The sequence below is a fragment of the Pseudomonadota bacterium genome (genome assembly GCA_039028155.1).
In the GTDB taxonomy this organism is placed as follows: domain Bacteria; phylum Pseudomonadota; class Alphaproteobacteria; order SP197; family SP197; genus JANQGO01.
Genome location: JBCCIS010000036.1, coordinates 1 through 48,517 on the forward strand (window position 1 = coordinate 1; position 48,517 = coordinate 48,517).

44 protein-coding genes, 1 tRNA gene and 1 pseudogene are annotated in these 48,517 nt (G+C 62.8%); 30 read left to right on the forward strand and 16 right to left on the reverse strand.

Annotated features, from left to right (window positions below; genetic code table 11):
- Positions 1-107 precede the first annotated feature (107 nt).
- The 8 genes and pseudogenes from AAF563_17430 to AAF563_17465 all read left to right on the forward strand — a co-directional run bounded on the left by AAF563_17430 (position 108) and on the right by AAF563_17465 (position 4,205).
- Positions 108-566: a DUF2948 family protein gene (locus AAF563_17430; protein MEM7123067.1), complete on the forward strand. Its 459-nt coding sequence runs from the start codon at positions 108-110 to the stop codon at positions 564-566.
- 18 nt (positions 567-584) lie between these two features.
- Positions 585-1,076, forward strand: coding sequence for a UPF0262 family protein (locus AAF563_17435; protein ID MEM7123068.1), 492 nt, complete (start codon positions 585-587; stop codon positions 1,074-1,076).
- A 3-nt stretch (positions 1,077-1,079) separates the two neighbouring features.
- Entirely contained in the window at positions 1,080-1,532 is a 453-nt protein-coding gene (locus AAF563_17440) for a low molecular weight phosphatase family protein (protein MEM7123069.1), read from the forward strand.
- Positions 1,533-1,626: 94 nt separating this feature from the next.
- Positions 1,627-1,845 carry a translation initiation factor IF-1 gene (gene infA / locus AAF563_17445; GenBank protein MEM7123070.1) on the forward strand — a complete coding sequence of 73 codons (219 nt, stop codon included), beginning with the start codon at positions 1,627-1,629 and terminating at the stop codon, positions 1,843-1,845.
- A gap of 8 nt (positions 1,846-1,853) precedes the next feature.
- The gene (locus AAF563_17450; GenBank protein ID MEM7123071.1) at positions 1,854-2,447 is read left to right on the forward strand and encodes a Maf family protein; all 594 of its coding nucleotides are present in this window, start codon (positions 1,854-1,856) and stop codon (positions 2,445-2,447) included.
- Positions 2,440-3,600: a ribonuclease E/G gene (locus AAF563_17455; GenBank protein MEM7123072.1), complete on the forward strand. Its 1,161-nt coding sequence runs from the start codon at positions 2,440-2,442 to the stop codon at positions 3,598-3,600. The genes AAF563_17450 and AAF563_17455 overlap by 8 nt, the downstream gene beginning before the upstream one ends.
- A gap of 157 nt (positions 3,601-3,757) precedes the next feature.
- Positions 3,758-3,934: pseudogene (gene yacG / locus AAF563_17460) on the forward strand (DNA gyrase inhibitor YacG).
- Positions 3,935-4,129: 195 nt separating this feature from the next.
- Positions 4,130-4,205, forward strand: a tRNA-Phe gene (locus AAF563_17465).
- A 149-nt stretch (positions 4,206-4,354) separates the two neighbouring features.
- On the opposite strand, the gene AAF563_17470 is transcribed toward AAF563_17465, so the two are convergent.
- The gene (locus AAF563_17470; GenBank protein ID MEM7123073.1) at positions 4,355-4,681 is read right to left on the reverse strand and encodes a hypothetical protein; all 327 of its coding nucleotides are present in this window, start codon (positions 4,679-4,681) and stop codon (positions 4,355-4,357) included.
- Between the two features lie 488 nt (positions 4,682-5,169).
- Between AAF563_17470 and AAF563_17475 the strand changes: the two genes are divergently transcribed.
- Genes AAF563_17475 through AAF563_17485 form a run of 3 tightly spaced genes read left to right on the forward strand, consistent with a single transcriptional unit; the run spans position 5,170 to position 7,116 of the window.
- Entirely contained in the window at positions 5,170-5,757 is a 588-nt protein-coding gene (locus AAF563_17475; protein MEM7123074.1) for a carboxymuconolactone decarboxylase family protein, read from the forward strand.
- A gap of 41 nt (positions 5,758-5,798) precedes the next feature.
- Positions 5,799-6,143, forward strand: a complete 345-nt coding sequence (locus AAF563_17480) for a hypothetical protein (GenBank protein MEM7123075.1) — start codon at positions 5,799-5,801, stop codon at positions 6,141-6,143.
- Position 6,144: 1 nt separating this feature from the next.
- A complete protein-coding gene (locus tag AAF563_17485; protein ID MEM7123076.1) occupies positions 6,145-7,116 on the forward strand; it encodes an alpha/beta fold hydrolase in 972 nt (323 codons plus the stop codon).
- A 23-nt stretch (positions 7,117-7,139) separates the two neighbouring features.
- Here the strand turns inward: AAF563_17485 and AAF563_17490 are convergent, their stop codons facing one another.
- The gene (locus tag AAF563_17490; GenBank protein MEM7123077.1) at positions 7,140-7,475 is read right to left on the reverse strand and encodes a hypothetical protein; all 336 of its coding nucleotides are present in this window, start codon (positions 7,473-7,475) and stop codon (positions 7,140-7,142) included.
- A 54-nt stretch (positions 7,476-7,529) separates the two neighbouring features.
- The gene (locus AAF563_17495) at positions 7,530-8,522 is read right to left on the reverse strand and encodes a Gfo/Idh/MocA family oxidoreductase (GenBank protein MEM7123078.1); all 993 of its coding nucleotides are present in this window, start codon (positions 8,520-8,522) and stop codon (positions 7,530-7,532) included.
- A gap of 149 nt (positions 8,523-8,671) precedes the next feature.
- Here AAF563_17495 and AAF563_17500 point away from each other — a divergent pair, with 149 nt between their 5' ends.
- Positions 8,672-9,595, forward strand: a complete 924-nt coding sequence (locus AAF563_17500) for a PhzF family phenazine biosynthesis isomerase (GenBank protein MEM7123079.1) — start codon at positions 8,672-8,674, stop codon at positions 9,593-9,595.
- A 10-nt stretch (positions 9,596-9,605) separates the two neighbouring features.
- Positions 9,606-10,436 carry a tetratricopeptide repeat protein gene (locus AAF563_17505; GenBank protein MEM7123080.1) on the forward strand — a complete coding sequence of 277 codons (831 nt, stop codon included), beginning with the start codon at positions 9,606-9,608 and terminating at the stop codon, positions 10,434-10,436.
- Positions 10,437-10,557: 121 nt separating this feature from the next.
- Here AAF563_17505 and AAF563_17510 read toward each other — a convergent pair whose 3' ends face one another.
- Positions 10,558-11,262: a hypothetical protein gene (locus AAF563_17510; GenBank protein ID MEM7123081.1), complete on the reverse strand. Its 705-nt coding sequence runs from the start codon at positions 11,260-11,262 to the stop codon at positions 10,558-10,560.
- A gap of 261 nt (positions 11,263-11,523) precedes the next feature.
- Here AAF563_17510 and AAF563_17515 point away from each other — a divergent pair, with 261 nt between their 5' ends.
- The 4 genes from AAF563_17515 (at position 11,524) to AAF563_17530 (ending at position 15,940) form a co-directional block, all read left to right on the forward strand.
- Positions 11,524-12,660 carry an extracellular solute-binding protein gene (locus AAF563_17515; GenBank protein ID MEM7123082.1) on the forward strand — a complete coding sequence of 379 codons (1,137 nt, stop codon included), beginning with the start codon at positions 11,524-11,526 and terminating at the stop codon, positions 12,658-12,660.
- A gap of 151 nt (positions 12,661-12,811) precedes the next feature.
- Positions 12,812-13,867, forward strand: coding sequence for an ABC transporter ATP-binding protein (locus tag AAF563_17520; GenBank protein ID MEM7123083.1), 1,056 nt, complete (start codon positions 12,812-12,814; stop codon positions 13,865-13,867).
- A complete protein-coding gene (locus tag AAF563_17525; protein MEM7123084.1) occupies positions 13,860-15,050 on the forward strand; it encodes an ABC transporter permease in 1,191 nt (396 codons plus the stop codon). Before AAF563_17520 ends, AAF563_17525 begins: the two co-directional genes overlap by 8 nt.
- Entirely contained in the window at positions 15,047-15,940 is an 894-nt protein-coding gene (locus tag AAF563_17530; protein ID MEM7123085.1) for an ABC transporter permease, read from the forward strand. The genes AAF563_17525 and AAF563_17530 overlap by 4 nt, the downstream gene beginning before the upstream one ends.
- Positions 15,941-15,949: 9 nt before the next feature.
- On the opposite strand, the gene AAF563_17535 is transcribed toward AAF563_17530, so the two are convergent.
- Positions 15,950-16,984 (reverse strand): PLP-dependent cysteine synthase family protein, encoded by a 1,035-nt coding sequence (locus AAF563_17535; GenBank protein ID MEM7123086.1) that lies wholly within the window; start codon positions 16,982-16,984, stop codon positions 15,950-15,952.
- A 262-nt stretch (positions 16,985-17,246) separates the two neighbouring features.
- On the opposite strand from AAF563_17535, the gene AAF563_17540 reads away from it, so the two are divergent.
- Both AAF563_17540 and AAF563_17545 read left to right on the forward strand, forming a co-directional pair.
- Entirely contained in the window at positions 17,247-18,932 is a 1,686-nt protein-coding gene (locus AAF563_17540) for a choline dehydrogenase (GenBank protein MEM7123087.1), read from the forward strand.
- 244 nt (positions 18,933-19,176) lie between these two features.
- The gene (locus AAF563_17545) at positions 19,177-20,148 is read left to right on the forward strand and encodes an aminotransferase class V-fold PLP-dependent enzyme (protein ID MEM7123088.1); all 972 of its coding nucleotides are present in this window, start codon (positions 19,177-19,179) and stop codon (positions 20,146-20,148) included.
- A gap of 6 nt (positions 20,149-20,154) precedes the next feature.
- Here the strand turns inward: AAF563_17545 and AAF563_17550 are convergent, their stop codons facing one another.
- Positions 20,155-21,663, reverse strand: a complete 1,509-nt coding sequence (locus AAF563_17550; GenBank protein ID MEM7123089.1) for an aldehyde dehydrogenase family protein — start codon at positions 21,661-21,663, stop codon at positions 20,155-20,157.
- Between the two features lie 135 nt (positions 21,664-21,798).
- Here AAF563_17550 and AAF563_17555 point away from each other — a divergent pair, with 135 nt between their 5' ends.
- The 6 genes from AAF563_17555 (at position 21,799) to AAF563_17580 (ending at position 29,652) form a co-directional block, all read left to right on the forward strand.
- Positions 21,799-22,809, forward strand: a complete 1,011-nt coding sequence (locus AAF563_17555) for a membrane dipeptidase (GenBank protein MEM7123090.1) — start codon at positions 21,799-21,801, stop codon at positions 22,807-22,809.
- Positions 22,806-25,040: a N,N-dimethylformamidase beta subunit family domain-containing protein gene (locus tag AAF563_17560; protein ID MEM7123091.1), complete on the forward strand. Its 2,235-nt coding sequence runs from the start codon at positions 22,806-22,808 to the stop codon at positions 25,038-25,040. The genes AAF563_17555 and AAF563_17560 overlap by 4 nt, the downstream gene beginning before the upstream one ends.
- Before the next feature lie 8 nt (positions 25,041-25,048).
- Positions 25,049-26,302 carry a Coenzyme F420 hydrogenase/dehydrogenase, beta subunit C-terminal domain gene (locus AAF563_17565; GenBank protein MEM7123092.1) on the forward strand — a complete coding sequence of 418 codons (1,254 nt, stop codon included), beginning with the start codon at positions 25,049-25,051 and terminating at the stop codon, positions 26,300-26,302.
- Positions 26,303-26,374: 72 nt separating this feature from the next.
- Positions 26,375-27,877, forward strand: a complete 1,503-nt coding sequence (locus tag AAF563_17570) for a M81 family metallopeptidase (protein ID MEM7123093.1) — start codon at positions 26,375-26,377, stop codon at positions 27,875-27,877.
- Between the two features lie 22 nt (positions 27,878-27,899).
- A complete protein-coding gene (locus AAF563_17575) occupies positions 27,900-28,649 on the forward strand; it encodes an SDR family oxidoreductase (GenBank protein ID MEM7123094.1) in 750 nt (249 codons plus the stop codon).
- 148 nt (positions 28,650-28,797) lie between these two features.
- Entirely contained in the window at positions 28,798-29,652 is an 855-nt protein-coding gene (locus tag AAF563_17580) for a hypothetical protein (GenBank protein MEM7123095.1), read from the forward strand.
- A 27-nt stretch (positions 29,653-29,679) separates the two neighbouring features.
- Here AAF563_17580 and msrB read toward each other — a convergent pair whose 3' ends face one another.
- The 7 genes from msrB to AAF563_17615 form a co-directional block, all read right to left on the reverse strand.
- Positions 29,680-30,108: a peptide-methionine (R)-S-oxide reductase MsrB gene (gene msrB / locus AAF563_17585; protein MEM7123096.1), complete on the reverse strand. Its 429-nt coding sequence runs from the start codon at positions 30,106-30,108 to the stop codon at positions 29,680-29,682.
- 81 nt (positions 30,109-30,189) lie between these two features.
- Complete coding sequence (locus AAF563_17590; GenBank protein MEM7123097.1) at positions 30,190-31,092, reverse strand: proline iminopeptidase-family hydrolase; 903 nt, start codon at positions 31,090-31,092, stop codon at positions 30,190-30,192.
- A 4-nt stretch (positions 31,093-31,096) separates the two neighbouring features.
- Positions 31,097-31,999, reverse strand: coding sequence for a proline iminopeptidase-family hydrolase (locus AAF563_17595; protein MEM7123098.1), 903 nt, complete (start codon positions 31,997-31,999; stop codon positions 31,097-31,099).
- 65 nt (positions 32,000-32,064) lie between these two features.
- Positions 32,065-32,895: an ankyrin repeat domain-containing protein gene (locus AAF563_17600; protein MEM7123099.1), complete on the reverse strand. Its 831-nt coding sequence runs from the start codon at positions 32,893-32,895 to the stop codon at positions 32,065-32,067.
- Positions 32,896-32,944: 49 nt separating this feature from the next.
- Positions 32,945-33,952: an arginine deiminase family protein gene (locus AAF563_17605; protein MEM7123100.1), complete on the reverse strand. Its 1,008-nt coding sequence runs from the start codon at positions 33,950-33,952 to the stop codon at positions 32,945-32,947.
- A gap of 88 nt (positions 33,953-34,040) precedes the next feature.
- Positions 34,041-36,143 carry an acetate--CoA ligase family protein gene (locus AAF563_17610; GenBank protein MEM7123101.1) on the reverse strand — a complete coding sequence of 701 codons (2,103 nt, stop codon included), beginning with the start codon at positions 36,141-36,143 and terminating at the stop codon, positions 34,041-34,043.
- A gap of 37 nt (positions 36,144-36,180) precedes the next feature.
- Positions 36,181-37,623: an FAD-binding oxidoreductase gene (locus AAF563_17615; protein MEM7123102.1), complete on the reverse strand. Its 1,443-nt coding sequence runs from the start codon at positions 37,621-37,623 to the stop codon at positions 36,181-36,183.
- A 138-nt stretch (positions 37,624-37,761) separates the two neighbouring features.
- Here AAF563_17615 and AAF563_17620 point away from each other — a divergent pair, with 138 nt between their 5' ends.
- The 5 genes from AAF563_17620 (at position 37,762) to AAF563_17640 (ending at position 43,675) form a co-directional block, all read left to right on the forward strand.
- The gene (locus AAF563_17620) at positions 37,762-39,846 is read left to right on the forward strand and encodes an FAD-dependent oxidoreductase (protein MEM7123103.1); all 2,085 of its coding nucleotides are present in this window, start codon (positions 37,762-37,764) and stop codon (positions 39,844-39,846) included.
- Positions 39,846-40,322 (forward strand): GFA family protein, encoded by a 477-nt coding sequence (locus AAF563_17625; protein MEM7123104.1) that lies wholly within the window; start codon positions 39,846-39,848, stop codon positions 40,320-40,322. The genes AAF563_17620 and AAF563_17625 overlap by 1 nt, the downstream gene beginning before the upstream one ends.
- Complete coding sequence (locus tag AAF563_17630; GenBank protein ID MEM7123105.1) at positions 40,289-40,849, forward strand: GFA family protein; 561 nt, start codon at positions 40,289-40,291, stop codon at positions 40,847-40,849. The genes AAF563_17625 and AAF563_17630 overlap by 34 nt, the downstream gene beginning before the upstream one ends.
- Positions 40,850-41,039: 190 nt before the next feature.
- The gene (locus tag AAF563_17635; GenBank protein MEM7123106.1) at positions 41,040-42,857 is read left to right on the forward strand and encodes an adenylate/guanylate cyclase domain-containing protein; all 1,818 of its coding nucleotides are present in this window, start codon (positions 41,040-41,042) and stop codon (positions 42,855-42,857) included.
- A 26-nt stretch (positions 42,858-42,883) separates the two neighbouring features.
- A complete protein-coding gene (locus AAF563_17640) occupies positions 42,884-43,675 on the forward strand; it encodes a hypothetical protein (GenBank protein ID MEM7123107.1) in 792 nt (263 codons plus the stop codon).
- A 113-nt stretch (positions 43,676-43,788) separates the two neighbouring features.
- Here the strand turns inward: AAF563_17640 and AAF563_17645 are convergent, their stop codons facing one another.
- From AAF563_17645 to AAF563_17655, 3 genes are all read right to left on the reverse strand, one after another.
- A complete protein-coding gene (locus tag AAF563_17645; protein ID MEM7123108.1) occupies positions 43,789-45,378 on the reverse strand; it encodes an ABC transporter substrate-binding protein in 1,590 nt (529 codons plus the stop codon).
- A gap of 344 nt (positions 45,379-45,722) precedes the next feature.
- Positions 45,723-47,945: a N,N-dimethylformamidase beta subunit family domain-containing protein gene (locus AAF563_17650; GenBank protein MEM7123109.1), complete on the reverse strand. Its 2,223-nt coding sequence runs from the start codon at positions 47,943-47,945 to the stop codon at positions 45,723-45,725.
- A 5-nt stretch (positions 47,946-47,950) separates the two neighbouring features.
- Positions 47,951-48,517: N,N-dimethylformamidase beta subunit family domain-containing protein (locus tag AAF563_17655; GenBank protein ID MEM7123110.1), on the reverse strand; the 567-nt coding region annotated here is incomplete at its 5' end.

The window sequence follows — 48,517 nt, forward strand, 5'->3', positions numbered from 1 at the left end:
GACGGCGAGACCACCATCAACCGGGTCTATCACCTTGACCGCGGCTATGAGTGCCTGGTCGAGAAACTCTCCGCATGCGGCGCGCAAATTGATAGGGTGGCGGCCTGATGAAAGTCGATGTTCTGAAGATCAAGGCAGACGATGACGAGGACCTCGAGGTCTTCGCCACCATGCTGCAGGACGCGCCGATGCCGCTCGCCGAGGTCACGTACCTGGACGACGAGAAGCGCTTCGCCGCCCTGTTCCACCGCTTCTGCTACGAGCACGAGCATGAGCACGACCCGTCCTGGAAGGACGGCATGTGCCAGGTCGACTGCGCGCTGATCTTCGAGAATGTCGACAGCGCCGAGGCCTGGGATATCGGCGGCCTGGGCGGCGAGGGCATGGTGGAGCTGATGACCATCGTCTCCGACCCCGACGAGGGCGAGCGCATCGTCATCACGCTGGTGTTTCACGGCGGCGGTCATATCCGCCTGGAGACGGCGGCGATCGAGGGCCGGCTGCACGACATCGGCACGCCGCAGAACACCAAACGCAGGCCGCGCCACACGCCGGTTATCGGCTAGGGCCGGCGCCATTGGCCGATGACGGTGTCTGACGACACAGCACGGTATCACATCACCGATATCAAGCTCGACGACCGGCTGGTGGTGCGCCGCAGCCCGGAGGTCGAGCACGAGATGGGCGTGGCGATCTATGACCTCCTGGAGCAGAACTACTTCGCTCCGGTAGGCGATATGAGCGGTCCCTACCATGTCGAGCTCTCGATCCGCGACGCCCGCACCCTGGTTTTCGCGATCAGCACCGAGGCCGACGAGCCGCTGGGCGAGGTCATGCTGACGCTGAGCCCCTTCCGGCGCATCGTCAAAGACTACTTCACGGTCTGCGAAAGCTATTTCGACGCGATCAAGGACGCGCCGGCGTCGCGCATCGAGGCGCTCGACATGGGTCGGCGCGGGTTGCACAACGACGGCGCGGAGCTGTTGCGCGATAACCTCAAAGGCAAGATCGATATCGACGAGGAGACCGCCCGGCGCCTGTTCACCCTGGTCTGTGTTCTGCATATCAGGGCCTAGCGTATGATCGAGCTGCCCGGTGCGGTGTTGTTCTGCTGCAATTACAACGCCATCCGCTCACCCATGGCCGAGGGTTTGTTGAAGTCGCGGTTGGGTCACCGGGTGTTCGTCGATTCCGTCGGTGTACGCCACAGCGACGAAGCCGATCCATTCATGGTCGCGGCGATGGACGAGATCGGCATCGACATGAGCCGGCACCGTCCCAAGACCTTCGAGGATCTGGAAGACGAGAGCGAGGCATTCGACCTGGTCGTCACGCTGTCGCCGGCGGCGCAGCACAGGGCGCTGGAGCTGACGCGATACGCCTCACTCGATGTCGAGTACTGGACGACGTTCGATCCCTCAACGGTCGAAGGCAGCCGGGAAGTGCGCTTAGACGCCTATCGCAGCATGCGCGATCTGCTCGATAAGCGCATTCGCGAACGCTTTCCGGTCGAGGCCGCACCGAACGTCTGAGCAGGGCACCAGCCGGGTAGAAGACAGAATTGCCTTGATTTCGCAGCATGTGGGACCCATGTTCGCCGCGGTTTTTTCTCAATGATGAGGGCCCATGGGTAAGGAAGACGTAATTGAGATGACGGGCACGGTCACCGAACTGCTGCCCAACGCGATGTTCCGCGTCAAACTGGACAACGATCATGAGATCCTGGCGCACACGTCAGGCAAGATGCGTAAGAACCGCATCCGCGTTCTGTCGGGCGACAAGGTGACGGTGGAGATGACACCCTATGATCTGACCAAGGGTCGGATCGTCTTCCGCTTCAAATAGCACGTCCCATGGCCCGGCGCCCGCCGCCGCCTCTGATCCTCGCCTCTGCTTCGCCGCGCCGCCTGATGCTGCTTGAGCAGATCGGGATGGCGCCGGAACGGGTTGTTCCCGCCGATATCGACGAGACACCCTTGACCAACGAGTTGCCGCGCGACCTTGTCTGTCGCCTTGCACTGGCGAAGGCGCGTTCTGTCGCTGATCAAGAGGCCGGTGCCGCTGTGCTGGGCGCCGACACGGTCGTCGCCTGCGGCCGGCGTATCCTGCCCAAAGCGGAGACCGAAGACCAGGCGCGGGCGTGTCTGAAGCGCCTGTCCGGTCGTCGGCACGTCGTGCACGGCGGCGTGGCGCTTGTTGGGCCCGATGGTCAGCCGCTGACCCGCTATGTGGCCACGCGCATCACATTTAAACGCTTAAGTGACGCGGAGATTGACAGTTATGTCGATTCGGGCGAATGGCATGGCAAGGCGGGCGGCTATGCCATTCAGGGTCGGGCTGCGGCCTTCGTCCCGTTTATCAACGGCTCCTATTCCAACGTGGTTGGCCTGCCGCTTTACGAGACCGCACAGCTCCTGAGGGGAGTGGGGTTGGGTCACGATGATTGACACGGTGCTGGTTGAGAGTACACCGCGCGTGGTGCAGATCGCTCTGCTCGCCGATGGCGAGCTGGTCGAGTACCACGTCGACCGGCGCGGCCGGGGGCACCACGAGGGTGATGTCTTCGTCTGCCGCGTTACGCGTGTGGTGCCAGGTCTGAAGGCGGCGTTCGTCGATCTTGGCAATGGCGTCTCGGGTTTTCTACCGGCGCGCGACGCGCATCGTGAAGACGGCGCCACGCCCGACATCAACCGCCTGGTCCATGAGGGCCAGACCGTCGTCGTCGCCATAGCGAAACTGGCGACGGCGGAAAAGGGACCTAAGGTCACGCGGCGGTTCGCCGATCACGACGGCGCGGTCACGCATGCCGCGGCGCGGCTTAAACCACCGGCCCTGGTTCAGCGTTCCGATCAGCGGTTGACGCGGCTGATCGATCGTCTGGACAAGGCCCACATCATTGTCGATTGTCCGGCGAAGTATGCGCGTCTCAGACAACGTGTCGATCCCGAGCGGTTGGACTACCATCAGGGCGTGACGCCGTTGTTCGCCATGGCCGATATCGAGGACCAGGTCGAACGCGCCTTGACACCCACCGTCGACCTGCCGAGCGGCGCGCGTGTCGTGTTTGAACCCGTGCGCACGCTGACGGCCATCGATGTCGACGTGGCGTCGGCGGGCGAACGGACGGCCGACCCGCTCGCGGTCAACCTGGAGGCTGCGGCCGTCATCGCGCGTCAAATCCGGCTGCGCAATATCGGCGGCCTGATCGTCATCGATTTTCTCAACATGACGGGCGAGGACAAGGCCGGCCGGCTTGCCGATGCCATGCGTCAGGCGGTGGCAAACGATCCCGCCCAGGTCGCGCTGGTCGGCCCGTCGCGGTTTGGCCTGATCGAAATGGCCCGCGAACGGCGCGGCGATCCGTTGGCAGGCGCCTTGGGCAGCGCCGTCGAGCGCGCCGCCGACCAACTGGTTCGCGAATTGCGGCGGACGGCCGCACACGGCGCCGGTACGCTTGAGGTACGCGCGTCGCCGGCTGTGGTCGCCGAGTTTCAGCGCGGCAGCGGTGGCCAGGATGTGGCATCGTGGATCGGACGCAGGCTCGAGGTCGAGATCGAAAGCGAGCGCGCGGATCACGCCTTCCTGGTCACGGCGCTTTAGAGCAGATCCTGTTTTGGTGGAATCGCTCCGCGATTCCGTCAAGTCAGGTGAATCTGCTCTTCTCATCGATGGAAAGCGGATTCACATGGTCAGATGGAACCGTCAAGCGGTTCCATCTGACCATGATCCGCTTTAGAAGAACGCTGAGGAGAACGATGTGACGGACGACAGCAAGCCGACGGAACCTTGTCCGATTTGCAGCCAGCCGAGCCAGGCCGACTTCCAGCCGTTCTGCTCAAAACGCTGCAAGATGCGCGACCTCGCCCATTGGTTGGGCGGCGACGAACCCTATGTCATCCCCGGTGAGCCGTTGAGCGGCCTACTGGACGAGAACGGCGAACCGCTGGTCGACCTTGAAGAGCTGGCTGAGGAGACGGGCGAAAGCAATGTCGTCTATGCCAATTTTCGCCGCGATGGCGGCAAGGGCGAGCCGTCTTAAGAGAATTACCCGGCCGCCCACCGCCAGCCGCCCACCATGATTCTGGACAACCCAGCCGGTTTTGCCTAAAACCCGTCGCCTTGATCCGGCGCCCAGGTAGCTCAGTTGGTAGAGCAGCGGACTGAAAATCCGCGTGTCGGTGGTTCGAATCCGCCCCTGGGCACCATTTCCCTTACATCCGTTCTATGGCCCGCCCCGCTGGCCGCAGACCGGGCTCTGGTCAGCCTCATGGCCTAGGCCGTTGCTCTCGTATCGGCCATGGTCTGCGAGCGTCCGCGCGCGCTTTGCGCCTGACGGGACATCCAGACACCAGACCTACCGTTCAAAGATAGAGTCGGTGGTCTCCGGCTGGCATTCGAGCTTCGGTTGCATGAGTGCGTAGTCTTCTGAATAGGTGCCGCCGGATGCGATGATCTCCTTGCGCCGTTGATCAAATTTGGTCGCGACACACGCGCAGTAGGCGGGCGGGTCCTCCAGCTCCATGCGATAGAACCATATTGGTTCTTCGACGCAGCGGTTGTAGACATCGACGGCCTCGGGCGCGAGATCGTCTGGCAGGTCCGTTGCATCGGCCCAGGCGATCGGACCTGCCGTCAACGTGATCATCAGGATTGCGATCATGTGTTTGGTGCCTGCAATCATGTGTCAGCCACTCCATCCAACGTCTTGAGGCCGACCTGCCTCGGAAACACTGGCAATGGTAGACCAGTTGAGAAGATCGCCTCAACGTTGATCCGTTGGCCGAGGGTTGGGTGGCGGGCGATGAAGTGGACTGACGTGAAACGGGGCGCAACTTGTGCAGTGGCAACACCACATTGCTCTTGACTCTCTTGTCGCAGACCGTCGTAGCGCATGCGCTGGAGCGCGGACAATGCGCGATCCCGCAGAGCCTCTCTCCCGGGTTTCAGATCGACGGCGAAGGTAACCCGCTCTCTTCTATTGCTGCGATGCACGACGGCAATGGCGCGCTAGGCTGGCGGGAGTCACGACCGATGGGCATCGCTACCGTTACCGGTGAACGTCCAAGCGTTAGATGGTAACGCCGATTATTCCTAGTCGTAGAGGGTGGCATCACTGCCACGCGCCAGTATGGTTGATCCAGACACAGACAGCCTCCGGAACATGGTGCCATGCCAGACAACGCGCCCGTCGACCCGCTGCCGCTTGACGACTGGGATGCCGCACTCTCCTCTATCATCGACGACATGGGAGGTGCGCCAATCAACGTGCATCGCCTGATGGCCCATCATCCGGCATTGCTGCAGGCCTGGTGGAGCTTCCGCAATTATGGTGTCGATGGCGGTGATCTCGGCCGGCGCAAGGGCGAGCTGGTCATTCTGCGAACCGCCATTCACCTGCGTGCCTGGTACGAATGGGGCGCCCATGTCGCACGCGCCATGGCATGCGGCCTGACGCGCGCTGAAATCGAACGGGTGAAGCAGGGGCCGGCCGACCCGGCGTGGCCGCCCGATGAGGCGCTGTTGCTGGAAACGGTCGACGCGCTGATAACCGAGCGCGGCTTGTCGGAGGATCTCAAGGCGCGTCTCAGCGAACACTATACGGTGCGCCAAATCATGGATGTCATGGCGGTCCACGGCATGTATGTAATTCTGGGCAACATGGTGAACACGTGGCCGATCGAGCTCGACGCCAGCGTGCGCGAGGTCTTGCCGGAGGACGTCACACAAGAGACCTTCGAGGTTGAGTTTCCGCGCTAGGGAAGATCTGCTCTGAGCGTCGTCACAGATAAGGGCCGCCTATGCCGGTATTGACGATCTACTATGATGAAAGCCTGGATGACGCCGTGCGTGCGCATTGCGCCGCCATCCAGGAAGGGTTGGAGGCAGTGATGCGCGACGTGCTGGTCGCCGATCCCGCGAAATGCCAGGTGGTGTTGGTTGTGGCGCGGCACGCTTCACCCAAACGCGTTCACGTTGCCCTGCAGTATCGGGCGAAACCACATCGCACGCGCGCGGTGGTCGCTGAGGCCATGAACCAGGTGGCCAGCGTTTTGCACGGCGCGCTGGGGTGTGGTCTCCACATCCGGGCGTTCGATATCGATCAGTCGTTCCTGCACGCGCTCGACACGGACGGACCTGGCTGAGATGACGGACGGTACAGCACAGACTGGCGTTCATGTCCGCGCGATAGGCAGTTTTTTTGCCGGTGGTGAGATCGCGACTCTGTCCGGTCAACCCAAAAGTCACATCCAGGTTGCCCGCCACGGTCCGAAACGTGAGGTCGATCTCAACGGCGACTATGTGACCGGCCAAACCTACGTTCAGTTCGTCCAGCAGGTCGCGCCGCGCTTCGAGGCGCCGGTGATGTTCTGGCACGGCGGCGCCATGACCGGCGCAATGTGGGAAACGACACCGGATGGCCGCCCGGGCTGGCAAAGTCACTTTCTGAATGCGGGTTTCGATACGTATGTCTGCGACGCCATGGAACGCGGTCGCGCAAGCTGGTCGCCCTATCCTGATATCTACGCGACATCGCCCATTCACCGCACACTGAACGAGGCCTGGGAGATGTTTCGCATCGGTGAGCGCCAGTGTTATGCGACAGACCCGGCGCATCGAAAGCCGTTTCCTGGCAGCCTTTTCCCGCTCGACAGCTTTGACACCTTCGGTGCGCAGTTCGTCCCCAGGTGGACCGACCATGGCCAGGAAACGCTCACCGCCTACTATGATGCACTCCGACGGACCGGGCCCGTTTGGTTGGTCGCCCACAGTCAGGGCGGCAATCTTGCCCTGGAAGCGGCGGCCCGGCATCCCGAGTTCTTTCGCGGTGTTGTCGTGATCGAACCGGCCTCAGCCCCACCCGACACTGGCGACGCAAGCGAGGTTCCGCACCTGATCGTCTGGTGCGACAACATCGACAAGGCGCCCGCGTGGGTGTCGTATCGGGAGTCGGTCGATGCCTATGCCGACAAGTTGGAAGCGATGGGCGGAGACGTTCAGTTGCTCGATCTGCCGGCAGTTGGCGTTCGAGGAAACTCCCATGTGCCGATGGCGGATTTGAACGCGGATGACGTCGCGGAAAAGGTCGTTGCTTGGATTGAAGCAGCTATCGCGTGACCGTGCGTTCGCTGCCGCACGATCTATTCCCCGTTCGCGGCTGACAGATGGGCTTCGAGCAGGGCGGTCAACAAGGCCAGCGGCACGGTCGCTGCCTGGGCCTCGAACTGTGATCTGCCCTTGCGGACGGAGGCATAGGGAAAGACACCGTCCGGACCATAGCCCACATGCCAGTGCCAGCCGGGCAGGGTGTGCTCAATCAACGCAATGCAGGCATCGACCGAGGCCGTATACGCCGGCGCTGCCTCGTCACGGGTGATGTGGGCGACGGCGTGGGCGATGGCCAGGTCGAGGTCGTGGTCCCGACCGGTCGCGGCTTTGACCTGCGGCAGGAGCGTCTTGAGTTTCCGCGCGACCATAGCGCCAGTTTACGCTTGGTCGTGTCTGAGGACCAAGAGCACCGTCACTGGGGTTTAGCGTCCTGGTACCGGCTGGACTGCGCCGTCTTGGCCGGCCGACTTCACCACGGCCTCAAACACGGCGGCGTTGTGAATTGCCTGATCGACCGGCAACGGGAATGCCGCCTTGCCGGTCGCTGCGAGCGCGAAGGCTTCGAGTTCGGCGCGCTCCATGTCTTCATCGGAAAAGTCCAGCACCTCCCGCTCGCCGCCGGCGCGCGTGATCGTGACATGGCGATAGCCGTCCATCTCCAACTGTCCGTGGGTGCCGAACAGGATAATGCGCCAATGGCGCGGCGTGATGGTCAGCGTCGACAACGTGCCGGAGGCGCCGTTCTCGAAGGTCAGGAGCACGTTGGTCGTGTCGTCGGCCTCGGTGGTCACGATCTGGCGCCGGCTTAACGCGCGCACGGTGTCAACCCGGTCGATCAGGTTGATCAGCATATCCAGAATGTGGACGCCCATGGTCGTCATGCCGCCGATGGGATGTTCGGCGCGCATGACCCAGTATTCGCCAGGTTCGCACTCTAGTCCGTAACCGCCTGAGTAGTTGCCTTCGACATGGACAATCCTGCCGATGACGTCCTCATCCAACAGCCGCTTTATGGTGTTGGTCGCGGTCAGGAAGCGGCGATTGTGACCCAGCGCCAGGGTGACACCCGCCTTGGTGCAGGCCTCTTCCGCGCGTCGCGCTTCGGCCAGTGTGAAGGCCAGCGGCTTTTCGACAAAGACCGGCTTACCCGCGTCCGCGGCGGCGACGATCTGGTCGACATGCACGCTGTTGATCGAGGCCAGGACCACGGCGTCGATATCGTCGCCCAGAGCATCGCCGAGGTTGTCGCTCAAGGTCATACCCTGCTTGTCGGCAAAATTCTGGGCTCGCGACGGGGTGCGCGTGACCGCGCGATCGAAGCGGATGAGGTCGCCTTTTGGGTTGCCGTTCTCCTGAACCGCATCGACCAGGACCTGTCCCCAGCTTCCCAGACCGACAATCGCAGCACGCAACATTTCGTGTTCCCTTCCCATGTGGTTTGACTGCCTACGCTGGCAGGCGGCAATCGGTTCACGGGACCGTTGGCATTCGTGCCTGCTGGCCCTTAGGATTTCGGTCGTGTCGCGGCCTGACCGGGTGGTCGCGGTGATCGTATCGGAACGCCATGCCGCAGGATTTGCCCTTTGCACTCTATCACGCCTTTTCGGCCGGCCCGTTTGGCGGTGCCGCAGCGGGCATTATTGAATCCACCGCCGAGTTGACCGCGACGACCATGCAGAGCATTGCCCGTGAGATCGGCGCGCCGGCCACCGCCTTTTTGCAACGTGTGGAAGGAAGTTTGGTCGATGTACGCTTTTTCTCGACACAGACCGAGTACGGTATGTGTGGTCACGGTACGGTCGGCCTTGTGAGTCACTTGCGGGAGACCGGCAGACTTGCCGCCGATCGCGGCAACGCCGGCGTCACGTTGCGGACCTCTGGCGGCGACGCTGTTGTCGGTATCCGCGATGTCGGCGGCGAAACGCTCGTGATGCTGACCCTGACGCCGTCGCGTTTCGAGCCGGCGACACCTGATCGGGAGGCGCTGTCCAGAGCGCTCGGCATCGAGTCATCGGAAATCGATAACACGCTTCCCATGGAAAAAGCCGTTGGCGACTTCGTGCACCTTCAAGTACCCATCTGCTCACTGGCGACGATGCAGGCGATGGCGCCTGACTTCAACGCCATCGCGGCGTTGTCGCGCGCCAACGGCGCCCATACGGTGACGGTCTTTACCCGCGAGGTCCACCATGGGCACAGTAAGGTGCACTGTCGAGATTTCTGCCCCGCGGTCGGCACACCGGAATCGCCTGGCGCCGGCACGACCAACGGCGCCTTGACGGCCTACATGGTGCGTCATGGTCTGATAGGGTTGATTGATGGCGAAACCACCGTCGTTTTGTCGGAGCAGGGCTACGAGTGCGGCCGCCCGAGCGAGATCCGGTCGGAAGTCGTGGCCGTCGATGGTCAAATCGAACACTTGGCCGTGGGTGGCTATGCGCGCAAGTCGATGGTTGGCACATTCTGCCTGAGCGATGGCGACCGCTAGGATGGTGGGGATGGGACAACAGCCGAACGGTGGCGCGCGCGCTCTTTTGATGGCGGCGCTCGGGGCGGCGCGCGCCGGGCGGCTCCAGGAAGCGGATGATCTGATCGGCCGCGTTCTCGCTGTGGAACCGAACAATGCCGAGGCCCTGCATATGCAGGGCGCGCTTTTCCTTCAGGCTGGCGATGCGGAACGCGCGCTGGGTCCGCTCAAGCGGGCCTTCGACGCTATGCCAGACCATGCCGGGATCGCCGCCAACTATGGCATCGCGCTGGCGGAGCACGGTCAGGCGGACGAAGCCGAACCCGTCCTGCGCCGTGCCGCCGGTGCAGCGCCGGCCAACCCGCAGGCGCTGCTTAATCTGGCGCTTCTGGTGAAGCGCAACGGCGAGGCGGAGGAGGCCGAGGCGTTGTTGCGCCGCGCCGTGGACGTGGCGCCCGCTTATCCACGCGCCTGGCTCGAGCTTGGCGTACTCGTGGCTGAATTGAAGGGTGACGACGACGCGTTGGGTTGTTTCGAAAAGGCGCTTGAAACAGATCCCCAACATCCGGGCGCCCGCTTCAACGCGGCGATGGCGTGCCAGCGCCTCCATCGTTTTGATGACGCGCTCGCGCACTACGAGGCCTGTCGTGACGCCCTGGCGCAGAACCCCGATCTCTATTTCGGCCTGGGACTTTGTTTGCAGGAGGTCGGGCGCGTCGACGAGGCGATCGAGGTCTACCGCGACTTGCTTGCCATGGCGCCCGATGCCTATCGGATTGTGCTGAAGAACCTGACATCCGGCTCGTCCGGCATGGTTTGCCTGAAACCGACCGACTTGCGCCGCCGTCTGGGTATGGCTTAGCGCATTCTCGTTTTGACGGAAGCTTTGCCGCTCCGCTCCCCCTCCCGGCCAACCAGGTCAGGATCCTTGGGGTGGCCAGGAGGAGGAGCGGGCTGGTGATGTCGTTCGAACGAAAAAAGCGTTAGCCGCCCGACCGTCTCTGGCGGTGGTGTTTGCGATAGGCGCCTGCGCCAGCCCTGACGGCTGTCTTGGTCTCGTTGAAACGGTCCGCGGCCTCGCCCTCCAATGTTTCGAAGACAAGATCGAGGTTTTCCAAAGGAACCGGCATGCACTGTGCGACCGGGGTGCCGCGCTTCAACACGCCATTGAAGTCCCGGTCGACCCATTGCGCGGGGAAGTGAACGAAGTTGTGATAGTTGTCGGCGTGAACGAAGCCGGTCACCGCGCGGAACGGCAGATCGGCGCGGTTGACGGGATGTGTGCACAACAGGCCGAAACCGTTCGGCAGTTCGACGGTCCAGTAGTTGATGAACTTGACCGCGTAGGTATCGGCCTCGAAGAACGGCGTCTCAACGAGTTGGTCGGCGACGTGGACCGCCATCGGTGCTCGCGTGTAGCCGGTCAGCGTGGTCGCCGGCGGATCCCAGTCCCAGGAGAACGTGCCGTCCTTGACCTGGATGTCGGCGGCAAGCGGTATCAAAAAACCTGCCGACATGGCATCGACAAAGGGCGGACACTGCTTGACCGTCTCGACCTCGAAGCCCAGATCGGCGCTGTCGACCTTGGTCGGCATCGCCTTCAGCCAGTCGGGCAGACCGCGCCGGGCAGGGATCGGCTCGGGGATCAGGCCTTTCAGTTCAGGCGGGCATCGGAAGATGACCTTCATCGAGGGCATGCTCGGTCAGGAATGAGGCTTGCACCACCGTCTTATCGGAAATTTGGCGGCTTGAGAACGGCGCACGAGTCGCCGACGCACCGGCCCTGGAATCCCGCGCCCTGGCGATGGCTGTCCACAGGCGAAAGCGCAGTTTTTCGCCGGTTAGCGCGGGGCTGAGGTGCGTCATATGATGTTCATTTATTCGTCACTATAGTGTTGCGGGGGGTCACTACCCCTCCTGCATTCTCAGATTCTAGGGAGGTCAACCAAATGACTAACTTCTCGCGTCGTTCGTTGCTCAAGACGACAGCGGCCGCGGCTGTCGGCGTGGCGACGCTGGCCGTCCTGCGGTCCAAAGATGCCCTATCCTCATCCGGCCAGGTCAACGTTTTTGCCTGGGGCGACTACGTCCAGCAGAACATGATCGACAAGTTCGAGGCTGACACCGGCATCACCGTCAACCTTTCGACATACGGTTCCAACGACGAGGCCGAGCAGAAGCTGAAGGCCGCCGGCGGTACCGGCTTCGACGTCATTTTCCCGTCGGTGACGAACGTGCCGAACTACAAGGTCGGCGACGACTTCGTTTTGATGGAACTGGACGAGTCCAAGGTCAATATGGACAACATCATCCCGTCGATGGTGCGCGACTCCATCCAGCTCGGCGGCGTGCAGCGCGGTAAGCGCTTGGCATTGCCCTTCGACTGGGGCACCGAGGCGGTGACATTCAACTCGGAAGTCTACCCGCTGGCCGACGACGAGGTGTCGTTCGGCTCGCTTTGGGGCTCCGGCATGGACGGCAAGGTCGCGTTCCGCCAGAAGTCGGTCATCATGGGCACCGGCCTCTACCTTGACGCCATCGGCGAGGTGCCGTCAGACCGCATGCTTGATGTCTACAAGACCGAGGACGACGCCAAGCGCGTGTGGGACGCCGTCGCCAAGTTCGTCATCGAGCACAAGCAGAACGTCGGCGCCTTCTGGAACAACGCCACCGAGGCGACCAACGCCTTCACCCAGGCCGGCTGTGAGATCGGCCAGACCTGGGATACCACCGGCATCAAGCTGGGTTGGGATGTCGATCCCAAGTGGAAGTACCGCATGCCGGTCGAAGGCGGCATCACATGGATGGACTCGATCGCCATGCCGTCGGGTGCTGAGAACGTCGATCAGGGTTATGCCTTCCTGAATGCCATGTATGACGGTCCGATGGCGGGCATGTTCGTTGAGAACACCGGCTACAACTCGGCGGCCGTCGAAGGTGCTCAAAATGCCGGCGAGCAGTACGCCAAGACGTTCAACGAGATCTACACGACCGAAGCACTGGGCAATCTGTGGTGGTGGCAGCAGGACACGCCGTGGTTCGCACCCTTGCGGCAGGTCTATGTCGATGAAATCACCAACGCCTGATTTGGTTTTTGATCGGTGATTCCCGGCCGGGCGGCGCTTTGCCGTCCGGCCGAACCGGCCCGGCCGGAGCATCGTCAGGAGTCGCGGTTAAGGGGGATTGGCGGTGAGCGACGGATTAAGCGGCAACGATGTCGAACTTGCGGGCGTCTCCATGTCGTTCGGCGACTTCGTGGCGGTGCAGCCGACCGACTTGACCGTACGGGCGGGCGAGTTCTTCTCCATTCTGGGCCCGTCGGGATGCGGCAAGACGACGATCCTGCGCATGGTGTCGGGCTTTCTGAAGCCGACGACCGGGCAGGTCCTGATCGGCGGCACGGACATGACGTCGCTTGGGCCCAATCGGCGGCCCACGGCCCTTATTTTTCAGAACCTCGCGCTGTTCCCGCTGATGTCGGTTTGGGAAAATGTCGCCTTCGGTCTGGAGGCGCGCGGCATCGACAAGAAAACCCGTCGCCGGCGGGCGGAGGAATTGCTCGACCTGGTCGCGCTTCAGGGGCATGCCGACAAAAAGCCGACGGAGCTTTCCGGCGGCCAACGTCAGCGCGTCGCGGTGGCAAGGGCGTTGGCGGTCGAGCCATCGGTTCTTCTGCTCGATGAGCCTCTGTCGGCGCTCGACCTGAAGCTGCGCCAGCACATGCGTGCTGAGCTTAAGGATATTCAGCGCAAGACGGACATTACCTTCATCTACATCACGCACGATCAGGGCGAGGCGCTGACCATGTCCGACCGGATCGCGGTGATGAACCGCGGACGTATCGAACAAGTCGCGGAGACCGAGGAGATCTACGACCATCCGGCGACGCCGTTCGTCGCGACTTTCGTCGGTGAACAGAACGTATTCCGCGGACGTGTTGCCGGCATCGCCAACGGTGTTGCGAGGGTCGACACCTCAAGCGGCACGTTCACGGGCCTGCCCAGAGGCACGCTCAATGATGGTGACGAGGCGCTCGTCTTCGTCCGTCCGGAGCGCATGGGGCTGGCAAACGGCCAAGCAGGGGCGCTCAACACGGTTTCCGCGCATATCGAGCGGCGGGATCTGGAAGGCCCCTTCGTCAACGTCTTCATGCGCACGTCCGAAGACCAGGAGCTCGTCATGCACCTCACCAACTCAGGCGAGGTCTGGCGGTCCCTGGATGGTGAGCAAACGATCGGTTTCCAGACTGAAGATGCTCTGGTGCTCGCCGCCGGAGAACTGGCGCGTGAGTAGCCTGTTCCGCAGCTACGGTCCTGTCATGGGCGGCATGTTCGTCGGCATGGTCGCGCTTTGGATCGTCGCACTGATCGTGCTGCCGCAGCTCAACATGATCGAGCGCGCGTTCATTTACGAACCGCGCGGCGGCGCGGCGATCCAGGCGCAAGTCGATGTCGACCGCGTTACCCAGCGCCTGTTCACCATCCGCTACGATATCCAGGAACTCGAAAAACAGGCAGCCGAGGGCGGGGAGGGGACCGGAGTTTTCACGCCGGGCGCCAAGATCGGCGAGGACAACACCGGCGCCGCCGACACCGTTGTCACCACGCCGAGCCTGTCGGGTGGTGGCGACAGCATTGCCGAGCAGATCGCAAGGCTCGAAGCCGAGGCCGTCGAACTTGAGGCGCAGCTTGTCGAGATGGAGGCCGAGGAACAGCGGTTGAAGGCCGAGCAGGAGGCCGCGGCCGGCTACTCCGTGCGCAACTTCACGACCATGAACGCGATCCACTTCAAGATCTTCGTCATGACGTTGTTCTATTCCTTCTGTGTCACGCTGATCTGTTTCGTGGTCTGCTATCCCATCGCCTACACGGTCGCCCAGACGACCAACCGGGAGCGCGCGGCGCTTCTGATGCTGGGCCTGATCATCCCTTATGCGATCAACGAGCTCCTGCGCATCTTTGCCTGGACCATGATCCTGGCAAACCAGGGCATCTTGAACGCCGGCCTCGACGCCATTGGTATCCTCGATTTCAGCCAGGGCGAGACAATCCGCTGGGTCGCCTCCAACGGCGCCGTCTTCTGCGTCATGGTCTATGCCTACATCCTCTTCATGGTGTTCCCGATCTACAACACCATCGAGACGCTGGACCGTAACCAGATCGAGGCGGCTCGGGATCTCGGTGCCTCGACCTGGCGCATCCATCGCCGCGTCGTCCTGCCGCATGCCAAGCCGGGTATCGCCGTCGGCTCGATCATGACGTTCATGCTGTCGGCCGGCTCGATTGCCGTGCCGGGTCTCGTCGGACCGGGCCTGCATCCCGACTGGTTCAGCCAGGTCATCTACCGGAACTTCTTCGAAGCCGGGAATTGGAACATCGGATCGGCCTATTCCCTGGCGCTGCTGGTCGCCTGTCTTGTCTTCATTCTTATCGTGATGTCGGTCTTCAAGGTCGGCATCAGGCAGATCGCGCGATGACGACACTTGCCGAATCCGCTCCCGCGACGCGCGAACGCCATCTTCTCGGCGTCGACTGGAGCAAGGCGATCCTCAGCCTCTACATGATCATCTTCTTCCTTTATCTCTTCGTGCCGCTGCTGATCATGGTACTCGCCGCGTTCAATTCGAACGACACGCCGTCGGTTACCGACTGGCGCGGCTTCACCCTCGACTGGTTCACCGGGAGCTACAATGCCGAAGGGGACCTGACCGTGCGTGGCCTGCCGCAGGATGCCCGGTTCATACAGGGCCTGTGGCACTCGCTGTTGATCGCGTTCGGCGTCATCGCGATCTCCATACCGCTCGGCCTGTCCGGCGCGCTGCTGCTGACACGCCTGGAGTCGCGCGCCAGCACGTTGCTTTACACGATCCTGGTCTCGCCGATCCTGATCCCCGGCATCGTGCTGGGCGTTTCCACCATGATCTTCTGGCGCGACATGTTCGGCGTCGAGGCCGGGCTCTTCACCGCCATGGTCGCGCAATCGGTCTTCATCGCGTCTTACTGCATGCTGCTCTTCATGGCGCGCCTGCAGCGCCAGGACCGCATTTTGGACGAGGCGGCGTTCGACCTCGGCGCCTCGTCCTTCATGGTCTTCCGCCGCATCACCCTGCCGTTCCTGATGCCGACCATCGCGACCGCGACGGTGATCGCGTTCCTGCAGTCGATCGAGAACTACAACACCACGTTCTTCGCCATCGGCGGCTCATGGACCCTGGTGACGGAGATCGGCGCGCGTATGCGCTTCGGCCTGTCGCCGGTGGTCAACGCCATCGGCGTGATCTTCGTGGTCTTCACCGTTATCGCGGCGGTCACCTACGTGATGCTGAAGCGGCGCGAGCAGGCCAAGACAAAGGCCATGAAAGGCTGAGCGCTTGTCCTAGGCCGCCTCGAAACGGCCGGATTCGGCAAAGGCCTCCAGCTGTGATCGGTAGGGCGCGATGTCGATACCCTGTTCGGCCAGCCAGGTGTCGCTGAAATAGCTCTGCAGGTAGCGCTCACCGGGGTCACAGATCATCGAGACGATGCTGCCGTTCTTTTCCGCCGCCATCATTTCAGCCGCGATCTTCAGTGCGCCATAGAGGTTGGTGCCGGTAGATGCGCCGCACTTGCGGCCCAGCACGTCCTCCAGCCACCAGATAGTGGCGAGCGAGGCGGCGTCGGGGATCTTGATCATGCGGTCGATCACGCGCGGCTGAAACGACGGCTCGACCCTTGGCCGCCCGATCCCCTCGATGCGCGATCCGCGGTCCGACGTCAGGCTGCAGTCGCCGGTTCGATAGCTGTCGTAGAAAACGGAAAACTCCGGATCGACGACGCAAAGCCGGCTGCGGGCATAGAGTTCCGGGCGATAGCGCAGGTAACGGCCGATCGTTGCCGAGGTGCCGCCTGTACCGGCGCTGACGACGACCCAATCGGGTATGGGAAAGCGCTCTTTGGCCAGTTGCGAAAAAATGCTCTCGGCGATGTTGTTGTTGCCGCGCCAGTCGGTCGCGCGCTCGGCGAAGGTGAACTGGTCCATGTAGTGCCCGCCCAGGCTCTCGGCGAGCGCCTGGGCTTCGCCATAGATGTCCTTGGGATCGACCAGTTGGCATTCGCCGCCATAGAACTCGATCGTCGCGATCTTCTCCCGGGCGGTCGACTTCGGCACCACGCAAATGAAGCGCAAACCCAAGAGGCGCGCGAAGTAAGCCTCCGAAATCGCCGTGCTGCCGGATGATGCCTCGATAACGGGGGTGTCCGCGCGCACCATGCCGTTACAGAGCGCGTAGAGAAACAGGGAACGCGCCAAGCGGTGTTTCAAGCTGCCCGACGGGTGAGTCGACTCGTCTTTCAGATAGAGGTCGACGCTATGGAGACAGGGCAAGTCGAGCTTGATGAGATGGGTGTCGGAGGAACGATTGTAGTCGGCCATGATCTTGGCGATGGCGCCGCAGACCCACGCGCGATCGTCTCCCTCAAGCGCGTGGTCGAGCGATCGCACGTTCTCTATGGCCATGGTTCCCGTTTCCTTTTCTCACCGGCATGCGGGGCAATCAGGGAGACGGGCCATGCTACCGGAGCAGGTCGAATCGGCAAAGCGCGACGGGCATTGGGTTTCGGTCAGGGATCCAGTGGCGTCGGCCCCTGGACCCTGTGGTCATCCGCGTTCATCATGACCTCACGAAGGGGGAACCGTGGACGGCACATTCGACTACATCATCGTCGGCGCGGGTTCGGCCGGGTGTGTTCTGGCGAACCGTCTGAGCGAAGACCCCGCCACGACCGTCCTGTTGTTGGAGGCAGGTGGCGGCGACGACACTTACAAGGTCCAGATGCCGGGTGCGCAGCAACTGCCGCTGGCCGATAAGGACCTCAATTGGTCCTATCTCTCCGAGCCCGAGCCGCAACTGAACAACCGGCGCATCGACGTGCCGCGCGGGCGCGTGTTGGGCGGTTCGTCGTCGATCAACGGCATGGTCTATCTGCGTGGCCACCCGCTTGACTACGACGCCTGGGCCGAACTGGGCGCGACCGGCTGGTCCTACCGCGATGTGCTCGCCTACTTCATGCGTGCTGAGAATGCCGCGCACGGTGATCCGTCGATCCGCGGGCATGGCGGCCCCCTCCATGTCACCCGCCCGGATCTTACCAACCCCCTGTTCCAGGCGTTCCTGAAAGCCTGCGGCGAAGCCGGACATCCAGCGGACGATGATCTCAATGGTTTGTCTCCCGAAGGTGCCGGCGCCTTTGAGCGCACGGTGCATAAGGGGCGGCGCTGGAACACGGCCAGTGCTTACCTGCGTCCCGCCCGGTCGCGGCAGAACCTGGAAGTGCTGACGCGCCGACTCGGCAAAAAGATCATTATCGAGGCGGGACGGGCAACCGGCGTTGTCGCGATTCACGGCGACCGGGAGGAGACGTACCACGCGCGGCGCGAGGTGATTATCGCCGGCGGCGCCATCAACGCGCCCCAACTCCTGTTGCTGTCGGGCATCGGTCCGGGCGAACACCTGCGGGAGGTCGGCGTGCCCGTCGCCCATGACTTGCCGGGGGTCGGCAACGGGCTGATGGATCATCTGGAGGTCGTGGTCAAATCCGCCTGTACCCAACCCGTCAGCCTTTACAGCAAGACCGGCCGATTGGCGCGCCTCGGTGTCGGGCTGCGTTGGATGCTGTCGAAGTCCGGTGTCGGGGCGAGCAACCAGTGGGAGGCCGGGGCCTTCCTTAGAAGCCGCGACGGCTTGTCCCATCCCGATATCGAGCTGGAGTTCTTTCCGATCGCAATCTCCTATGACGGATTGCAACTGGCCGACCAGCACGGTTTCCAGGCCGATGTCGGACCCATGCGCTCGAAGAGCCGGGGTTGGATCCGTTTGGCGGGCCCGGATCCGCGCACGCCGCCCAGGATCTTCTTCAACTACATGAGCCACGAGGATGACTGGCTTGAAATGCGCGCGGGCGTGCGGCTGGTTCGCGAGATCTTTGCGCAGCCGGCTTTTGATCCCTATCGGGGCGCCGAAATCGCACCGGGCGCCAGCGTCGTCTCCGACGACGACATCGACGCCTTTATCCGCGAAACCGCCTTGACCGTCTATCACCCCTGCGGTTCATGCCGCATGGGAACGGATGCCATGGCCGTTGTCGATCCCGACTGCCGGGTGCGTGGTCTTGACGGTCTACGCGTTGCCGACGCCTCGATCATGCCGCAGATCACGACCTGCAACACCAACGGCCCGACCATCATGATCGGCGAAAAGGCTTCCGACCTCATCCGGGGCCGCGATCCCTTGGCGTCGCCCAATATCGGTCCGGAACGTCATGTCGGCGCCCTGCAACGTCCGCGCGCGCCGATGCGCGAGATGGCGGCGGTCGACCGATGACAGGTGTCGCGCGGTGACAGATAACCCAACGCCCAAATGTCGAAACGTGTTGCCGCCGCGTGGTGTCGACGGCGACGCGTTGGCTGGTGAGATTGACGCGTTGGTGTCCGCGGATGAAACGCCCAGCCTTCCCGTATCGTCTATTCACCCTTTGGACGCTGTCCGGCGTCATGCATGTGCGATCGTCGGGCAGGTCTATGCCAGTCCCGGCGATTGGCATTGGTCGACGCCGCTGGCGAGGAAGTTGGTCAACGAGACCGCCGCCTTCGTCCGTCCGATCTTTAGCGCGCCCCCGGATGCGGCCGTCCTGTTTGCGGCGAGTGGATCGGAAAGCAATCTGCTGGCGCTCAAGGGCGCCCGTGATGCGACCGCGCGGCGTGAGGTCGTGATGGCTGCAAGCGCCCACCCTTGCCTCGACAAGGCTGCCGCCGTACTGGGCCTGACCGTCGTGCGGACCGCCGTTAGCGATGGAGGCCGTGCCGACGTTCAGGCAATGATCGAAGCAACGGGACCTCAGACAGCCGCCGTTGTCCTCTCGATGCCGTGTGACTCGCGCGGTGTCTGCGACATGGTCGCGCCCGTCGCCGAGGCGGCGCAGCGCGCGGGATCGTGGTGTCACGTCGATGCGTGTTTGGGCGGCTATCTTGTGCCGTTTCTTAAAGCCATCGGCAGGCAGCTTCCCGATTTCGACTTTGGCGTGCCGGGCGTGCGATCGATCTCGGCGGATCTTCATAAGTACGGCTACGCACCCACCGGCATATCGTCATTGCTGCTGCGCAAGAGGTCGGATGAAGAGGTGATCGGCTTCGCGTTCGATGGCTGGAACGGGAGCCCTTATGCCAGCGCCACCATGGCTGGTACCCGAAGCGTGGCACCCTTGGCCGGGGCTTGGGCGACGCTTCTGCAGCTTGGCCAGGAGGGTCTATCAGAGCGCGCCGCCGCGGTGGCAGATTGGACCGATCGGCTAGCGGGGATGGTACGCGCCGACACAGACCTGCAACTATTGTCGTGCGCCGAGGCTGGGATGGTCCATTTCAGTCCGCTAGGCGATTGCTCGGGCTTCGGCACCGCCATGGCGCGGCTTGGCTTGCGCGGCAACGCGACGACCGATCCCGACGGGTTCACAACGACCGTGGGGCCGTACTGGGACGATGAGGAGATGGCGCAGCTGCTTGACGCCGCGAGATCAATCGCCGCGTCAAGCCGCGCCGTCTAGCTCTTCTCAACCCGGATAAGCTTCCTCGTCCTTGTAGGGATACCACCAGAAGTCCGCCGGCTTGTCCTCGTGGTCGATCATCGAGAGCTTGGAATGACGGAACTGGTCAAGGCCTTCTGCGCCCAATTGCCGGCCGGTGCCTGACATCTTGCGGCCGCCGAACGGACCGGCGTCGTTGTCGAGCAGGGCGCTGCAGTTGATCCAGGTCATGCCCGCCTCCAACTCCTCGATGCCGCGCATGGTCTCGTGCAGGTCGGCCGTATAGAGGAACGAGCCCAGGCCGTACTTCGAGTTGTTGGCGTGCTCCAGCGCCTCGTCGAAGCTGCCGACGCGGCAGATTGGCATAACCGGACCGAAGCTTTCGTTGTTCATGATTTCCATGTCCGGCGTGCACTCGGTCATGATCGTCGTCTCGCAGAAGAAGCCGCGATTGAAACCATCGGGCCGGCCGCCGCCCAGGACGACCTTGGCGCCTTCGTCTTGGGCGCGCGCCAGCATCGCCTCGTAGCGGTCGCGTTCGCGAAGTGCCGCCATCGGTCCCATGTCGATCTTGTCGAGGCCGTTGCCGATACGAAGCTTCTTGGTCAGCTTGACGGCTTCGTCGACAAAGGCGTCATGCACCTGGTCGTGGACGTAGAACCGTTCGGCGGCGGCGCACACCTGGCCGCAGTTGAGATAAGCGCCGAACACCGCACCCTGGACCGCCATGTCCAGATTGGCCGACGGCATGACCAGGAACGGATCGTTGCCGGAGGCCTCGATCAAACAGCGCTTGAACGTGGTGCCGCACGTCTCCGACACCGCCTGGCCGGCGCCGATCGAACCGGTGAAGGCGACGCCGTCGATGCCATCGTGACCGACCAGATGTTTGCCAACCTCGACCGCGCCGGTGATGCACTGCACCAGGCCCTTCGGCAGATGGTCGAAACACTCCATCATCATCAGCGAGGAGAAGCTGGTGAGATCCGACGGCTTCAAGATGACCGCGTTGCCGGCACCGAGCGCCGCACCGGCTTCCCAGCCGAAGAGGACATAGGGGAAGTTGAAGGGCAGGATGATGCCGACAACACCGAGCGGATGCTTGGTGACGATATGCATCTGGCCGTCGGCGACCGGGCCGACCACGCGGCCGTTCTCGTGGCGGGCGGCCTCGGCATAGTAATCAAAGGCGGTCGCTGTCCATTCAACCTCGTCGGCGGACTCTTTATAGGGCTTGCCCATCTCACGGGTCAGGGCCTCGGCAAGCTTGGGCGAGAGTTCGCGGAATCGGCGCGCGACTTCGTGAAGCTCCTCGCTGCGCTTCAGCATGTTGATGCTGTTCCAATGTTTCTGGGCCCGCTGCGCATTGGCGACCGCCTCGTCGACCTCCTCGACCTTGGCCATGGCGATCTCGCCGTTGACCTCTTCGGTGGCGGGATCGATGGCGTCCACGCCGTCGGACGCGGCGCTTTTGCGGAAGCTGCCGTCCAGATAGATCGAACCGCTGAGTTGCTTGAAGGTGTCGATAACGGTCATCGTGCTCTCCCTCGTTTCCGGCGCGGTCGCCGCGCGTCCTTTTCCCGTGCCAAACGATATGAGGCGAGCGCTGGCGTGACAATGGGTTTCGCCAGGGCCTAAGCTGAAACCAACACAAATCGGGGAGATCGAACCATGGCGACCGAACTCCAGGTTGCAGCGCGCGCACTCTATGACGACGCGTTGATCTGGGACGACCACGCTGGCTTCGGCCCCGATCCGTCGGTCGACCTCAACAGACTGGCAATCTGGAAGAATGCGGGCATCAACTACCTCTCGATCAATGTTGGCTATGACCGCATGGATTGGCGCGACACCGTCAAGTCGCTGGCCGCTTTCCGGCGATGGATCAGGGCGAGCGACGCGTATGAACTGGTCGGCACGGTCGATGAGATCGAACCGGCCCGAAAGGCCGGCAAGATGGCCTGCACCTTCGACCTGGAGGGCATGAACGCGCTCGACGGATCGGTTGATATGGTTGAGTTCTATTACGACCTCGGCGTGCGCCAAATGCTGTTCGCCTACAACAAAAACAACCAGGCGGGCGGCGGCTGTCACGACGAGGATACCGGCCTGAGCGCGTTCGGTCGCGAGGTCGTGGCCGAGATGAACCGGACCGGCATGGTCATCGATTGTTCACATTGCGCCTACACGACCAGCATGGAGGCGATGGAGATGTCGTCGGCGCCGACGATCTTCTCTCACTCCAACGCGCGGGCGCTACGCGATCACGAACGCAACATCACCGACGATCAGGCCAAGGCCTGCGCGGCCAATGGCGGCGTGATCGGCGTCGTCAGCCTGGATCTCTTCATGACCGATGGTGAGGCGACCGAGGAAATTCTGGCAGACCACATCGATCACTACGTGAACCTGGTAGGCGTGGACCATGTCGGCATTGGCCTGGACTATGCCTGGGACGATGAGGAGAACGACGATGGCGGCAACGAGCTTGCCGAAACCATCGCCAAGAACCGCGACTTCTGGCCTGCGCGTCAGTATCCCGACCGACCGGTGCGTTTCCTGCCGCCCGATTGCCTGCCGCGCCTGACCGAGATTCTGTTGGAGCGCCAATATGCCGAAGGAGATGTGCGCGCCATTCTGGGTGGCAACTTCATGCGCGTCGCCCGGCAGGTGTGGAAGTGACGGGCCGCGCGCTGAACGGTTATAGCGACGTCGTCTCTGTCGCGCCCGGCGGGCGTATCGTCTTCTACGTAAGCTGTGAGGGATACGAGACCTACGACGCCCGGATCGTCAGGCTGATCTGTGCGGACGACAATCCAAAGGGCGCGCCGTTTCATGCCGAGCCTGTGAAGGCACCGTGCAACGGCAGCCACCCCGGCCACCACCAGATCATTCACGCCGGCTCTCACGGTGTCGTCGATCCGGCGCCAGACTTCATGGGGCCGGGCGGTTTCACCTTGCAGGCGCTGGTCATGCCGACAACACCAGGCAGCCGCAAGCAAGGCTTGCTCGGAACCTGGTCGGAGACCGGACAGACGGGCGCCAGCCTGATCCTGGCCGAAGACGGCTCGCTAGGCTTTGTCGCCGGTGATGGCGACAAGTCCGCCATGGTCAGCACCGGCGTACCGTTGTCGCGCCGGGCCTGGTACCGGGTCGCTGCGGTGTATGACGATGAAGGCCAGACGGTGAGGCTCCACCAAGAACCGCTCAACGGCGGCAAACCGCTCGTGACGACAGCGCCGCTTGCGCTTGCTCCAGTGCCGGGAGATGGAAAATTCCTTATCGCCGCGTGGCAGCACGCTCATCCGGATGGTCGCGGCTACCAAGCCGGGTGTTTCAACGGTCGTGTAGAAAAGCCATGTGTGTCAACCCTGGCCTTGGATGTGGAAGAACTGGCGCAGGATGACGAAGACTCGTCCAATGGCGTTGTCGCTTCTTGGGATTTTTCCCTAGATATCAGTAGCGAACGGCTGACGGATGTATCCGGTAACGGCCACCACGGCGAGACCGTCCATCTGCCCCAGCGTGGCATGCGCGGCGCTGGATGGACGGGCCGCGAGATGTGCTGGCGCCATGCGCCCGAAGAGTATGGCGCGATCCACTTCCACGACGACGACGTCTATGATTCCGATTGGCGGGAGAGTTTCGCCTGGACCGTGCCGGTGGGCACGCGAAGCGGCATCTACGCCGCACACATAACGACCGGTGAGCATGAGGAGTTCATGCCGTTCTGCGTGCGCCCGCCCAAGGGCACGGCGACGGCGGAAGTCTGCTTTCTCTATCCGACCGGCACCTACGTGGCCTACGCGAACTCCGGCCGGCACTTCCGCAACGACACGGTTGAGATGAAGCAGTTCCGCGCGACCGTCATGACCACCGCCGACTGCTTCCTGCAGGAACACTCGGAATACGGCCTTTCGACCTATGACACCCATTCCGACGGTAGCGGCGTCAGCGTGTCGTCGAGGCTCAGGCCAATCCTCAACATGCGCCCGAAGGTTCGTGTCTGGGGGCTCGCCGCCGACACCCACATCACCTCATGGCTTGAACATGACGGCCAAGCCTATGACGTCATCAGCGACGAAGACCTTCATGCCGAGGGCTTCGAGCTCTTGTCGCGCTACCGCGTCGTCATCACCGGCACCCACCCCGAATACCACACGACCGAGATGCTCGACGCCCTTGCCGCTTTTACCAAGGCTGGTGGCAGGCTGATCTATACGGGCGCCAACGGATTCTATTGGCGCATTGCCTATCACCCGAAAAAACCCGGCGTCATCGAATGCCGCAAGACCGAAGGCGGCACCAGGTCCTGGGTCAGCGAGGTCGGCGAATCCTTTATGAGCTTCACCGGCGAATACGGCGGCCTGTGGCGTCGCTCCGGGCGTACGCCTCAGCAGCTGACCGGCATCGGATTCACCGCCCAGGGTTTCGACTGGTCGTCCTGGTACGAGCGCCGACCGGGAAGCTACGACACGCGCGCCGCCTTTATCTTCGAGGGCCTGGCCGAAGACGAGAAGATCGGCGATTTCGGTCTCGTCGGCGGCGGCGCGGCCGGCTTGGAGCTCGATCGCTGCGACTACGCATTGGGGTCGCCGCCGCACACCCTGGTGCTGGCCTCGTCTGCCGGTCACAGCGAAGGCATGCTGGTGGTGATCGAGGAACTGACCTCGAACCAGCCGGTCATCGGCCCCAACCATCCCAAGGTCCACGCCGACATGACCTTCTTCGAACTGGACGGCGGCGGCGCCGTCTTCTCGACCGGTTCAATTGCGTGGGCGGGCAGCCTGCCGATCAACGGTTTCGACAACAACGTCGCGACCGTCATGCGCAACGTGCTGTCGCGTTTCCTTGATTCCAAACCCTTTACTGGTTTCGACGCCTCCGCGCCTGCCAGCCGGCCGATGGCGTGAGCGCGACCATGACGTCCGTCGACAGTCTTCAGACCATCGTCACCCACGGTCTGTGCATCGGCTGCGGTCTTTGTGAAAGCATCGCGGGCGCTGACAAGGTCGAGATGGCGATCACGTCTTATGGGCAGATGCGGCCGCAGGTGAAGCAGGCATTCACCGACGACACCATGGAGATGATCAAGGCGGTTTGTCCCGGCATTCTGATCAACGGTCCCGATCCGGCCAACGCGGGTGAGCACGGCGTCATGCACGATGTCTGGGGCCCCATCCGCACGATGACGCGCGGTTGGTCGACGGACGAGGAGCTGCGCTTTCGCTCCGCCGCGGGCGGCGCCATGACCGCGCTCGGCTGTTACATGCTGGAGAAAGAGTTGGTGGACGCGGTCGTTCATGTGCGCGCGTCGGCGACGAACCCGATGGAGACCGACGCTCTGGTCAGCCGAACACCGGACGAGGTGCGCTCTGGCGCGCAGTCGCGCTATGGCCCCGCCGCGCCGCTGCGCCACGTCATGCGGCTTCTGGACGATGGCCTTACCTTTGCCGTGTTGGCCAAACCCTGCGATTGCGCGGCGATCCGCAACCTGGCCACGGTCGATCCGCGGGTCGAAAGGCAGATCCCTTACCTCATCACCATCTTCTGCGGCGGCGTGCCGACGCGCCATACCGCCAGTAAGATCGTGCGCTACCATGGCCTCGACGACGATGACGTCGAGATCTTCCGCTGGCGCGGCAACGGTTGGCCCGGTCCGACCCATGTCGAAACGATGGACGGCGCGTCCTATGACCTGACCTATGACAAGGTCTGGTACAGCGACGACGTGCCGTGGACCTATGACATCCAGTTCCGCTGCAAGATCTGCCCCGACGCCATCGGCGAACTGGCCGATGTCAGTTGCCCGGACTCGTGGATCATGGTCGACGATAAGCCGATCCACGACGAGGCGCCCGGTGCCAACCTCTTCATCGCGCGCACCAAGGCGGGTGAGGATCTGGTCGCCGCGGCCATCGCCGATGGCGCGATTGCGGTCGAACCGTTCACGGTCGGCGACCTCGATGCGCAACACGCCGATCACGTGACACGCAAGATCGAAAACCCGGCCCGCATACGCGGCGTTGGAAAAGAGGGTGAACCGGCGCCCCGGTTCACGCGCTTCCGCAGCGGCCGTATGGCGCAGATGGCGGGCGCCGAGAGAGATCGCGCCGCCGAGGAGGGCATGCGCCAACGCATCCAACGCGGCGCCAATCGGGAACCCCTGACATGATGGACGCCGGCCGGGTGTGGTGACACGATCGCCGCTGCTCAAAGGGTGGCAGTTGCAGGAGAAGGATTAATCATGGCTCGTATCGCCGTCGGCGGCTTTCAGCACGAAACCAACACGTTCTCGCCAACCCTGGCGACACTCGACGAGTTCGAGAAACACGATGGCTGGCCCGGTCTCACCCGTGGCGAGGCGATGTTTGATGCAGTCGCCGGCATCAACATTCCAATCGAGGGTTTCATCCAGGCGGCGCGCGAAGACGGCCACGATCTCGTCCCACTGGCCTGGTCTTCGGCCGAGCCATCCTCCTATGTGACCGAAGAGGCGTTCGAGACGATTACCGGCATGCTGTGCGAGGACCTGGCGGCCAAGGGCCCGTTTGACGCGGTCTATCTGGACCTGCACGGCGCAATGGCAGTCGAACACCATGAGGACGGCGAGGGCGAAACCCTGGCGCGCGTGCGCGATGTCGTCGGTTTTGACATTCCCGTCGTCAACAGTCTGGACCTGCACGCCAATGTCACCGAACGCATGGTCCAGATGTCCTCGGTGATGACGATCTTTCGCACCTATCCGCATATCGACATGGATGTGACGGCGGCGCGCGTCTACCGCCAGCTGCAGCGCATTCTGGCCGGCGAAACCATGGCGAAGGCGTTCCGCAAGTCGCCGTTTCTGGTTCCGTTGACGGCGCAATGGACGGATGCGCCACCGAACCGCACGCTTTATGACATGGTGATGGCGGAAGAACTCGACGGTGTCGCCAATGTCGATCTCGCGCTCGCGTTTCCGCCTACGGATATCCACGATTGCGGTCCGGCGGTCGTTGCCTATGACCCCGATCCCGAACGCGCGGCGGCGGTCGCCGATCGCGTTATCGGCGCGTTCATCGATGCAGAACCCGACTTCGACAATGCGCTGTTGTCGCCGGATGAGGCGGTCCAGCGCGCCATGGGTCATGGATCAGGGCCGGTTGTGTTGGCCGATGCCCAAGATAATCCGGGCGCCGGCGGCACGTCGGACACGGTCGGCGTGCTTGAAGCTCTGGTGCGTAACGGCGCGCGGAAGGCCTCGGTCGCGCTTCTGAACGATCCCGAGGTCGCCATGATGGCGCACCAGGCCGGTGAAGGTGCCGTGCTGAGCGTCGATCTGGGTGGCAAGTCCGGCCAGGACGGTCAGGCGCCATTCAACGGTGACTTCCGCGTCGAGCGGCTGGGCGACGGTGTCTTCGAATGCACCGGCGAGATGTATCGCGGCGTGACGACCAATCTGGGTCCGATGGCGCTCCTGAAGGTCGACGGCGCGGACTGCGATGTCAGCGTCGTCGTATCGTCGAACCGGTTCCAGAATCTCGATCAGGCGTGTTTCCGCCATATCGGCGTCGAGCCGACCGAGCAGCAGATCCTGGTGGTGAAGAGCACCGTCCACTACCGCGCCGACTATGACCCAATCGCCGCCGAAACCCTGACGGTCGAGGCGCCTGGTGCCCACCCCTGCCGCTTGGTCGGTCTGCCCTACAAACACTTGCGCGAAGGCGTGCGGCTGGAGCCGATGGGTCCGGAACACCGGATGTCATAGAGCTGTGGAAGGGGAGGAGACCATGTCCAAGACCATCATCGTGACCGGCGCCAGCCGCGGTATCGGCGCCGCGATTGCAATGGGGGCCGGGCGGCGGGGTTGGCGCGTGTGCGTCAACTACAACAGTTCGCCCGACAAGGCCGAAGAGGTCGCGGCCGCCGTCGAGGCCAACGGCGGCGAGGCCTTCACGTTCAGGGCCAGCATGGGTGTCGAGGATGAGCTGGTTGCCATGTACAAGGCGGTCGACGACAAGTGGGGCGGCTTGGACGGTGTGTGCAATAACGCGGGCATCGATCACGAGGCCGACTTCGCGGAGACGACGTGGGAGAACTACCTGAAGGTTTTCGACGTCAACATCCTGGGCCTGATGGCCAGTTGCCGCGAAGCCGTCCGGCGCATGGCGACATCGAGAGGCGGCTCGGGCGGTTCGATCGTCAATATCGGGTCGATCTCGGCGCGCACCGGCGGCCTGCCGGGTGATGTCATCTATACGGCGACCAAGGGGGCGGTCGATTCGTTTACGCTTGGCCTGGCCAAGGAAGTCGGTCCCGATGGCATCCGTGTCACCTGTGTCCGGCCCGGCGTCATCCGAACGGATATCTTCTCCGGCAACGCATTTGGCCTGGAACAGGTCGAGGAACTCGCCCGCACGAATTCGCCGATGCAGCGCATTGGTGAACCCAACGAAGTCGCCGCCATGGCGCTGTTTTTGCTGTCGGATGAGGCGTCGTTCTGTACCGGCATGACCTATGATGTGAACGGCGGGCGCTAGCTGGCGGCCAGGTCAATCGTGAGTTAGGGCGAGGGACGGCTATCACACTGACACCAATGTGTAATTGACCTCGACCGGCGTGCCGGACATGGTGGTAGTGACTATTGTGAGTTCAGCTCACATCAAACTCATGGCGATAGAGAAGAAAATGATCAAAAGAAGCCTGCTAGGGGCCATTATCGTAACCGCCGCCGGGGCATTGGCGGCCTGCCAGTCCTCGCCGAGCGAAACACCACCAATCGGCCAGTTTTATGCCGGCGATGACGGCACGGAGAGCGTCGGCTTGTTCGATCAGGGCTTCGATCAAGCGGTCGAGGATCCCGCCGAGACAATCTTCATCATCTACAATCACGGCACCTATTGGGGTGCCGGCTACGAAGACTGCTATCCCGGCACCATACCGAGCTTCGTCCGTCGTTGGGGCGAGTACGGCATCGACGGCCGCGATGTCACCGTGTTCTATCTATGCACCCAGGTGACCGAGAAACGCTTTGTCCTGGGCCGCCAGCGTTCGGAAGAGAACGAGGCGTTGCTTGACCGCCTGGCTGCTCTCGGTGTGCCGCGCGAACATATCTTCGTCTTCGGCCATTCCGGCGGGGCCAGCGCGGCGTTGCTGACCGCCGAGCGGGCGCAGGAGAAGTTCAACGCCGCGGTCGTCAGCGCACCGGGCTACGGCTTTGCGTACCTGGAAGCCGAAGGCGAGTCCGCAAACTGGCTCGACTTGGAGTACGACAAGTGGCGCAGTCGTCTGGCCACCGCCGACGACATGCAGGCGCTGGTCTATGTCTATGATGGCGACATCATCACGCCGCCGGCGCAGGCGCTGTTTCTACGCGACCATCCGGGTGTTCGGATGATCCAGATCCAAGCGCCGAACGACGACGGCGTGTTGTGCAAGGACGAACCTGAGCCGCACTTCTATTGGTGGAGTGCTTGCTTCAAGCGTGACCAGGTCGATGTCGTTGAGGCCTACATCAAGGAGCGCCTCGACCTCGACAGTTGAGGGTCGATGGGTCTGGAGCGGCGCGGCTTACTCGGCGGCGTCGCTCTCTTCTGCTGACTGGCTCTCGTCGAGTACCAGGGCCGCGGAGTTCATGCAGAAGCGTTGCCCCGTCGGCTGGGGGCCATCCGGGAAGACGTGACCCAGATGGGCATCGCAACGGCTGCACAACACTTCTGTGCGCGGCATGAAGAAGAGGCTGCGGTCCGTCTCCGTCGCAACGGCCTCATCGGAGACCGGCTCGTAAAAACTCGGCCAGCCGGTGCCTGAATCGTACTTCGTCGCGGCATCGAACAGGGGTTGGCCGCAACAGATGCAGCGATAGATGCCCGGCTTCTTGCTGTCGTGATACTTGCCGGTAAAGGCGCGCTCGGTGCCTTTCAGGCGGGTGACGCTATAGGACTCCGGCGACAGCTGGCGCTGCCACTCGGCTTCCGTCTTGACGACCTTGTCCGTCATCCTGTTTCTCCTGGCTTCCGTTGCAGGATATGGCCCGCGAACGCCCGTAGGTCAACGCCGTGCACACAGCCGTGAACGCCGCTAACCGCCGTGGCGCGTCAGGAACCCTTCCAGGATCGGGAAATAGGTGTCCGGTTGCTCAAAGGACGTCATGTGGGCGGCGTTGGCGATGACATGGATCTCGCTTGTCGGCATTTGTTGGTGCATACGCATCGAGCATGACGGCGTCAGTTCGTCGTGCTCACCCACAACGATCAGCGTCGGCGCCTCGATGCGGGCGAGATCGTCGAGCCGATTCCAGTCCTTCAAATTGCCAGTGCACTGAAACTCGCTGGCGCCCCACATGTAGCCGTAGATCCCCATCTCGATGTTATCCATCGAGCGCTTGATCGGCGCCGGCAGGGCCTCCAGACGATGGACGTGACGCCAGCTCAGGATGTCGAGCGCTGCCGCATACTCCGGGTGGTCGGTCGACCCTTCGGCCTCGCGGCGCAGCATCATGTTGACGGTCTCGCTTCCCAGCGCGGTGCGCAGCCGGTTCTGCTCGGTCAAGAGATGCGGCACGTCCGCCACGGTGTTGGAGAGCGTCAGGCTCTTGATGTCATCAGGAAAGGTGAGCGCATGCTCGATGGCCAGGAAGCCACCCCAAGACTGACCGAGTACATGGACGCGGCCCAGGTCGAGGCCGGCCCGAACCTGCTCCATCTCCCGCGCGTAGCGTTCGATGGTCCAGAGTGCCGTGTCGCCGGGCCGTTCGGAGCGGCCGGTGCCCAGTTGGTCCCAGGTCACGACGCGCCAGCCTTTGTCGGCCAGGTGGCTGTGGCCGTCGCGCAGGTAGTCGCAAGGCAGACCCGGGCCGCCGTTGACCAGGAACAGGACCTCGTCGCCCGAACCGAAGCTATAGGTCATGACCTCGCCGCCGTCGACGGCGACCGCGGTCATCGCGTCAGGCTGGCGTTCGACGTCAGGAAGTGATTCGCTCATGGCATCAACCGTTCTGTTCCGCCAGGAAGTCCTCGAGCACATTGAAGTAGGCGGCGGGATCTTCAAAGCAGGTGGAGTGGGAGGTGTTCGGGAACACCGTGATGCGGCTGTTGGGCAGGGCATGATGCATCTTCATGGCGCAGGCGGGCGTCAGCTCGTCGTGTTCACCGACGATGATCAATGCCGGCCGGTCGATGCGATGCATATCGGGAATGCGGTTCCAGTCCTTCAGGTTGCCCGTGTACACGAACTCGTTGGGACCCTGCATGATGTTGTAGATATCGAACACCATCCCATCCATTGAACGCTGGAGTGCCGGCGGGATGGTGTCGAGACGATGAACATGGCGCCAGTCCAGCAAGGCGACCGCGGCCTTGTACTCGGGATGGCCGATCGTGCCATCGGCTTCACGCCGCAGCATCATGGTCACGGTCTCAGGGCCAAGCGCCGAGCGCAGCCGGCTGAGTTCGCTGACAAGGTGGGGCAGGTCGCCGGCCGTGTTGGAGAGCACCAGGGACTTCACGCCGTCTATGAAGGTCAGCGCATACTCGATGGCGAGCCAACCGCCCCAGGATTGGCCGAGCAAGTGAATGGGACCCAGGCCCAGACCGGTCCGGACCGCCTCCAGTTCGCGCGCGTAACGTTCGATCGTCCACAGCGACGGGTCGTCTGGCCGGTCGGAACGACCCGTACCCAATTGGTCCCAGGTCACGACGCGCAGCCCGTCCATGGCCAGATGGCTGTGGCTATCGCGCATGTAATCGCACGGCAATCCAGGACCGCCATTGGCCAAGAACAGGACGTCATCGCCCGAACCGAAGCTGTAGGTCATTACGTCGCCGCCTTCGACGGCAACACGCTCCATGGCGTCGGGCTGGCGTTCAACGCCTTCAAGCGTTTCGGTCATGGTGATTGTTCGCTCCTTATCATGTGGCGGCTCAATAGCGTTCCCGGCACGCTCGACAGATCGTGTCAGACATCGCCTTCATGAGCTCTTAGAAACGCGGCCATCGTGTCATCGCCTTTGAATTCGGCCCAGCCACGCGCGGTAGACTTATGGGTATCGTCGAGAATGTCCAGCCGAGCGCCGCGCTTGACAAGATGTTCGACCATCAGAGGATGGCCCCCCGACACGGCTGCGTGAACCGGCGTACAACCGACGTCCAACTGCGGCGCGAGCGCATTGATATCGGCACCGTGATCGAGCAGCACGTCGGCAGCTTCGATTTGTCCGTTGCGAGCCGCATAGGAACACGCCTGCGCCACACCGTCTTCCACGCTGAGTGTGGGGCCGGGTTGACCGGGTAACCCGATACAATTGGCTCGAAAACCGCCGGCCTCGTCCAGGTGGCTGCGCACGGCGTCGGCATCGCCCAGACCGGCATGGATTCGCAAATCGGTTGGCGCGCCGTGATCGACGATCAGTTGTGCCTCGGCCGGCAGACCGTAGTAGAGACAGATCTCAGCAGGCGACATGTTCAGGTGATCGACCGCATAGACATCACCGCGCGCGCCAGCTTCAAGTAACACGCGCGTCAGCTCCAGGTCACCAGTAGCGCCATGAAGCGGGCTTTGGCCATCGTCATCAAACGCGTTGACATCCATGCCTGCCCCAAGAAGGAGGCGCGCGACATCGGCGCCGTTTGCAAGTTTCGGCCATTGACGAACGGCGATGTGCAGCAGGGTCTCACCGCTGGCATTGCGCCGCGTCGCCAGGTCGGGCTCGGTCTGCAGCCGCGCCGCTAGTCCCGCCAGGTCGCCTGTGGCGGCGAGGCCGCAAACGCTATCGTCCAACTGGCTCATCGCTGTACTCAGAAGACGTGCTGGTTTGGCCGTTGCTTCTGTCCGCTGCCTACGTCAAACGTTCGCGTGCCAGCGGTGCGGTCGAGCAGTGAATGCCGCCGCCGCCGCGCCACACGGCCTCGTAGTCGAGCTGGATCACCTCGATGCCCGCTTTGTCGAGTTTTTCCAGCGTACGTTCGGAGGTCTCGCTCATGATCACGCGGCCCGGCGCGATCGCCAGACAGTTGATCGTGAAGGCTTCGTCTTCCGGCGACAGCTCGATCAGCCTGATGCCGCGCTTCTGGAGATCCTCCATGAAAGCAAACGGCAACAGGATCGGATTGACCAGGGCGGTATCGACATCGACCATGACAAACATGCCGTCGATATGCAGGCGGAAACCCGGTACCTGCATGCGTATGAGCTCGATACCCATAGGCGCCAGAACTTCGTCAATCTGGCGCGCGGCTTCTTCGTTGACCCGGCTCGAGATGCCGATGACGGCGGTCTGTTCATTGATCCAGGCAAAGCTGCCGCCTTCGCAGATGCCCGTGCCGTTGATCGTGCGCAGGATCGGCATGCCAAGCTTGGCCAAGGTCCGCGTCGCCGGCATCTCCTCACCGCGCCGCACGCGCGGGCCCAGACGGCACACGATCGCACCGCCATCGACCGCGATGACGACGTCGCGGGTGTAACAGCTTTTCATGCGGCCCGGCGCGCATTCGTCCAGCATGACGACACGAACCTGGTTTTCCTCCAGCGTCTTGACCAGGGCATCGTGCTGGGCCTGCATGGCCGGCAGGTCGGGCGGCTCCGCGCCGCGCCAGTACCAGCCGGTTTCCGGATCGCCATAGGCGCCCAACTCCTCGATCTTCTTGTCCGGGTCGACGGTGTTGAGTTCGTCGCCGGGGCGATGCATCAACACGGACTGCAGACGCCCAACATCGTTACGGCAACCCCAGACCTGACCCCAGTTGCCTTCTTGCTCTTCCGCCGTCTCGAACGCCGGCTCGGGCTCCGAGGCGAAGGTCTTGATCAGTTGGTTATAGCGCACGTCTTCAGGGGTCATGATCGGCATGGGGGTCGGTCCTCGCTATCGGTGATGGCGCATGGTCGGCCTTGGCCGTCGCGGCGTCAATCGTGACGATAACCGAAAAGGCAGATCTTCAACCGGCGAGCACCACCAGCGCATCGGCGGCCACCGTGGATCCGTCCCGCCGCACCATGACGGGATTGACGTCGAGTTCGGCGAGCCGTTCGGCGTTGGCCATGGCGAACCGCTCGATCGCACGAATCGTTGCGACCAGGTTGGCCCGAGCGGTACATTCGAGTGGTATCGAAAGCCGATCCAGAACCGCCGTCATCTCGCGATCGCTGGCGGGAATCAGGGCTAAGGCGTAGTCGCGGATCTGTTCAACGTCGACCCCGCCACGCCCGATGACGAGCGCCAGACCCAACGCGGCATGGCGCTTGACGCCTATCAGAAGTTCGGCGGCGACGTCGTCGACCATTGCCTCAATCAAGACGTGTTCGAGGACATGATCTGGTGCCGATCGTTCGAGGTCCTGGCGCATGGTGTTGACCGCTGTCTCGACGTCGTCGATGGAATGAAGGCCGAGTTTGACTCCGCCCAACTTGCTCTTGTGCGCCAGGGTTTCGCTCAGGACTTTCAGTACAACGGGAAAGCCGATCTTGGCGGCGGCTTCGCCCGCCTGACCGGCGGGTCCCGCCCAGCCCTTGGGCGCTCGAAGACCGTGCTCGGCCAGCGCCCGCTTACCCGCCCATTCATCAAGGGCGCGCGGCGTTGTGGCCGGCGCGGTGCCTTGCAAGGGCGGTTCCGGTGGTGCCTCTATCTGATCGAGCCGCGCGCCATACGCGGCCGCTTGTGCCATGGCATCGAGCGTCTCGGTGAAACCGCATAGCGGCGCCACGCCGCCGGCCAGTAGTTTTCCGCGCAGGTGCGGCTCCAGTCCTTCCGGCAGCAGCGACGCGGTAACGACCGGAAACCCGACACGCCGACGCAATGCGATCAGCGCATCGATGGTCGGGTGCCACGGCGTGTCGCCACCTGTTTCCCGGCGCGGCACATCCAGTATGAAGGTCAGGATATCCGTCCTGTCACGGCTGATGTCTTGGAGACAGGTTGTCATGGAATCCGCGTTATCCATGGAGACAGCCGCATCGGCCCGCCAAGGCAGGTTGAAGTCAAGCGGGTTCGACACCGTGACGACATCGGGCAGGGTCGGTTTGATCGCTGCCTCAACCTCGGCTGGGATCGGCGGCAGTGCCAAACCGCGATCGCGCGCCTGTTCGGCCAGCAGCGTCGCCGCCGCGCCGGAGTTAGTGACGAAGAAGGCGCGATTGCCTGCCGGCACGCCGCTCACGGCCACAAGCTTGGTGGTTTCGACGAGCTGCTTGGGAGAGGCGACATCGATCAGGGCGTAACGCTCGATCAGGGCGCGCCAGAAGTCGTTGGGGACGGCAAGATTGCCGGTGTGACTCAGGGAGCGCTCGGCCGATGCCGGTGTGCCGCCGCCACGCAACAACACCACGGGGATGCGCCGGTCGAGCGCCTTGCCCAGCGCCTCCGACAGCGCAGCGCCATTCGTCAGGCCTTCGACATAAAGGCCGATCACGCGCACCCGTTCGTCATCCAGGACGAAGTCGATCAGGTCGGCGCTATCGATCACCGCCTGGTTCCCCACGCTTATTCCGTAGCCCATGGGATAGGCTTGCTCGACACTGATGATGCCGTAGAGAAACGCCCCGCTCTGCGAGATCAACGCGACCCCCGACCCGTCGACAGGCGACAGGGGATTGTATTCGCCCCACAGCGCGACGCCGTCGAAGGCGTTGATCACGCCCATGCAGTTGGGGCCGATGACCGCCATGTCGCCCGCTGCCTTGGCCAGGTTTTCCTGGGCGACGCTGAACTCGCCGCCCAATTCGCCGAAGCCGGCGGCATGGCAGACGGCGCCGCCCGCGCCCATCTGGGCGAGCGAGGTCACCATGTCGATGGAGCCGTCCCGCGACAGAGCGATGAATGCCGCATCCGGCGCCACGTCCAAGGCGTCGAGCGACGGCGTACAGGCGATGCCGGCGAGGGTTTCATAGCGCGGGTTGATGGCGATGATCTCGCCGCTGAAGCCGCTGTCCCTGCACATGGCGATACACCGCTCCAGATGCCGGCCGCCGATAAAGGCAATATGTCGTGGCTTCAGCATACGTTTGAGATTGGCGCGCTGTCGTTCGCGGCGTTGGTTGGTCATCGCATATCTCTCTGCGAGGGATGCCTGGCGTGTCGCTTTAGGAACCGGTGGACGTTTCCTTCGCGGCTGCTTCCGTGTCGGCGACACCGGCGGCGATTAACTTGCCGAGGCGACGCGTTGTCGCGCCGACCCGGCCGTTGTCGCGGGCGGCAAGGTCGATCTTGCCGGCGGCGCGGCGAACCAGTTTGGTACCGATCCATCGGACGGGCTCAGGCGGGAACTCCGGATCGGGCGGTCGGACCAGGCCAAGCGCCGTCAGCTCATCCGGTGTTTCGAGGACGAGCGAGGCCAGCACCTTGCCGGCAAGCCGGCACGGGCCCACACCATCACCGGAGAAGCCGGTGGCATGCACGATATCCGGCGACCCGGGCAGGGGACCGAATACCGGCAGGCCGTCGCGCGACCGGTCGATCGGGCCGGACCAGGCATAGGTGGCTTGAAGTCCCGGCATGATGGGATCGAGTTCCTTGCGGCGGCGATCGGCATCGAGAAGGCGTGCCGTGTCGTCCTCGAACGACGCGTCGACGTGACCGCCCAGAGCCAGCGCGGTGCCGGGTTTGCCGAACAGCACACGCCCGCCGGCCGTTGGCCGCAGTGAGTTGATCAGGTTGTAGGAATCGTTGACGCACGGACCGTCGGCAAAACCGGTTTCTTGCAGGCGCTCGGGCTGGGGAGCGGTCATCGCGTTGCCATAGCCGGTGACCATGATGAAGCGGCGCAGCTCGGGCAGGCGGGCGCCCCAGGCGTTCATCGCGATGACCACCTTGTCCGCCGTGATCGATCCATGGTCCGTGCGCACGACCGGCGGCCGCCGCCTCTCCAGACCCGTCAGGCCCGTGTGTTCATGGATGGTGACACCGCGCTCAAGAGCAACGCGCCTCAGTCCCCTGACCAGCTTCGCCGGTTGCAGATGCCCGGCGGTGCGGTCAAGCATGCCGGACAGGATCCCGCTCAGCCCCCAGCGGCTCTCGATCTCAGCACCCGACAGTTCTTCGTAGGGCGTTATCTGATGACGCGCCAGATCGTCCATCATGGCGGGCCAGTGACCGTCATGATGGGGCCGTGTCGCTGCCATCAGCCAGCCGTGCCGGCGTATCTCCGCGTCGATCCCGTTGTCATCGCAGAACTGGACGAGGTCCTCGATGCCTTGATCGACGGCGCGGCCGATGGCGACGGCCTCGTCGCGTCCGAACCGGCGCTTCATGGTTGCGAACTTGGCCCACAGATTAAGCAGGTAGCCGGCGTTGCGGCCACTGGCGCCCCAACCGCAGATGTCGCGTTCGATCAGGACGACGTCGAGTGACGGTTCGCGGGTCTTCAGATCGATCGCGGTCCACAGACCGGTGTAGCCGCCGCCGACAATCGCCACATCGGCGCGGCGGTCGCGGTCCAGGGGTGGTGCGTCGCTGCCTGGCGTTTCCAGCGCCAGCGCCTCGTCCAGCCAATAGTTACGGTGGATGATCTTGTCCGGTGGTGTCATGGCGCGCTGCCTTGGCTGTGGCGTCGCGAAGTCTAGACCCAAGCCGCCCTCGGTCCATCACGGAAATGCCGGTGTTTCGGGTTTTCCAACCGGCTTGCGGGTGATTAGGTTGAGTCGGCATTTTCAAAGGGGCACCGCATGAGCCGAGACGAGCGTTACGATATCCTGTTCGAGCCGGTAAGAATCGGTCCGGTCACGGCCAAGAACCGCTTCTTTCAGGTACCGCACTGCACCGGTATGGGATCGAACTGGCCGCTGTCCCATGCCGCCTTTCGCCGTCAGCGGGCCGAAGGTGGTTGGGCCGTCATCTGCACCGAAGAGACGATGATCCATCCGACGTCGGACGCCTATCCCGGTGCCTCCATGCGGTTGTGGGATGACGACGACATCAAGACCTTCGCCTTGGCCGCAGACGCTGTCCACGAGCACGGATCGTTGTTCGGGGTGGAGCTGGTCCATGGCGGTCTGTCGCGCGCTAACCGGACCAGCCGCATGACTCCCGTCGCCCCGTCCCATACGGCCAACAAGTACCCGACCCGCCCACAGGCGCGCGGGATGGACAAGGCCGACATCAAGGAGTTCCGGCGCTGGCACCGCGACGCCGCGATCCGCGCCAAGAAGGCGGGCACCGACGTCGTCTATATCTACGCTGCCCACAACATCGCGCTTCCCATGCACTTTCTGTTGCCCCGCTATAACCGGCGGAATGATGAATACGGCGGTTCGCTGGAAAATCGCGTGCGCCTGTTGCGCGAAGTGCTGGAGGACACCCACGAAGCGATCGGCGACACCTGCGCCGTCGCACTGCGTTTCGCGGTCGACGAATGCATGGGTGCTGATGGGCTGGAGTGGGACAAGGAAGGTCGCGAGGTCGTCGAGATGCTGGCGGACGTGCCGGATATCTGGGACGTCAACATCAGTGGCTGGGAGTATGACTCCAACACCAGCCGGTTCTCCGAAGAGGGCTATCAAGAACCCTATATCGCCTTCGTCAAGCAGTTGACGTCGAAACCGGTTGTCGGTGTCGGCCGTTACACGTCTCCCGACGCCATGGTCGCGGCCGTGAAAAATGGCGTGATGGATTTTATCGGCGCGGCACGCCCGGCCATTGCCGACCCGTTCCTGCCCAACAAGATCGAAGAGGGGCGGATCGACGACATTCGCGAGTGCATCGGCTGCAATATTTGCGTCACCGGCAACAACACCTTCGCGCCGATGCGCTGCACCCAGAATCCCGTTGTCGGCGAGGAGTGGCGTCGCGGCTGGCATGCCGAACAAATCGCCGCCAAGGGCTCCGACGAGCAGATCCTTATCGTCGGCGGCGGGCCCGCGGGCCTGGAAGCGGCACGAGCCCTGGGACAGCGTGGCTATTCCGTGACCTTGGCCGAGCGCGAAAAGGAACTGGGCGGTCGTCTGAATTGGGAGACCAGCCTGCCGGGCCTGGCCACCTGGGCCAGGGTGCGCGACTGGCGGCTCGGTCAGATCGGCACCATGGCCAACGTCCAGGTCTATCTGGATAGTCTCCTGGACGATAAGTCGATACGCCAGTTCGGTGCCGCCCACGTGGTTCTGGCGACCGGCGCGACATGGCGTCGCGACGGTGTCGGCCATAGTCATCATCACGCGCTGCCGGGTGCCGGGCGGTCGGGTGTGATTGGACCGGAAGATGTCGCCCGAGGTCCTGTCGGCGAGGGGCCGGTGGTCGTCTATGACGACGACCAAATGTATCTGGGCGGGGTGTTGGCCGAAAAGCTGGCCCGCGACGGCCATGACGTGACCTTGGTGACGCCTGGCTCGGATGTTTCCGCGTTCACCATTTTGACGTTGGAGCAGCCTTTCGTGCAGCAACGCCTGCGCGAACTCGGCGTGACGATCCTGCAGCAGACCGACCTGGTCGCCGTTCATGACGGTGAGGCCGAACTGGCTTGCATCTTCACACGAGCGACGCATCGGGTGCCGGCCGCGACGGTGGTGTTGGTGACGTCGCGGGTGCCAAACGAGGCGATCTATCACAAGCTGGCGCGCCGGCCGGACCTGTTGGATGCCGCTGGCATCAAAACGGTGGGGATTATCGGGGATTGTGTCGCGCCCGGCCTGGTTGCGGCGGCGGTCCACGATGGCCATCTCTATGCCCGGGAACTTGATATGCCGACGCCGCCTAATCCCGATGTGCCGTTCTTGCGCGAGCACATGGACCTGAGAGAGGAAAGGGAGAGCGTGTGATGGTCGAGGTCATGTTGCCGCTAACCGGTGCCTGCCAATGTCGTGCGGTCACCTATCGTGTTTCTGCGGCACCGTTGACGCTCTACTGTTGCCATTGCACGGAGTGCCAGCACCAGTCGTCGTCGGCCTTCGGTATGTCGTGCCTGGTCGACCGGGCCGACCTGACGGTGGACTGGTCGCAACTGGCTGTATGGACCCGACCGACCGATAGCGGCAATCAGCTGCAGTGTTACTTCTGTCCGACCTGCGGCGGGCGGCTGTTTCACATGTCGAAGGGCGATGACAGCATCGTGTCGGTCAAAGCGGGCTCATTCGACGACCGGTCCTGGCTTGTCCCGGTCGGTCATATCTGGACCGCGAGTGCGCAGCCATGGGTTGATATCCCGGAAGACCTGCTGAACGTGTTGCACGACCCCGACGACATGACACCCTTCGTGGAGCGATGGCGCGCCACGACCAGCGGTTGGTTCGCCTGATGCCGGGTCGCGGCGGACAGCGCGCGGCCTTGCCGCAGCATGGTGGCTGCCAGTGCGGTCATGTGCGTTATCGCCTGAGCGCGCCGCCGCTGGTCCTCTACGCCTGCCACTGCACCGAATGCCAGCACCAATCAGCGTCGGCCTTTGGGATGTCGATGGCCGTGGACCGCGGCGCGCTGTCCGTTGATTGGGCACGTTGCGGGACCTGGGAACGAGAAAGCGCGAGCGGCAGGACGGTCGCATGCCGGTTCTGTCGCCGGTGCGGGGCCCGCCTGTTCCATGAGCCCTCGCGCAATCCCGCCATCGTCAACATCAAACCGGGTTCGCTCGACGACCGATCCTGGCTGCAACCAGTGGGTCATCTGTGGGTGCGCAGCAAGCAACCATGGGTTAGGATCCCCGATCGTGCCTTGGCCTACGACGGACAGCCTGAAGATTTCGACGACTTGTTCGTCGCGTGGCGCGGCGTGGTGGACAAGCTGATCACAATGCCGTCGGTTTCTTCAACAGGATCAACCGTTTCGTGACTCTTTAGTCGGTATCGCGTAATTGCTAACATTGAAGATACGGTCGGGCGGGCCAAAGTAACGTTGTATGGGGATGGGGAATGAGGCGACTTTGCCCAGTCGCACGACAGACGGCGGCTCGCGATGACGCCGGTCGTTCAACCGGCAAGCGGCCGTCGGCCGCAATCGACAGCACTGTGAGCGCCTGACGATGGAACGCAGACTGTCTGCCATTCTGGCTGCTGATGTTGTCGGCTACAGCCGCCTGATGAGCCGCGACGAGGCTGGTACGCTGGTCTCTGTTCAGGCCCAGCTCAACAACGTCGTTCTGCCGCAAATCGAGCGACACCAGGGCCGCCTGATCAACATCATGGGCGACGGCATCCTCGCGCACTTCCCCGACGCGGTCAGTGCGGCGGAGTGCGGTGTGACCATCCAACGGGCGATCCAGGAACGCAATCTGAATACCAGCCCGCTCAATCCCATCGTGTTTCGCATGGGCATCAATCTGGGCGACATCATCGTGTCGGCGGAAGGTGTTCATGGCCACCATATCAACATCGCGACACGGCTGGAGCAGGAAGCCAAACCCGGCGCGATCAACATCTCCCAGGCTGTCTTTGACGCGATAAAGGACAAGATCGAATTCCAGATCCGGGAAGTCGGCGAGCGCAGTGTCAAGAACATCGACGTGCCGCTCATGATTTATGAGATCGATACCGGCGGTGTCGACGAAATGTCCAAGTTGGCTCAGAAGATCTACGACGAAGAGGCAGCCAGCGACGGCACTCCGGCGCAGGCTGCCGAGCACCAGCGTCCCAAGGTGATCGTCTTGCCGTTCACCAATCAAACGGGTGACCAAACCCAAGTCTATCTGTGCGACGGCATCACCGAGGAAGTGACGTCGGAGTTGTCGCGCTTCTGGTCGTTCGACGTGTTGGCCGCTAACTCGGCCTCGCTTTACAAGGAATCGTCGCCGCGGCCCGACTACTTGCTGCGCGAATTCGGCACCCAGTACGTTGTTGCCGGCAGCGTCCGCAAACAGCCCAGCCACCTGCGCATCAACGCCCAGCTGATTGATGCGCGCACCGGCACGAACCTGTGGGTCGATCGGTTCGATTGCGACGTTGAGGATCCGTTTGCCGCGCAAGACAAGCTAGTGAAGCAGGTGGTCGCCCAGTTGGGCTTGCGGCTCGACACCGCCGAACGCGAGCTGCTGGCCAAGGAGCGCAAGCCCGGCCCGACCTTGAATGCCTATGAAGCGTATCTGAAGGGCGTGCAGTCGTTCACGTTCGAAACGCAAGAGGGCATCGAGGAGAGCCTGAGTTGGTTCAAGCGCGCCACCGAACTTGATCCCAACTTTGCTCGTGCCTGGGGCTATCTGGCCTATACCGAAGTTCGCGCGGTGCTATGTGGTTGGCGCGACATCGGCGCGTTTGTCGATGCCGAGGCCAACGCCCGGCGCGCCGTCGATCTGGCGCCCAACGACTATCAGGTCCATTGGGATCTGGCGTTCGTGCACCTAAACCGCGGCGAGTTCGAGCGGGCCCACAGCGAGTACGAACGCGCCTGCCAGCTCAATCGCAATGACCCCGACCTGTTGTGCGAGATGGCCGAAATGAAGATCTATTTCGGGCTCGCCGAGGATGCCATCGGGTTGATCACGAATGCGATGGAACTCAATCCCTATTTTCCAGACTGGTACCGCTGGAACCTCGGCTGGGCGTATTTCTGCGCCAAACGTTACGAGGAGGCGCTGCTGGAGTATGGCCGGATGTTCAAACCGCCCAACGACCTGCACCTGACGGTCGCGGCGGCTCTTGCCCATAGCGGTCGCGTTGCCGAGGCCGAGGCGACGGTCAATCTTTTCAACAGCGCCCATGAGCGGCCATACACCATTGAAGATGCCCGCCGGCGGGTCCGTTTTCGCAATGAACGTGACGAGGACCATTATCTTAAGGGCCTGCGGCTGGCCGGCTTGCGGGACGAGCCGGCAATTCTGCTGATGGAAGCAGGCAAGGCATCATAATCAGCTTTTTCTAGGAGGGGATCTCTATGCGCGGCACCACGAACGAAAAGGCGTTTCGCGCCTATCTGGATGGCGAACGTCTTTTCACCATTATCGACAAACAACAGATGGCGAAGAGCCGCAAGAAGTTCGAAGAGGCCATCAAACTCGACAATTGTTTTGCCCGCGCATACGGCTATCTCGCCTACACGATTACGCGCAGCGTCGCCAATGGCTGGTTGGGCGAGGCCCAGTTGAAGGTCGCTGAGGGTCATGCGCGCAAGGCCGTCAAGCTTGATCCTTATGATTACGCGACCTACTGGGATCTCGGTTACTGCCTGATCGGACAAGGCAAACTGAAGCAGGCCTTGACGCAGTATGACAAGGCCATGGATCTCTACGAGAACTTCACCGACCAGTTGGATCGCAAGCACGGGCTGCTGGCCGAGGTCGCCGAAGCCTATGTGTTCGACGGCAGGCCCCAGGACGCGATCAAGATGCTTGAGCGCGCCAAGCGTTTCCCCGACTGGTATCGCTGGAACCTCGGCTGGGCCTATTACAGCGCCCGCGACTATGATGCGGCGATCAACGAGCTTGAATGCATGCGCTGCAAGCCCGGCGATGAAGGTTATGTGATGGAAGTGCAGCTTCTTCTCGCCGCTGCCTATGCGCAGAAGGGCAACGCGACGATGTCGAAGAACGCCATCGGCTTGTTCCGGTCGGCCAAGGGCCGGGGCCAAAGCGTCAAGTCGCTCGAAGGGCGCGTGAAGTTCCGCAACAAGAAGGATCGCGACCACTGGGTCGATGGTCTGCGCAAGGCCGGCCTGCCGGAAGGCTGACCGGACAGGTCATACGCGACGTCGCTTGTGCGTGAACGCAAGCGGCGGTTCGCAAAAACAACAGCGGCCCCGGTCATCTGACCGGGGCCGCTTTGCCGTCTAGGTCGTTGGCGTTAGGCGCTGGGGTCGACGAACCACCAGCGTTCCATCAGGCGTCCGCCGTCCAAGCCCCAGTTGCCGCCGACCTGGCCGCTATTGGCCAGGCTGGTCGACGCACCGTCGACATGGTTGGCGAAGGCGACGACAAGCGCGCCGCCGTCGTTGGCCAGAATGTCCTGCATCTCCGTGTACATCTCCGCGCGTTTGGTGTCGTCAAGCTCCGCACGGGCCTGGATCAACAACTCATTAAAGCGGTCATTGGTCCAGAACGTGTCGTTCCACGGCGCGTCGGCCGCGTAGGTGGTCGAGAACATCCAATCTTCCGTCGGGCGGCCGCCCCAGTAACACAGGCACCAGGGCTTCTGCATCCAGACGTCGGCCCAGTAGCCGTCAGCCGCCTCGCGCACGATGTTGATATCGATGCCGGCCGCCTTGGCGTGTTCCTGATAAAGGACGGCGGTGTCGACGGCGCCGACAAAGGCCGCTTCGGATGTCGACAGGTCGACCGACAGGCTGTCCAGGCCGGACTGCTGCAGGTACCACTTTGCCTTATCGGGATCGTAGCTGTGCTGCTCGATGTTAGCGTGGAAGCGGTTGGAAGGCGCGATCGGATGATCGTTGCCGACCACGCCGTGGCCGCGCAGGATCTTGTCGACGATGTCGTCACGGTCGATGGCGTACTTCAACGCCTGGCGGACATTGTTGTCGTCAAACGGCGCGACCGTGGTGTTCATCGGCATGGTGTAGTGGAGCGTGCCGGTCGCTTCGACAAGTTCGATGTTCGGCGCCTGCGCCATCAGGTCGGCCGTCTTGGGATCGACGCGGTCGATCACGTCGACCTGACCGGTGACAAGAGCGTTCTGGCGCGCCGTCGGATCAGCGATCGTGTACATCTCACAGGCGTCGAACCATGCGCGGTCAGTCTTCCAATAGTTGGGATGACGTTCCAGCACCGCTTCGGTCCCCGGCTCATAGGATGACAGCTTGTAGCTGCCGGCGCCGATGCCCGATGTGGCGTCGATTTTGCCTTCGCCATCGGACGGCATGATGCCCATGTGATAATCGCTGACGATGAACGGGTAGTCGGCGTTGGGGGCGCTCAGCTCGATGACGACGGTGTTGCCGTCAACGCGCATGTCTGAGACCTGCTCGAACAGGCTCGACACCGCCGAGGTCGAGTCCTCGCCGCGGTGATGGTTGAGCGAGGCGACGACGTCGTCCGGCGTCATCGTCTTGCCGTTGTGGAATTCGACGCCCTCGCGGATCTTGAAAGTCCAGGTCTGCGCGTCCGGCGAATCCCATTCTTCCGCCAGTTCCGGCTGCAACTGGTTGTACTCGTTGACCTCGGTCAGATAGTTGAACAGGCCACCCATGCCCATACCGCTGGAGAAGCCGTTTTCAAACGTGCCCGGATCGAGCGAGTCGGTGGATGAGCCATGACCCAGGCCCATGCGCAACGTGCCGCCCTTCTTCGGTTCCGCCGCTTTTGCTTCGTTTCCGATAACGGCCGGGCCCATGCCCGCTGCGATACCAAGGGCGGCGGTGCCGGCCAGCAGATCACGCCGGCTGGTCGCCAAACCCGAACTTGTCGTTTTGTTTGTCATTTTGATCTCCCAGTCTCCTTTGTCCTTGTGTGCGGCTTCGGCAATCACGACCAAACGTCGCACATCAACTGACATTTTCTAGGTTACGCGAAGCGTCCCGCATACCCGTCCGACAGATTGTGACCCAATTCCGACATCATCATGGTCAGCACCCACTGACCCTAGCGCGGCAATGTCACGGTTCGGTGAATTCGCCGCTCTCGTGCAACAGAGTTCTGCTCGGCTCAGTTCTCAATGCCAACAAACTGTTTCGAACATCCCTTAGACGATGTCGCAATCAGGATTAATCGCGGGCGTGAGCTGATCGAGTCACATGCTGACATGGGTGGCATAGGAGACGAAGCCTAGTCTGGCGGCGATGGGAAGGGCGTCTCGTCGACAAATCGCGTGACGATGTTTTCCAGCAGAACGCTCACGTTGTTCTGGTAGTTGTCGTGGGCCAGCGAGCCGGCGAACGCAATGGAGCTGGTCGAAAACACCGCGCCGCCATTTGGTGTTTCGTAAAACACCATGTCACAGCGCACATGCGGGCAGTTTTCGCCATTGACGGCGGAGTGCGTGTGGTGGAACTCCTCGTCGACCCAATGGACATCGACACCGAAGTCAGTCGCCTCCGCGACGATGAGCGCATGGGGCGGTGTGCCAAGAGCGTAGTCGATGGCGTCGATCTCGCTTCCGGCCGCACCGCCCAGGACGGTTCCGAAATCGCCGATACTCTCGTTTTTGCCGATACCGTCGAACATCCACGCGGCGCGCGGGTCGTTGCTCTCGTCGCGACGCGCATAGGGTCTGGCGGCAATGAAACCTTGCGCCGAGAAACTGGTGCCGCAGATCACCTCAGGCGGGATGCCGTTACGCCGCCATAGGCCGGAGAGTTCGCCGGTGAAGCTCATATAGTACTCTCCGGGCTCGGCAATCCATGAGCGCATGCCATCCTCGGCCCGCCGCATCTCGATCACGCCGGGCAGCGTCGGGTGATAGGCGACACGCCAATAGAAGCCGTTGCCGCCCATATAGATGAACCGCCCGCCACGCTGCTGGTAGTGCAGCAAGGCCTCCATCATCGGCTTTGAATAGTACTCCGGGTGCGTCGTCGTCATGACGCAAGGGTAGTTCTCCAACAGGCTGACGCCTTCGGCGTCCAGGTCGTCATCGGTGAAAACGTCGAAGTCGATGCCTTTTTCTTCCAGCCAGTCGGTGATGTGGGTGTCGGCGTTGTATTGCCACAGATCGTCTCGCGGACCCATGCGCAGAAAAGGGCGCAGGCGCGAGGCATAGCAGACGCCGCTGCCGTCAGTGTGGTTGTCGTACATGCTGAGCCCGTGTTCGGGGTGCATGTGCAAATGCAGGTCGGTCTGATCCAGCGTCGTGAACCGGTTGCCCGAATGCTCGCCCAGCGTATCCCACTCGATCGGCATGTGATGGTTGACATAGGCATAGTAGCTGGCGGTCGCGATCAACAGGCCCAGCTTCGCCGTCGTCGTGCCCTTCTTTGGCCGGACATAAAAGGGGACGTAGAACCACTGATCGCCTTGGGTAAGGCGCGCGCAATAGGTGCCGCTCTTGAAGTCGTCGGGAATCGACCAACTGACGTCGGTCTGCCAGCCGCAGTCATAGACATCGTCGTCGTGAAAATGGATGGCGCCGTAGTGTTCGGGTTTGTGCGTCCAGACCATCTCGGTGCCGTCATGGTTTCGCCCTTTCATGGCGCGCGTCGGCAGATTGACCGTCTGGCCGTCCAGACGATTGGGCGATGTGTCGACGATGCGCGTCCCCGGAATGTCCTGACTAAAATCCCAGGCGGCAACCGTGCTGGTCTGTAAGTCTGCAGGAGGCCTCACCGCCTTCATACGCTCCATCTTAGGCCGGGAGAGCGCGCGGTTGGCGACGCGCGGGCTGTCGATCTTGCCGTTGAAGAAGTTGGTGGCGATCTGGTCGCCCTCGCGCTGATTGTTGCACGCGGCAATGGTGAAGCGTCCGCCTTGGCCGGGCTTCAACGCTACGTCCAACTCGGCACGCGCCTTGCCACGTTCACCGGCGTAGCGCACCAGCGGTTCCTGAATGACTGTCATGGCGCCCGTCGCGGCATCGAAGCTCGCGGCGACGAAGTACCAGTGGCGCGGATCCATCGCGGCGCCGGAAACAAGCGTCTCGACAATCGACCCATCGCCGATGACGAGTGCCGCCTGTTTGTCATGCACCGCCAGCGCATACCCCGCGTTTTTCGCCCGGTCGAGGGCGCCCATAATCGTCTGACCTTCCTTGTCAGGCGTCGTTGGCCAGACGAAGGCCTGCAGGGTGAAGCTCTCCAGCGCGAAACGCTCCGGATGCGGCACGACAACAAACGAACCAACCTGGGTCCACTGGTAACGCGCGGGATAGTCGCCATTGACGTCGGCGTCGATGACCGTCTCCTTCAGGCCCTGACCCTGCGGCGTATCGTCGCCGCAGCGAATGCGAACGATGTCGAGACGATAGCTTCCTTCGACTTCGGAACTGACCTTGAAGTCGATTGTCTGACCGGGTTGCCGGCTGATTTCGTTGGCGTAACCCAACAGCTTGCGCATGGTCGTCATTCCTCGTTGAGCGGTGTCGGGTCGGCGAACCGCCGCAAGACGTTATCGGTGATCGTGGAAATGTCGTTGTCGTAGTTGTTATGGCCCAGGCTTGCGGACCAACTGATCGAGCCTGTCGAGAAGACCGCCGACCCGTCGGGCCGCGTGAAGTAGGCCATGTCGGCGCGCACCCTGGGGTTAGCGTCACCGGTGATGGCGGCGTGATTGAAGACGACCTCGTCTGGGCTCAGCATGTAGTAGCCGGAGTGGCCGGTCGAACTGGCCAGAATGATCGTGTCGGCGGGCGAACCGAGAGCGGTGTCGACGCCGTCCAGTTCGATGCCCGCGGCGCCGCCCAATGCGCCGAAGTCACCGATGATGTCGCCCTCGACACCGTCCATAATCCATCGGGCGCGCGGGTCGTCAGCGCCGGGTTGGCGCACATACCAGCCGCAGGTATCGAAACCGGTGGCAAAGGTGCCGATGCCGACCAGGCTTTGCGGTGGCCGGCCGATGCGTTTCCACAAGCCGCCGTATTCGCCGCTGAAGCTCAAATAGGATTCACCGGGCCGCGACGCCCAGAA

Bases quoted from the DNA above. Each gene is read 5' to 3' on its own strand.
- AAF563_17600 (MEM7123099.1), bottom strand. From the start codon at position 32,895: ATGAGCCAGTTGGACGATAGCGTTTGCGGCCTCGCCGCCACAGGCGAC.
- AAF563_17530 (MEM7123085.1), top strand. From the start codon at position 15,047: ATGACGACACTTGCCGAATCCGCTCCCGCGACGCGCGAACGCCATCTT.
- AAF563_17470 (MEM7123073.1), bottom strand. From the start codon at position 4,681: ATGATTGCAGGCACCAAACACATGATCGCAATCCTGATGATCACGTTG.
- AAF563_17605 (MEM7123100.1), bottom strand. From the start codon at position 33,952: ATGCCGATCATGACCCCTGAAGACGTGCGCTATAACCAACTGATCAAG.
- msrB (MEM7123096.1), bottom strand. From the start codon at position 30,108: ATGACGGACAAGGTCGTCAAGACGGAAGCCGAGTGGCAGCGCCAGCTG.
- AAF563_17490 (MEM7123077.1), bottom strand. From the start codon at position 7,475: ATGGTCGCGCGGAAACTCAAGACGCTCCTGCCGCAGGTCAAAGCCGCG.
- AAF563_17435 (MEM7123068.1), top strand. From the start codon at position 585: ATGACGGTGTCTGACGACACAGCACGGTATCACATCACCGATATCAAG.
- AAF563_17570 (MEM7123093.1), top strand. From the start codon at position 26,375: ATGGCTCGTATCGCCGTCGGCGGCTTTCAGCACGAAACCAACACGTTC.
- AAF563_17590 (MEM7123097.1), bottom strand. From the start codon at position 31,092: ATGAGCGAATCACTTCCTGACGTCGAACGCCAGCCTGACGCGATGACC.
- AAF563_17610 (MEM7123101.1), bottom strand. From the start codon at position 36,143: ATGACCAACCAACGCCGCGAACGACAGCGCGCCAATCTCAAACGTATG.
- AAF563_17455 (MEM7123072.1), top strand. From the start codon at position 2,440: ATGATTGACACGGTGCTGGTTGAGAGTACACCGCGCGTGGTGCAGATC.
- AAF563_17500 (MEM7123079.1), top strand. From the start codon at position 8,672: ATGCCGCAGGATTTGCCCTTTGCACTCTATCACGCCTTTTCGGCCGGC.
- AAF563_17635 (MEM7123106.1), top strand. From the start codon at position 41,040: ATGGAACGCAGACTGTCTGCCATTCTGGCTGCTGATGTTGTCGGCTAC.
- AAF563_17515 (MEM7123082.1), top strand. From the start codon at position 11,524: ATGACTAACTTCTCGCGTCGTTCGTTGCTCAAGACGACAGCGGCCGCG.
- AAF563_17520 (MEM7123083.1), top strand. From the start codon at position 12,812: ATGTCGTTCGGCGACTTCGTGGCGGTGCAGCCGACCGACTTGACCGTA.
- AAF563_17645 (MEM7123108.1), bottom strand. From the start codon at position 45,378: ATGACAAACAAAACGACAAGTTCGGGTTTGGCGACCAGCCGGCGTGAT.
- AAF563_17620 (MEM7123103.1), top strand. From the start codon at position 37,762: ATGAGCCGAGACGAGCGTTACGATATCCTGTTCGAGCCGGTAAGAATC.
- AAF563_17480 (MEM7123075.1), top strand. From the start codon at position 5,799: ATGCCGGTATTGACGATCTACTATGATGAAAGCCTGGATGACGCCGTG.
- AAF563_17485 (MEM7123076.1), top strand. From the start codon at position 6,145: ATGACGGACGGTACAGCACAGACTGGCGTTCATGTCCGCGCGATAGGC.
- AAF563_17450 (MEM7123071.1), top strand. From the start codon at position 1,854: ATGGCCCGGCGCCCGCCGCCGCCTCTGATCCTCGCCTCTGCTTCGCCG.
- AAF563_17580 (MEM7123095.1), top strand. From the start codon at position 28,798: ATGATCAAAAGAAGCCTGCTAGGGGCCATTATCGTAACCGCCGCCGGG.
- AAF563_17495 (MEM7123078.1), bottom strand. From the start codon at position 8,522: ATGTTGCGTGCTGCGATTGTCGGTCTGGGAAGCTGGGGACAGGTCCTG.
- AAF563_17535 (MEM7123086.1), bottom strand. From the start codon at position 16,984: ATGGCCGACTACAATCGTTCCTCCGACACCCATCTCATCAAGCTCGAC.
- infA (MEM7123070.1), top strand. From the start codon at position 1,627: ATGGGTAAGGAAGACGTAATTGAGATGACGGGCACGGTCACCGAACTG.
- AAF563_17510 (MEM7123081.1), bottom strand. From the start codon at position 11,262: ATGAAGGTCATCTTCCGATGCCCGCCTGAACTGAAAGGCCTGATCCCC.
- AAF563_17625 (MEM7123104.1), top strand. From the start codon at position 39,846: ATGGTCGAGGTCATGTTGCCGCTAACCGGTGCCTGCCAATGTCGTGCG.
- AAF563_17615 (MEM7123102.1), bottom strand. From the start codon at position 37,623: ATGACACCACCGGACAAGATCATCCACCGTAACTATTGGCTGGACGAG.
- AAF563_17630 (MEM7123105.1), top strand. From the start codon at position 40,289: ATGGCGCGCCACGACCAGCGGTTGGTTCGCCTGATGCCGGGTCGCGGC.
- AAF563_17430 (MEM7123067.1), top strand. From the start codon at position 108: ATGAAAGTCGATGTTCTGAAGATCAAGGCAGACGATGACGAGGACCTC.
- AAF563_17595 (MEM7123098.1), bottom strand. From the start codon at position 31,999: ATGACCGAAACGCTTGAAGGCGTTGAACGCCAGCCCGACGCCATGGAG.
- AAF563_17565 (MEM7123092.1), top strand. From the start codon at position 25,049: ATGACGTCCGTCGACAGTCTTCAGACCATCGTCACCCACGGTCTGTGC.
- AAF563_17650 (MEM7123109.1), bottom strand. From the start codon at position 47,945: ATGCGCAAGCTGTTGGGTTACGCCAACGAAATCAGCCGGCAACCCGGT.
- AAF563_17475 (MEM7123074.1), top strand. From the start codon at position 5,170: ATGCCAGACAACGCGCCCGTCGACCCGCTGCCGCTTGACGACTGGGAT.
- AAF563_17505 (MEM7123080.1), top strand. From the start codon at position 9,606: ATGGGACAACAGCCGAACGGTGGCGCGCGCGCTCTTTTGATGGCGGCG.
- AAF563_17440 (MEM7123069.1), top strand. From the start codon at position 1,080: ATGATCGAGCTGCCCGGTGCGGTGTTGTTCTGCTGCAATTACAACGCC.
- AAF563_17550 (MEM7123089.1), bottom strand. From the start codon at position 21,663: ATGACCGTTATCGACACCTTCAAGCAACTCAGCGGTTCGATCTATCTG.
- AAF563_17555 (MEM7123090.1), top strand. From the start codon at position 21,799: ATGGCGACCGAACTCCAGGTTGCAGCGCGCGCACTCTATGACGACGCG.
- AAF563_17640 (MEM7123107.1), top strand. From the start codon at position 42,884: ATGCGCGGCACCACGAACGAAAAGGCGTTTCGCGCCTATCTGGATGGC.
- AAF563_17575 (MEM7123094.1), top strand. From the start codon at position 27,900: ATGTCCAAGACCATCATCGTGACCGGCGCCAGCCGCGGTATCGGCGCC.